The following is a 57,671-nucleotide window of genomic DNA, read 5'->3' as shown; positions in this document are numbered from 1 at the left end:
AATCCCGGCGGGGCTCTGGATTGCTTCGTCGCTTTGCTTCTCGCAATGACGGTACTACCCCGCCTTTCGGTGCCTCGCCGCGGAGCGGTGAGCCTTCCTCGGCGTGCGGCGTGTCGGCGTCCGCCGCTGCGCCGGGGCATGCGCGCGCCGTTTCGCCGCCGACTTGCCCTTCAGGCTCGCCTTGAGTGCGTCCATCAGGTTGATGACGTTATCAGGCTTTTCCTCGCGCTCCGTGACCTTGATCGGCTTGCCGGAGGCTTTCCGCCGCACCAGCGCCTTCAGCGCGTCCTCGTATTCATCCCTGAACTTCGAGGGATCGAAATGCGCCGCCTTGGTGTGCAGGATGTGGCCCGCGAGCTCGATCATGTCCTTGGTGATCTTCGGGGTCTTGATGCCGTCGAAATAGTCCTCCTCGTCGCGCAGCTCGTAAGGATAGCGCAGCGTGGTGCCGAGCAGGCCCTTGCCGAGCGGCTCGATCGTCATGACGTGCTCGCGGTTGGTCAGCACGATGCGCGCCAGCGCGACCCGTTCCTCATCCTTCATGGCGTCGCGGATCACGGCGAAGGCGTCGACCGCGGCCTTGCCGTCGGGGGCGATATAATAGGGGTTATCGAGATAGCGCTTGTCGATCTCATCCCTCGGCACAAAGCTGTCGATGTCGATGGTGTGGTTACTCTCGATCTGGACGGCTTCGAGTTCTTCCTTTTCGACCTCGACATATTTGCCCTTGCTCAGCTCATAGCCGCGGCCCTTCTGGTCGCCTTCGACGACATCGCCGGTCTCGGCATCGACCATCTGCTGCTTCAGCCGGTTGCCGGTCTCCCGGTTGATCATATGGAAGCGGGTCTTCTCGGCGGAAGTCGAGGCCGGATAGAGCACTACCGGGCACGACACCAGGGAGAGTTTCAGCGAGCCTTTCCAGTAGGCGCGGGGGGCCATTTCAATCTCCGGGCGCGGGTTGGGTTTGGGAACTTCAACGGTTAGTATGGGTTTTCGTTCCGGTATTGCAGCGGGGCGCTCTTGAAGGTCGAGGTTTGCCCGTGGCGTTGAAGAAACTCAGCACGTACCGGAAGAAGCGCGATTTCGGCAAGACCGCCGAGCCCTCCGGCGACGTCAAGGTCGCGCCGGCGAAGCAATGGCGATTCGTGATCCAGAAGCATGACGCAACCCGCCTGCATTACGATCTCCGGCTGGAGTTCGACGGCGTCTTCAAGTCCTGGGCAGTCACCAAGGGTCCGTCGCTTGATCCGCACGACAAGCGGCTGGCGGTCGAGGTCGAGGACCATCCGCTCGATTACGGCGACTTCGAAGGCACCATTCCCGAAAGCGAATATGGCGGCGGTACCGTTCAGCTTTGGGATCGCGGCTACTGGGAATCCGATGATCCCGAGCGCGGATTCAAGAAGGGGGATCTGAAGTTCACCCTGCACGGCGACAAGCTGCACGGCAGCTGGGTGCTGGTCCGGATGAAGGGCGACCGCTACGGCGGCAAGCGCACCAACTGGCTCCTGATCAAGCATCGCGACGAATTCGCACGAGAAGGCGAGGCCAACGATATTCTGGAAGAGGACCGCTCCGTCGCCTCCGGGCGATCGATGGCGCAGATCGCCGAAGGCAAGGGCAAGGCACCAAAGCCATTCATGCTGGCCAAGGGCAAGGCGAAGGCCGATGCGGTCTGGCATTCGAACCGGGGCGAAGTGGCTGACGCGCGTCCCAGCAGGAAAACAGCAGCCCTGCGGGCGACGCCGGAGACCAGGACCCGCGCACCGGTGCAAAGCGCCAAGCCGAAGAAGGTTTCCGCGATGCCGGATTTCGTCGCGCCGCAGCTCTGCGCCTCCGTCGAGCGGCCGCCGAACGCGGAGGGCTGGTGCCATGAAGTCAAGTTCGACGGCTATCGCGTGCAGTTGCGGATCGACGATGGCGATGTGGCGCTGTTGACGCGGAAAGGCCTGGACTGGACCGACAAGTTCGGCGCCATCGCGAAAGCAGCCAAGGCGCTACCCGATGCATTGATCGACGGCGAAATCGTCGCGCTGGACCACAACGGCGTGCCCAGCTTTTCGCCGCTGCAGGCAGCGATCGCCGACAACAAGACCGGTAACCTCATTTTCTTTGCGTTCGATCTCCTGTTTGCCAAAGGTGAGGATTTGCGCGCGCTGCCGCTGCGAGAACGCAAGGAACGCTTGAAGCGCCTACTGGAGCGACGGAGCGGAAAAGAAAAGCTGATCCGCTACGTCGATCACTTCGAGGACCGCGGTGCTGCCGTACTGGAATCAGCAAAGAAACTGGAACTGGAAGGCATCGTTTCCAAGAAGCTGGATGCGCCGTACCGCTCGGGACGCACCGAGAGTTGGACCAAGGCCAAGATCCGCGGCGGGCAGGAGGTGGTGCTGGGCGGCTGGAAGACGACCAACGGCAAATTCCGCTCGCTGATGGCGGGTGTCTATCGCGGCGGTCATCTGGTGTTCGTCGGCCTCGTCGGCACCGGCTTCGGGCAGGACGTCGTTCGGCGCATCACGCCGGCGTTGAAGGCAGCAGCCTCGGACAAGAGCCCGTTCGGCGGCAAGGATGCGCCGAAGAAGGCCCGCGACGTGCACTGGCTGAGGCCTGAATTGGTCGCCGAGGTCGAGTTCGCGGGCTGGACCGATGGCGGCAACATCAGGCAGGCCGCGTTCAAGGGGCTGCGTCAGGACAAGCCGGCGAAGGAGATACGCGCGGAGAGGCCTGCCATGACCCAAATTGCAAAGCCCGTAACGCGGTCCGCGAAATCATCGGCCAAATCGGCCGAGGTGATGGGTGTTACGATCTCAAAACCCGACAAGGCGTTGTGGCCCGATGGCGGCGACGGCGAGGGCGTCACCAAGCTCGACCTCGCGCAATATTTCGAGGCGGTCGGTGAGTGGATGATCGCCCACCTCAAGGGCCGTCCGTGTTCGATTCTCCGCGCGCCCGACGGCATCAACGGCGAAAAATTCTTCCAGCGTCACGCCATGCAGGGCGGCTCCGATCTCCTGAAGCTTGCCAAGGTCGCGGGCGACCGCAAACCCTATTTGCAGATCGATCAGGTCGAGGGATTGGCGGCGGTGGCGCAGATCGGTGGGCTGGAGCTGCATCCCTGGAATTGCGCGCCCGATGATTACGACACGCCGGGGCGGCTGGTGTTCGATCTCGATCCCGCACCCAACGTTGAATTTTCGGAGGTGATCGAGGCTGCCAAGGATATGCGGCAGCGGCTGACGGCGGTCGGCCTTGAAAGCTTCTGCAAGACCACCGGCGGCAAGGGCATGCATATCGTGACGCCGCTGCTCCACGGCTCAAGGGACAAGGTTACCTGGAAGGAGGCCAAGGCGTTTGCGCAAGGCATTTGCCAGTGGATGGCGACCGATGACCCCGAGCGCTATCTGCTCAACATGTCGAAGAAGCTGCGCAAGGGAAAGATCTTCCTCGACTACCTCCGCAACGACCGGCTGTCGACGGCGGTTGCCGTGTTGTCGCCGCGTGCGCGCGACGGCGCCACCGTCTCGATGCCCTTGACCTGGCCGCAGGTGCGCGGCGATCTCGATCCGAAGAAGTGTACAGTGCGCACCGTGCCGGCGCTGCTGGCGAAGACCAGGGCATGGGACGGCTACGACGATGCGGCAGCGTCGATCAAGGCGGCGATGAAGAAGCTGGCTGGGAAGCTGTAGAAGTAGGGTGGGCAAAGCGAAGCGTGCCCACCATTCGATAGCAAAAGAACAGGTGGGCACGGTGCAAGAGCGCCTTTGCCCACCCTACGGTTCGCCGCCGCGCTCCCTAAAGCTTCCCGAGCAGCAGCAGGATCAGCAGGATCACGATCACAAGACCAAGACCGCCGCCGCCGTAATAGCCCGTGCCGTAGAACGGTCCACCGCCGACGCCGCTGAAGCCGCCGAGCAGGGCGATAATAAGAATGATCAGAATGATTGTGCCGATAGACATAAATTTCTCCTCAGCCCGAGGGGCGTTCTGCATGTTCTGCCCATCACAGGGAACAACAACCGGGAGTCACCTAAGTTCCGTTTTGCGCCGCGATATTGCGCGCGGCCCTTCTTTTCGAAGCGCGTGTAATTACATGCAGTTGGATAACAGAGAGATTTTTGCCATGAACAAGCCGCTGGTGGTTTCGATCCCGCATAGCCTCGGACGCGAGGAAGCCATGCGCCGCCTGAAGACGGGGCTTTCGCGCGCCGCTTCCAGCGTGCCGGTGCTGAGCGTCGATGAGGAGCGATGGGAAGACAACCGCATGATCTTCCGCGTGCGCGCCCTCGGGCAGGCCGCGGCCGGCCATGTCGACGTCGCGGAAGATCATGTGCAAGTGGAAGTCGTGCTGCCGTGGCTGTTGCAGCGTTTTGCCGAGGTGGCCCAGGCTGCAATCCAGAACCGCGGCAAGCTGTTGCTGACCAAGAAAAGCTGACGTCGCCATAGCGTTTTCGAGCGAAGTGGATACCGGTTCGCGTCAAGAAAACGCGTCAAAACATGAGTCGCTAGGTGTGCGCGCGTTCGCGCGCCGGCTTTACCGCGCCGGTGAATCTTGCTTTCAGCACGGCGACCGGCAGATGCGTCAGCAGGTCGGACAGGCGCAATTGTTTGGCATCGGCATCGGCAAAGCCTTCGACCGCATAGCCTTCGACGTTTAGCGCGGCATCGTAGTTCTCCGGACCAGGCCAATGTCGGCCGCCGTCGGTCAACGGCGCAAACCACCGCGTGACCACGGTGATCGCGGCCTCGCGGCCGCGCCGTCGGGCGAACGCGATGAAATGGTCGCGATGCGGCCCGCTCACTTCCAAAGGCGCGTACTCTCCGCCGGTGAATATATCGGCGAGCCCGGTTCGAAGCTTGAGCAGGTGCCGTGTCCAAGCCAACTTCAGATGGCCGCTCGGCCACTTCTCGACCAGCCGGTCCCAATCCGGTTTCTCCAGCGCGTCGAGCCGCCCTGCGCGTTCGGCAAAGTCGACCGGCCGCCGGTTGTCGGGATCGACCAGTGAATAATCCCAGAGCTCCGTGCCCTGATAGAAATCCGGCACGCCCGGCATCATGGCCTTCAGCGTGATCTGACTGAGCGAGTTCAGTACGCCCAGCAGCGATAGCCGCTGCGCCAGCGTCTGCAGCGAGTTCAGGAATTCGCCTGAGAGTGAAGGATCGAGAATTTTTTCGACGAAGCTTTTTACGCCCTCCTCATAGGCTGCGTGAGGATTGAGCCAGCTCGTTTCCTGCTTGCCCTCGCGCGCAGCCTTCAGCGCATATTCCTGCATCCGCTGCGGAAACGAAGCGTCGTCCGGCTGCCATGCCCCGAGCAGCGCCTGATACAGCATGTATTCGAATGTTGCCGACGGCGCGCGAAAATCGCCATCGACGAGCAGTTGCGGCGCGTTGAGCAGCTTCCATCGGGCCACGGCGCTGGTCCATTCGCCCGGAATTTCCGAAAGCGCCATGATGCGCGCTCGCGCGTCCTCGCCACGCTTGGTGTCATGCGTCGCGGTCGCCGTCATGCCATGCGGCCATTCGCCGGCGCGGGCCCGCATCATCCGATGAAACTCGGCGGCGGAAAGCGCTCTTGCCGCCGGGTCGCCGCCGACCTCATTGAGGGCGAGCAGGCGGTGGTAGCGGTAGAACGTCGTGTCCTCCAGCGACTTCGCCATCATGGGGCCGGTGAACTGCTGCACCTTCAATGCGAAACGTCTGACGCGCGGCGCGCTGTGGTGCGCGCTCCCGGGCTTGATCAGGTCCATCGTCAGGGTGTCGCGCAGGAAATCAAAAATGCCGTCGTCGGCGGCAAACCAATCGGCGCGCGCCCGTTCGATCGTCCCTGATATCAACTCGCGATCATGCGCTGATAGCCCTGAGGATGTCAGGTAGGTGCGGTACACCGGGAAGTGCAGCACGTAGAGCTCGAGCGCCTGCCGCAGGCTGTCGGCGGAATAGTCGCGGGTGGAGTAATGTCCGCTGGCAATCCGCGCCAGGAGGCGTGTCAGCACCGTAAACTCGCTGGTCAACAGCGTTTCCAGCACGCGGCGTTTTGCATCCCGCAGGATCGGTTCGAGTTTTGGCGACTGGTTGCTGACCTGCCGCCAGATCTCATCGAGCGGCTCCAGGCCGCTTCCGTCGGTCAGCACAAGGGTGATGACGTTCATCCACTCATAGCCGGTGGTGCCGTGAACGTCGGCGAATGACGGCAGCTTTTCGTGTTCGCCGAGAATTTTCTCGATCACCACATAGAAGGGCCTGCTGCGGCCGCCATGCGCGTCGCGGACCAGCCGGCGCAGGCGCTGGAAATACTGCGCGGGATCGCGCAGGCCATCGATGTGGTCGAGCCGCAACCCGTGAAGCTTTCCCTCCGCAATCAGCCGTTTGACCAGCCGATGGATCGCCTCGAAGGTGCCGGCGTCCTCGACGCGCAAGCCCGCCAGCGTATTGATGTCGAAGAAGCGCCGGTAGTTGATGTCGCTGGACGCGAGCCGCCAGTGGCCGAGCTTGTAATGCTGGCGCTCGAGCAGATGGTGCAGTGAAAGCGTCGACGTGGTGCGATCCGGCCCGGCGCGATAGGCCGATAGCCCACGCGCGATGATGTCGGCGGCATCAGCGATGCCTTTCAGTTCAGTCTTGAAGGAAGGCGCTTCCTTGCGGTTGGGGCGTCGCGGCCCCTGATAACGGGAGGCCAGCGCAAGCATGGCTTTGCCGGGCGCGCTCTCTTCCGCACCAGCGTCCTCGACGATCATGCGCAGGATTTCGCCGTAACGTTCCGGCGCGATCGGCAGCCGGTGCTCGAAATACCAGGCTGAGAAACTGCCTTCGGCGGGATCGTAGCGCAGTTCGATCTCGCCGTTTTCCAGCGCCTGTCCGTAGGACGAGCCGATGATCGGCAGCAGTACGCCGCCGCGTGCACGATACGGCAACTGCTCCCAGTCGATGTCGAAGGAGGCTGCGTGCGGCGAGGCCGGACCCCACTCCAGCACGTCAAGCCACCAGGGATTATCGTCGTAGTGCACGCCGACATGGTTAGGCACGAAGTCGAGGATCAGCCCGAGATCGTGTTGCCGCAGCACCGCGCTCAGCCGCTCGAAGCCTTCCTCGCCGCCGAGCTCCGGATTGAACTGGGCGTGGTCGGTGACGTCATAGCCATGCGCGCTACCCTTGCGGGCCCGCATGAAGGGCGAGGCATAGAGATGGGTGATGCCGAGCGCCTTCAGGTAGGGCACCACGGACGCGGCGGCGTCGAAATCGAAATCCGCCGATAGTTGCAGGCGATAGGTCGCGATCGGGATCGCCGGGGGCATTGTCCTATCCGATGCGCCAGAGCACCGTCCATGGCGGGACGCTGTCGCCCAACTCGCTGCCCCAGATCAGGGTTCCCGTGGGCATTCCGGGCGCATGGCTGATGGCCCGGTCCGACAGGTTGGCGAGCAGGTGAAGCGTGACGCCATCGCCCATCTGCCAATTGGCCGTCAGCAGGTGGTTGTCGCCCGCGTGCGCCTCGCCGAATTCCGCGCCCGCGAGCCGCAGGACAATCTGCTGCTGGCGGACTTTTAGCAGCTCCCGCACCAGCGTCAGCCGTTTCCGTGCTGCCGGCGCGTCGCGCTCTTTCCAGTCGAGCACGGCGGAATCGCGCGTCGATGGATCGAGTGCGTCCGGCACCTCGTCGCCGAATTCCGAATAGGCCCAAGCATATTCGCTGCGGCGGCCCTTGCGGACGGCATCGGCGAGGTTGCCACCGAAATCGCAAAAGAACGGGAAGGGCGCCTTCGAGCCCCATTCTTCGCCCATGAACAGCATGGGAATGGATGGCGCCAACAGCAGCACGGCGAGCGCGGCTTCGATCGCTTGCGCATCCGTATAGCTTTCGAGCCGGTCGCCCAGTGCGCGATTGCCGATCTGGTCGTGGTTCTGCAGGAAGTTGATGAAAGCTGTCGGTGCCAGATGGCCGCTCGGCTCACCGCGCTTGCCGCCGCGAAACGCCGACGGCTCTCCCTGATAGACGAAGCCGGATGACAGCGAGCGGGCAATGTCCGAGATCGGCGAGCGCTGGTAGTCGCCATAATAGCCCTGCTTCTCGCCGGTCATCAGCACGCGCCAGGCGTGATGATAGTCGTCGTTCCACTGCGCGCGATATTTTCCCTGCGGCGGGTCTTGCGCGGCGTCCAGAATGCTGGCGCGGTTGTCGCCGTTTTCCAGCACGAGGTGAATGTGCCGGCCGGTTTCCGCGGCGAGTTTGCCGGCAGCGGCACTGAGATCGTGCAGCAGCGACAACCCGCCCGGCTCGACGATCGAGTTGACGGCATCGAGCCGCAGCCCGTCGAAGCGATAGTCGCGCAGCCAGGATAGCGCGTTCTCGATCGCAAACGCACGGACTTCCTTCACGCGATAATCGATCGCGCTGCCCCAGGGTGTGTGCGCTTCGGTGAAGAAGGTGGGCGCATAGCGGCCGAGATAATTTCCTTCGGGGCCGAAATGGTTATAGACCACGTCGAGCATCACCATCAGCCCGCGCAGATGCGCCGCGTCGATCAACGCCTTGAGATCCTCGGGCCGCCCATAGGCGCTGTCGGGCGCGTACCACAGCACGCCGTCATAGCCCCAGTTGCGCGCACCCGCGAAATCCGCCAGCGGCATCAATTCCAGCGCAGTGATGCCGGTCTCTGCGAGATGATCGAGCCTGTCGATCATCGCGCGATAGCTGCCTTCCCTAGTGAAAGTCCCGACATGGGCCTCGACGATTACCGCCTCCTGCCACGGCCGGCCGCGCCAGGCTGCGGCTTGCCATGGATAGGCTTGATGATCGATCACTTCGCTCGGGCCGAAGACATCATCGGGCTGAAACGCCGACGCCGGATCCGGCACGTCGATCTCTTTATCGATGCGGAATTTGTAGCGCGCGCCGGCCTTCACGCCGGCGATGTCGGCCGTGAACCAGCCGTCCTCGCCGCGCTTCATCGCGTGAGGCTGCTCCAGCATGACATCGACGCGTTTCGCCGCGGGCGCCCACAGCCGAAACCGCGTGCCGTAGTTTGCCAGACACGGGCCGAATTGCCGGTCGTTCATGCCGTGCCCGCAAAGGCAAGCACCGACCGCGGCGGCGCGCTGGTTGCGGCACCCGAAGCCAGTCTGGTCGGGCTCTGCACGGCCTCGGTCGTGTTCAGCACCTGCTGCCAGTTTTTGTACTCGGGCATCTCGGGCAATTTGAAAGCGATCTCTTCAGGCGCGGCATTCAGGACGATAAAGATCGGCGGCTGACCTTGTTCCATCGGCCCCAGTACAAAGGCGAGGAATCGTCCCTCCGGAAAATTCCAATCGGCTTCCTGCATCTCCTCGGCCGCCGGCGTCAGCCACAGCACGCCATAGGAGCCATCCTTGCGCCGCCCGGAGAGCCAGCGCTGGCAGCGCAGTTGGGCGAAGCGCCGGCGCAGCGCGGTCATGTGGCTGACGAAATCGGTGAGGTCGTCGCCCTGCTTGCCGAGATTGTCCCAGTTCACCCAGCCGGTCTCGTTGTCCTGGCAATAGGCGTTGTTGTTGCCGTTCTGCGAATTGCCGACCTCGTCGCCGGCCAGCAGCAGGGGCGTGCCTTGCGCGAGGAACAGGCAGGCGAGCTGGTTCTTGCGGAGCTGCCGGCGCAGCGCAACGATCGCGGCGTCGCTGGTCGGGCCCTCATGGCCGCAATTGTTGCTGTGGTTGTCGTTGGAGCCGTCGCGATTGTCCTCGCCGTTGGCCTCGTTGTGCTTGTCGTTATAGCTGAACAGGTCGGCCAGCGTGAAACCATCATGGACGGTGATGTGATTGACGCTGGCGCGGGTCGCGCGGTTGTCGTGACGAAACAGGTCGGATGAGGCGGTCATGCGGCGCGAGACTTCGCCGATCAGGCTGCCTTCGCCGCTCCAGTAGCGCCGCATCGCGCTGCGATAGCGGTCGTTCCATTCCGACCATTGCGAGGGAAACGCGCCGACCTGATAGCCGCCCATGCCGAGATCCCACGGCTCGGCGACCAGCTTGACGGTTGCCAGCACCGGGTCCTGCCGCACCGCGGTCAGGAAGGCGGCGTTGCGGTCGTATCCATTCGGCCCGCGCGCCAGCGTGGTAGCGAGGTCGAAGCGGAAGCCGTCGACGTGACAGACCTCGACCCAGTAGCGCAGCGAATCCATCACCATCTGCAGCACACGCGGATGGCTGAGGTTGACCGAGCTGCCGCAGCCGGTGAAGTCGTCGTAGTAGCGCGGGTTGTCCTTGTTGAGCCAGTAATAGGACGCGTTGTCGATGCCGCGGAAACTCAGCGTCGGGCCGAGGTGATTGCCTTCGGCGGTGTGATTATAGACCACGTCAAGCATCACCTCGATGCCGGCATCGTGCAGCCGCGCCACCGTGGTGCGGAATGCATCGAGCGCGTTGTCTTGCGCATAGCGCGGCTCCGGCGCGAAGAAGGCCAGCGTGTTGTAACCCCAGTAGTTGGCAAGCTTCCTTTCCACCAGCACCCGGTCGTCGATCAGCCCGTGGATCGGCAGCAATTCGATGGTGGTGACGCCGAGCTTCTTGAGGTGATCGATCATCGCCGGCGCGCACAGCCCGCCATAGGTGCCGCGCCAGCCCGGCGAGACGTCGTGGCGCCTCTGCGTCAGGCCCTTGACGTGGGCCTCGTAGATGATGGTGTCTTCCCAGGCGACGTTCGGCCGTATCTCGCGGCGGCCCCAGTTGAAGGTCTCGTCGACCACGACCGCCTTCGGCATCCCGCGGGCATTGTCGCGGCGGTCGAAGGAAAGATCCTCGCGCGCGCTGCCGGTGCGATAGCCGAAATGCGCATCGCTCCACACCAGCCGGCCGGCGAGCCGCTTGGCGTAGGGATCGAGCAGCAGCTTGTTGGCGTTGAAGCGGTGCCCGCGCTCGGGCGCATAGGGGCCGTGGACGCGATAGCCGTAGAGCTGCCCGGGCGAGACGTCGTTGAGATAGCCGTGCCAGACGTCCTCGCTGCGCTCGGGCAGTTCGATCCGTTCGAGCTCGCGGCGGCCCTGGCCGTCGAACAGGCAAAGCTCGACCTTTTCCGCATTGGCCGAGAACAGCGCAAAGTTGGTGCCCCGTCCGTCCCAGCTTGCTCCGAGGCGGGCGGCGCTTCCCGCGGACAATCGCATGCGTCAGCTTTCCGGTACGAGAAAGATCGCGGCCAGCGGCGGAATGGTCAGTGAGAGCTCGGGGATGCTGCCTTCCAGGGTACGGACTTCGCCGACATTGCCGACATTGCTGCCGCCATAATGCGCGGAGTCGGAATTGAGCGCTTCCTTCCACTTGCCGGCGAACGGCACCCGGACGCGATAGTTTTGATAGACGTTCGGCGAGAAGTTCACGACCACGAGACAGCGCGCGTGCGCGTCGAAACCCTTGCGCAGCCAGGCAAAGATGTTGTTGCCGGAATCATGCGTGATCACCCATTCAAATCCCGCCTGGTTGCAGTCCATCTCGTGCAGCGCCGGTACGTTGCGATAGAGCCGGTTGAGGTCGCGGATCAGGTTCTGGATGCCGGCGTGCCGCTGCTGCCCCAAGAGGTGCCAGTCGAGCGACTGATCGTGATTCCACTCGCGTTCCTGGCCGAATTCGCAGCCCATGAACAAAAGCTTCTTGCCGGGATGGCCGAACATGAAACTGTAATAGGCGCGCAGGTTTGCAAACCGCTGCCACTCATCGCCCGGCATGCGGCCGAGGATCGAGCGCTTGCCGTGCACGACTTCGTCATGCGACAGCGGCAGGATGAAATTTTCCGAAAACGCGTAATGCAGGCCGAACAGGATGTCGCCGTGATGGTGCTTCCGGTACACCGGATCCTTGCCGATATATTTCAGCGTGTCGTGCATCCAGCCCATGTTCCATTTGAAGCCGAAGCCGAGCCCGCCATATTCGACCGGCTGCGAGACCTGTGGCCATGCGGTGGATTCCTCCGCCGCCGTGGTGGCCTCCGGAAAATGCCCGAACAGTTCGATGTTGAAGCGGCGCAGGAATTCGATGGCTTCGAGGTTTTCCCGGCCGCCATGCCGGTTCGGAATCCACTCGCCGGCGGGCCGGCTGTAGTCGAGGTAGAGCATCGAGGCGACGGCATCGACGCGCAGGCCGTCGACGCCGTAGCGATCGAACCAGAACAGCGCGTTGGAGACCAGGAAGTTGACCACTTCGGTGCGGCCGTAATTGTAGATCAGCGTGCCCCAGTCGAGGTGGCGGCCCTGCAGCGGATTGGCGTGCTCGTAGAGCGCGGTGCCGTCGAAATAGCCGAGCCCATGCGGATCGTCGGGGAAATGTCCGGGCACCCAGTCGAGCCATACGCCGAGCCCCTCGCGATGGCAGGCATCGACGAGAGCGGAAAAGTCTTCCGGCGTGCCGAACCGGCTGGTCGGCGCGTACAGGCCGGTCGGCTGATAGCCCCATGAGCCGTCGAACGGATGCTCGCTGACGGGCAGAAACTCGAGATGGGTAAAGCCCATGTCCTTTGCATAGGCCGGGAGCTGTTCGGCGAGGTCGCGATAGTTCAGCCATTCATTGCCGTTCTTGCGCCGCCACGAGCCGAGATGCACCTCGTAGATCGAGATCGGCGCGCCCAGCGCGTTGATGCCCGCCGGCGCCGCGCGCGGATGCGGGATTCTGCTTTCGTCGACGACGATCGAGGCCGTTGAAGGCCGGATCTCCGCCGCAAAGGCCACCGGATCGGATTTCAGCGGCAGATGCCGCCCGTCGGGTCCGGTGACGTCGAACTTGTAGCGGTCGCCGGCGCGGGCATGCGGCACGAACAATTCCCAATAGCCGACGCCGCGCACCCGCATCGGGTGCCGCAGCGCGTTCCAGAAATTGAAGTCGCCGACCACGCTGACGGCCTTGGCATTCGGCGCCAGCACCACGAACGCCACGCCGTCGACGCCATCGAGCGTCATCGGATGCGCGCCGAGCTTGTCGTAGATCCGCCGGTGGGTGCCTTCGCCCAGGAGATAGAGATCGAAGTCGCCGAGCACGGGCGGGAAGCGGTAGGGATCGTCGAGATCGACGACGTTTTCGCCGAAGCGGGCGCGGAGCTGGTAGCGCTTGGAGCCGTTCGGCAGCGCGCCTGCGAACAGCCCGGCATCGTGAATTCGTTCAAGCGGCGCCGTCTCGCCATGCTCGCCGATCGCTTCCACATCGGAAGCTTCGGGGATGAAAGCACGCACCACGCTGTGGCCGCCTTCGCTGTGCAAGCCGAGATAACGAAACGGATCGGAATGCTTGCCTTCGATGATCGCGTAGGCCTCGGCGGGTAGCTTGGTCATGAGGCCTCTAAGGATGGTTGCGACAACATTCTGATGATTCCGATCAGGGGCACGCGTAGCCATTCCGGCCGGAACGACAGTTCGTGTTCGATTTCGTTCAAGGCCTTCTCGAGCAGGAAGAAGGTCAGCAAGCCGTCTGCCGCATTCGGATCGGACGGCCACAGCCGCTGATCGGTCATGGCTTCGTGGTAGGCGGTGAGAAATGCGGCTGTCGCCCGGTCGCGCCACTCGCCAAGCGCCGCGCCGAGCTTGCCGTGCTCATCGTGGGCCACTTTGAGCGCGCGCTCAAGGGCTGCGGTTGCCGAATAATCGATCGATCGGACCAGGCTGGCGATGTCGCGCGCCGCGGGCGCCTTGCGCCGGCGTTCGGCGATACTGCGCCGCGGCGCGCCTTCGAAGTCGACGATGAAGATGTCGTCCTTGACGATCAGCAACTGGCTGAGATCGAGGTCGCCATGGCAGCGGATGTTGGCGGCGTCGGCCTCGCGCAGCAGCAGCGTTTCCAGCAAATCCGGTAGCGCCGGCTGCAACGCCAGCACCCGGTCGGCCAGCGGGCGGTCGGCTTCCCTCAGCGTTTCCCGCCGCTGCCGGAGCGCATCGAAGACGCGGCCGGCGCACAGCACCAGATCGTCGATCCAGCGCTGCACGTCGTCGCGGCCGGTCGGCTCCGGCGCGAATTCGGCAATCTCGCTGTTGCCGGCGAGCGCCACATGCAGCTCGGCCACGCGCCGCCCGGCCTGCGACATGTAACGCAGATAGGGGGTCTCTTCGTCGCGCTCGCCGGCGTGCATGCTTGCCGCCAGCAGGCGTTGCTCCTCGACGAAGCGATCGAGATAGGCCGCACTCACGGTCCAGAGGTCGCCCTGATTGGCGACGAACGCGTGAACGACGCCGATCGCACTCTTCTCGTTGCCCTCGACCAGCTCGACGCTGCCGAGCAGCGCCGGCATGTTGGGAAAGTTGGCAATATCGGTGAGAAAGCGCCCGATCTCGATCTCGGGATTGGGGCCGGGCTGAAGCGTCCGGTAGATCTTGACCACATGGTCGTTATCCACCAGGGCGGTGCTGCGGGGCTGCTCGGACTCGATGGTGCGGATGTGTTCGGGCTGCCGGATCGGCTTGTCGCTGAAACGCTTGGTCGGCCGGAATTCGAGCCGCAAGCCCTGTTCGCTCTCGTCGACCGTCAGCGATTGCTGCAGGTTGCGCAACAGCAGCGAGATGAAGATCTGGTCGGTGGCGACGTCGAGCAGGGTGCCTTCGCGGGCGCCTTGCCGAACGGCGGCCAGCGCATGCGGGTTGTAGCGCTCGCGGTCGAAGCGCACCCATTCGATCTGCATCGGCAGCACGTAGCGCGTGCTGACGCCGCGCTGCGTCGTTTCGAAAAAGGCGAGCCACGGCCGGTTGTCGCCGATGTCGCAGAACGGAATGGCCGAAGTAAGCGTCGGACGGATCGCCTTGGGCGATCGTTCAGGATACCAGCGGCTGCGCGCCAGATGTCCCGGAAGCACGTCGCGCTCGAACACGCCGCGTTCGCGCGCCAGCGACACCCAGGTCGCGTTCAGCGGCACCACAAGTGTCTCGAACTCGGGCACGGCGCGCTGCACCACCGGCGCCGATTTGTCGCGCTCCTGCAGTTCGAACCAGTAGAAGCCGTAAGGCGCCAGCGTGATCATGTAGGGCAGTTCGCCGATCGCCGGGAAGCGGGTACGGCCGAGCATTTCCAGCGGGATACGGTCCTTGAAGGCGGAAAGATCGAGTTCGGTCGCCTGCGCCGATCGCGACAGGTTGGCCACGCACAGGATGACTTCGCCCTGGTACTGGCGCACATAGCACAGCACCGAGCGGTTCTCCGGACGGATGAACGTCATGGTGCCGCGGCCAAAGGCGAGCGTGGATTTGCGGACCGCGATCAGCCGCTTGGTGGCTGAGAGCAGCGAGGACAGGCTGCGCGACTGCGCCTCGACATTGACGGACTCATAGCCATAGACCGGGTCCATGATGGTCGGCGCGTAGAGCCTGGCGGGGTCGGCGCGGGAGAAGCCGCCATTGCGGTCCGGCGTCCATTGCATCGGCGTGCGAACGCCGTTGCGGTCGCCGAGATAGATGTTGTCGCCCATGCCGATCTCGTCGCCGTAATAGATGATCGGCGTGCCCGGGAACGATAGCAGCAGCGAGTTCATCAATTCGATCTTGCGCCGGTCATTGTCCATCAGCGGCGCCAGGCGGCGGCGGATGCCGACATTGATGCGCGCCCGGGGATCGTTGGCGTAGGTCGACCACAAATAATCGCGCTCGACATCGGTGACCATTTCCAGCGTCAGCTCGTCGTGATTGCGCAGGAACAGCGCCCACTGGCAGTTGCCCGGGATATCCGGCGTCTGGCGCAGGATGTCGGTGATCGGAAAGCGGTCTTCCTGCGCGATCGCCATGTAGATGCGCGGCATCAGCGGGAAATGATAGGCCATGTGGCATTCGTCGCCGCGGCCGAAATATTCCTGCACGTCCTCCGGCCATTGATTGGCTTCGGCCAGCAGCACCTTGCCTTTGGCGTAATTGTCGAGCTCGCGGCGCAGCCCTTTGATGACGGCATGCGTCTCGGGCAGGTTCTCGTTGTTGGTGCCGTCGCGCTCACAGAGATAGGGAATGGCGTCGAGGCGGAAACCGTCGACGCCGGTGTCGAGCCAGCGCTTCATCACCTGCACCAGCGCGCTCACCACGCGCGGATTGTCGAAATTGAGGTCCGGCTGGTGCGAGAAGAAGCGGTGCCAGTAGAACTGGCCGGCTTCCGGATCCCAGGTCCAGTTCGATTTCTCGGTGTCGGTGAAGATGATCCGCGTGCCCGGATATTTCTGGTCGGTATCGCTCCAGACATACCAGTTGCGGGCAGAGGAATTCGGGTCCGAGCGGCGGGCGCGCTTGAACCAGTCGTGCTGGTCGGAGGTGTGGTTGATGACGAGCTCGGTGATGACCCGCAGGCCGCGCTTCTTGGCTTCCTGGATGAAGCGGCGGAAATCCTTCATCGTCCCGAAATCGGGGTTGATGTCGCCGTAATCGGCGATGTCATAGCCGTCGTCGCGGCCGGGAGAGGGGTAGAACGGCAAAAGCCACAGCGTGGTGACGCCGAGATCCTGCAGATACCCCAGTTTCTCGGTCAGCCCGGCAAAGTCGCCGATGCCGTCATTGTTGCTGTCGGCGAAGGCCTTGACGTGGAGCTGGTAGATGATCGCGTCCTTGTACCAGAGCTCGTCGGTGACGGTCTCAGTGGCTGGCACCCCCTTTGCTTCGACCACAGGGCTGCTATCCGGATTCAGCGGATAGGCACTGTCGATAGAAAGGGAGACGCCGGCGTTGGAGCTCTCGGCGGTTTGCGCTTTTTTGTTCACGGTGATGCCACTGCCATGGAAATGACGTCCCCGTTTCGTTTGCAGAAGGGGAGACGTTCCGGACATAGATAAAAAGCCGCTCGACTCACTTTGGTTCCCTTGGAACCGTTGGTGGGCCCGAGCGTTAGACACCGTCTATCTCCTTCCCCTAATTGGACAATTTCGCGACATCGGTTTGATGTTTGCGTGCAAAGTACGTGCCGAATGGACCTTTTTGCTCAAGCCAAAGCCCAGGGAATCCAGACCGAGTTCCTGGACGGTCAGGGTCACCGCCGTGTGACGGACGCCGCCGCGCTCAAAATTATCCTGGATGCGCTGCCACCGCAGGCGCCGGGACCGCTGCTCGGCCACCCCGTGGTGGTCCGGTCCGGGCGGCCGTCGCGAACCGAGCTCCCGGCTACCGCAAGGCTTCCGGTGGAGTGGAAAATCGTTGCGGAATCGGGTGTTATCGCCAGGGGCGAGAGCTCCGATCATGCCATCGACTGGCCCAGGGACCTGCCGCCTGGCGCCTACCGGCTTCAGGTGAGCGACGCCTCGACCGCCGAGGACGTGCCGCTGATTTCGGCGCCGGAAAGGGCGTTTGGCGGCGAGTTCGACCGCTGCTGGCTGCTCGCGGTCCAGCTTTACGGCGTCCGCTCCGCGCGTAACTGGGGCATGGGCGACTTCACCGACCTCGCCAGCCTGATCGAGCTTGCCGATCATCTCGGCGCCGACGGTGTCGGCCTCAATCCGCTGCACACCCTGTTCGACGATCGCCCGGACGATTGCAGCCCGTATTCGCCGAACAGCCGGCTGTTTCTCAACGCGCTCTATATCGACGTCGAAAAGCTGCCCGAATTTCAGCCCGATTCAGAAACAAGCGAGGCGCTGGCGCCATTGCGGGCAGGCGATGCCGTCGATTACGTCAGCGTCGCCGGCCTCAAGTGGCGGGCGCTGCGCAGGGCCTTTGCTGCCTTCAAGGCCAACGCCAAGCCGGCCCGCCAACAGGATTTTGAGAAATTCCGCGCCGAACGCGGCACCTTGCTGTCGCACTTTGCCTGCTTCGAGGTGCTCCGGCACAAATTCGGCAAGCCGTGGTGGGAATGGCCGGTAGAGTGGCGGCAACCGGACGACGCCGGATGCGACGCGTTGCGCCAGGGTGAGGACGCCGGCGAAATCGAGTTCGTCGAATTCGTGCAATGGACCGCCGACCGGCAGTTGGGGGCCGCCGCCGATCTGGCGAAGCGGCTCGGTTTGAAGGTCGGGCTCTATCTCGACGTCGCGGTCGGCGTGCAGGCCGACGGGTTCGACGCCTGGAACGAGCAGGTCGCAATCTCACGTCATCTCGGCGTCGGCGCGCCGCCCGATCCGCTCAACACCGCCGGCCAGACCTGGGGCCTTGCCGGGTTCAACGCCGTTGGGCTTGAGCTTGAGTCCTTTGCGCCGTACCGCGACATGCTGCGCGCCTCGATGCGCCACGCCGGCGCCATCCGTCTCGATCACGTGCTCGGGCTGAAGCGGCTCTATCTGGTGCCGCAAGGCTTCAGCGCACGCGACGGCGTCTATGTGCAGATGCCGTTCGAAGCGCTGCTGGCGGCGACCGCGCTGGAAAGCGTTGCGAATCGCTGCGTCGTGATCGGCGAAGACCTCGGCACCGTGCCGGAAGGCTTTCGCGACCAGATGGCCGATTGGGGCATCTGGTCGTATCTCGTGATGATGTTCGAGCGCGACGATGCCGGCTCGTTCCGCAACATCGATCATTACCTGACCAACGCGCTCGTCACCTTCAACACCCACGACCTCTCGACCTATGCCGGCTGGCGCTCGTTCGGCGATCTGAAGCTGAAGCGCTCGCTCGGCATCGATCCGGGCGAGAGCGACGATGCGCGCTGGCATGCGCTTGCGATGCTGGACGACGTGCTGCGTCATCACGCCATCGACCGCAACGATCTCTATTCGGTGGCGAATTTCCTGGCGCGAACCAAGTCGCGGCTGCTCGCGGTCTCGCTGGAGGACCTGCTCGAGGTGGTCGACCAGCCCAACATTCCCGGCACCGTCAACGAGCATCCGAACTGGCGGCGGCGGCTTCCGGTGCCGCTCGAGGATATGACATCGACGGTCGACGTCACCGCGCTCAAGGCGGCAACACATGAGCGGTCGCGCGCGGCGCTCTGATCAGGCGGTGAAACACCTTGTCGTGCCGGATCGAAGATTATGGGCTGATCGGCGATTGCGAGACCGCGGCGCTGGTCGGCCGTGACGGGTCGATCGACTGGCTGTGCTGGCCGGCCTTCGATTCCGATGCCTGCTTTGCAGCCCTTCTCGGCACGCACAAGCACGGCCGCTGGCTGATCGCGCCGGTGGAGGAGGTCACCGGCACCTCGCGTAACTATTGGGGCGACACCCTGATCCTGCAGACGCGGTTCGAGACCGCGAATGGCGCTGTTGAGCTGGTCGACTTCATGCCGCCGCGCGGCAACGCTTCCGACGTAGTGCGGCTGGTGCGCGGCGTGCGCGGGCGGGTCAGGATGCACATGCAGCTTGTGATCCGCTTCGGCTTCGGCATCGACATTCCCTGGGTCAAGAAGAGCGAGGACGGCTCCGCGCTGCTCGCGATCTGCGGGCAGGACATGACGGTGTTGCGCACCCCGGTGGAAACGCGCGGTGAGGACCTGACGACGGTCGCCGATTTTGAGGTCGGCGAGGGCGACACTGTGCCCTTCGTTCTCACCTACGGCCCTTCGCATCTACCGGTGCCCAAGCCGATCGATCCTGCCTATGCCTTGCAGGATACCGAAGCGTTCTGGACCGAATGGGGCAGCCGTTGCACCTATGAGGGCGAGTACCGCGACCTGGTGATGCGCTCCTTGATCACGCTGAAAGCGCAGACCTATGCGCCGACCGGCGGCATTGTCGCCGCGCCGACAACGTCGCTGCCGGAGAAGCTTGGCGGACAGCGCAACTGGGACTACCGCTTCTGCTGGCTGCGCGACGCCACCTTCACGCTGCTGGCGCTGATGAACTCTGGCTACACGGAGGAAGCTTCCGCCTGGCACCGCTGGTTGTTGCGGGCGGCGGCGGGATCTCCTGCCAACATGCAGATCATGTACGGCATCATGGGCCAGCGCCGCCTGCTGGAATGGGAGGCCACATGGCTGCCCGGCTACGAAGGCGCAAAGCCGGTGCGGGTCGGCAACGCCGCGCATGCGCAACTGCAGCTCGACGTCTACGGCGAACTGATCGACGCCTTTCACCAGTGGCGTGTGGCAAAACTCGAACTGGATGAAACCAGCTGGGCGATGGAATGCGCCGTGCTGCAGCACCTTGCCGGACGGTGGGACCAGCCGGATCACGGCATCTGGGAGCGCCGCGGCGCGGGCAAGCACTATGTCTCTTCGAAAGTGATGACCTGGGTCGCGTTCGACCGCGGCATCAAGAGCGCGGAGACTTTCGGCTTCAAGGCGCCGCTTACGAAGTGGCGTGTGCTGCGCGACGCCATTCATCACGACGTCTGCGCCAGGGGTTTTGATCCCGAACTAAACTCCTTCGTCGAGTCCTATGGCTCAAAGATGCTCGACGCCTCTATCCTGTTGCTGCCGTCGGTCGGTTTCCTGCCGCCGGAAGATCCCCGCGTGCGCGGCACGCTCGGCGCGGTCGAACAGCACCTGATGCGCGACGGATTTGTGCTGCGGCATGATCCCCGTGAAGTGGAGCGGCAACCGGCCGAAGGCGCGTTCCTCGCCTGCACGCTATGGCTGGCGGACGCCTATGTGCTGGCGGGCGAGTTCGCCCGCGCGCAAGAGCTGTTTACCCGCGTGGTCGCGGTCGCCAACGATCTCGGCCTCCTGGCCGAGGAGTACGATACGGCCGCCGGCCGCCAGACCGGAAATTTCCCGCAGGCGCTGACGCACATCGCGCTGATCAATACCGCGCATAATTTGAGTGCAACGAAGCTCTCGACCGAGAAGCCGGCGAAGCAACGCTCGAAATAGCGGTAGACCCGCAACCTGTAGGGTGGGCAAAGGCGCGTAGCGCCGTGCCCGCCATCTATCACCGATCGTGCTTTTTGATGGTGGGCACGCTTCGCTTTGCCCAGCCTACGGCTGTTTGAAAATGTTCGACGAGTCGCGCGAGCCGGCACCCGACTTCGCCGCGGCAGGCCCGGGCTGGGGTGAACCTGCCTTCATGGGAGGAGGTGGCGGTCGGACACCGGCTCGCGCTTGCCGATCGTGCCGGCCAACAGAAGCGGATTCGCCGCGCGAAGGCTTTGAGAATTCCCCGATTTATCCTTCACGTCGGCTTGATACGGCGGAGCATGGCATTTTCGAGCGAAAGCCCCCCGGACGTGATCCGGGGTGGATGCCGGTTCGCATAGCAATCAAGTTTACGTAGATTGCGTAGACTTATCTGCACAGAAAACGCTCCAAAAAAGATCCTATCCGAGCTGCAGCACCATCTCGATCGCAGCCGCAAATCCATCGCGCTCGTTGCTCTCGGTCACATGCGTCGCGTGCTGCTTGATGCCGTCGGCCGCATTGCCCATTGCAAATGAAACGCCGCTTTTGGCAAACATCGGCAGATCATTCTCCATGTCGCCGATGGTCGCCACCGCCGCGGCCGGGATGCCGAGCCGCCTGCTTATCGCGTCCATGAAGGTGCCCTTGTCGTGACCGGGCGGCGTGATGTCGAGATAATAGGTCTGCGAGCGGACCGCGGTCGCCTCCGTCCCGACGGCTTCCCGCATCGCCACCTCGCAACGCTTAAGCAGCGCCGCGTCCGAACTGGCGCCGACGATCTTGCAGACGCTGGCGAGATGCGGCGTGAAATCCGGGATAATGGTAGGATCGGCCTTGATCGCCCGCTTTTCGTGCGGGACGTATTCGCCGTCGGGATTGCGCGTGTACCAACGTTCATTGGTGAAGAGCCAGATATCGACGCCGAACGCATCGAGCATGTCGAGGCTGCGCTGGGCCACGGCGGGGGCGATCAGATGCTGCTCGATCGGCCTGAGCTTGTCGTCGACGATCGAGCTGCCGTTGAAGGCGCCGACGGGAAGCGTGATCGAAAGCGGCTCGATCAGAAAACCCATGCCGATGGTCGGCCGGCTGGAGACGATGGTGAAGCCGACGCCAGCCGCATGCAGCTTGCGCACGGCCGCCTTTGCGGCATCGGTCAGGATCTTGTCCTTCGTCAACAGGGTGCCGTCGACGTCGGAAACAACGAGTGCAATGCGGGTCATTGGGGAACCAGGTTCAATTGAGTGACGATGTCATCCACGATTCGCTCGACCGGCGCATCGATCGATACCGTGATCGGCCGCTCGTCGGCGCCCGGCCGCTCCAGTGTCTTGAACTGGCTGGCAAGCAAGCCCGGCGGCATGAAGTGGCCCTGGCGGCTGGCAAGGCGGGCGGCGATCAGATCCTGCGTTCCGTCAAGAAAGACGATGCGGACATCGTCGCGACCGTGCACGAGGACGTCGCGATAGGCGCGCTTCAGCGCCGAGCAGGCGATGACGGCGCGCTCACCGGCGGCCGAGAGGCGGTCGATCTCGTCGGCAATTGCCTGCAGCCACGGCCAGCGGTCTTCGTCCGTCAGCGGATGGCCGGCGCTCATCTTCTCGACGTTGCTTGCCGGGTGAAACCTGTCGCCGTCCTCGTAGCGCCAGCCGAGGCGTCCAGCGAGATGATCGGCGATGGTGCTCTTGCCCGAGCCGGAGACGCCCATCACCACCAGCGCGCAAAGCGTGTTACTGCCCACCAAAATTCTCCGGAATCGCGGCCCGGTCCACCAACCAGACCGTCTCGCCGGTGGATCGCGCGCGGTTGGCGGGCAGGTTCTCGGCTGCGAAGAGCCGCGTCAAGATCGCACGCTTATCCGCGCCCGCAACCTCGAACAGCATTTCGCGGCAGGAGGCGAGGGTGGGCAGCGTGAGGGTAACCCGCGGCACGAACGGCTCGACATTCGCTTTGGCTATGCCGACGACCCAGCGCGCGGTCTCGTCGAGTGCGCCATCGCCGGGAAACAGCGACGCGGTATGGCCGTCGGGACCGACGCCCATCAGCACGAGATCGAACAGGGGCCTGGCGTGATCAAGCGTGTCTGCGCCATAAAACGATTGCAGCTCCTGTTCGTAAAGCGCGGCGCCCCGATCGGGGTCGGTTGGGTCGGCGGTCGCGGTCGGAATCGGATGGATGTTTGCCGCCGGCGCGCATCGGTCCAGGAAGGCCGTTCGCGCCATGCTCATGTTGTTGAGCGGGTCATCCGCCGGCACGAAGCGTTCGTCGCCGATGAACCAGTGCACGCGCTGCCACGGGATCCGGCTTCGATAGGCGTCGGTCGCAAGCAAATGATAGAGCTGCTTCGGGCTCGATCCGCCAGTCAGGCAGATCGCCACGCGACCGCTGTTGGCGGCTGTTCTGGCCAGCAGATGTTCGGCGGCGGTTGCCGCCAGCGCCGCTGGATCGGTGACCGTGATTACGTGGCGGTTGTCGTTCGCGGCCATCGTTCACCCGAGCTTTCGCCAGCTTCGGCCGTCGCGCCTCAACAGTTCGTTCGCGTCCTCCGGCCCTTCGCTGCCGGCCTTGTAGGTCTGCAAGCCCTCGGCGCCCGCCTTCTTCCAGGCGTCGATGAACGGCTGCACCGCCTTCCAGCCTGCCTCGACGCTGTCGGCGCGCTGGAACAGGATATTGTCGCCGATCATGCAGTCATAGATCAGCGTCTCGTAGCCGGTCGAGGGCTCCGCCTTGAAATAATCCTTGTAGCGAAACTTCATCTCGACACCGTCGATCAGGATCGAGGGTCCGGGCACCTTGGTGTTGAACTGCAGCGCAATTCCCTCGTTCGGCGCGACGCCGATAACGAGGTAGTTCTGCGCCAGTGCTTCCACCGGCGTGCAGTTGAACATCGCGAACGGAGCCTGCTTGAATTTGATCGCGACTTCGGTGCGCTTGACGCCGAGCGCCTTGCCGGTGCGCAGGTAGAAGGGAACGCCGGCCCAGCGCCAGTTGTCGATGATCAGCTTCAGCGCCGCATAGGTTTCGGTGGTGCTGCCGGCTGCGACGTCCTCGATCTTCCGGTAGTCCTCGATCTGGCTATCGCCGATCCGGCCGGCCAGATACTGGCCGCGCACCGAATTCCGCAGCGCCTCTGCCTCGCTCTGGGCCTGGATCGCAGAGAGCACATCGGCCTTTTCCGCGCGCACCGAATGCGCGTCGAACCGTATCGGCGGCTCCATCGCGACCAGCGACAGCAACTGAAACAGGTGGTTCGGCACCATGTCGCGCAGCGCGCCGGTCTGGTCGTAGAAACTACCGCGGTGACCGACGCCGAGCTGTTCATTGACCGTGATCTGAACATGGTCGATGTGGTTGCGGTTCCAGATCGGCTCGAACATGCCGTTGGCGAAACGCAGCACCAAAATGTTCTGCACCGTCTCCTTGCCGAGATAGTGATCGATCCGGTAGATCTCGTGCTCATCGACGAGTTTGAGCAGTTCGCTGTTCAGCGCCCGTGCCGAAACGAGATCGGTGCCGAACGGCTTTTCCACCACCAGCCGCCGCCACGCGCCGTTCTCGGCCAGCATGCCGGTGCGGCCAAGCTCGCGGCTGATCGGCAGGAACGCGTTGGGCGGGGTCGCCAGATAGAACAGCCGGTTGCCGCCGGTGTTTCGCGCGGCTTCCAGTTCGGCGAGCTGCTTGCTCATCGCATCGAACGACGGCGGATCTTTCGGATCGGCCTCGATGCAGGTGAGGCATTGCAGCAGCCGCAGCGAAACCGCGTCGTCCACCGGCTGGGTCGCGAACTCGCGCAGGCCTTTCATCAGGCTGTCGCGCAGTTTGTCGTCCGTCATGCCCTTGCGAGCGACGCCGACCAGGCAGAACCTCTCCGGTAACAGATCGCTGGCGGCGAGGTTATAAAGCGCGGGCACGACCAGCCGGTGCGCGAGATCGCCGGTCACGCCGAAAATGACGAACGAGCAAGGATCGGGTTTTTTCTGTGCTGTCTGACCGACCGCCATGTCCGTTCAGGCCTTCGTGTCAGGTTTTTTCGGCGGCTCCTTGTGGCCACCGAAACCGGCCCGCATTGCCGACAGGATCTTTTCCGCAAAGGTGTGATCCTTGCGGGAACGGAAGCGTGCATAGAGCGCCGCCGTCAGCACTTCCGCCGGCACGGCCTCGTCGATCGCGGCATTCACGGTCCAGCGGCCTTCGCCGGAATCCTCCACGAAGCCGGAGTAATTCTCCAGCGTCTGGTTTTCCGCGAGCGCGGAGGATGTGAGATCGAGCAGCCAGGACGGGATCACGCTGCCGCGCCGCCACACCTCGGCGATGTCGGCGATGTCGAACGCGAAGCGGTGCTCCGGCGGCAGCGCTTCGATATTGGCGTTCTTCAGAATATCAAAGCCCTCGGCATAGGCCTGCATCAGGCCGTATTCGATGCCGTTGTGGATCATCTTGACAAAGTGTCCGGCGCCCGACGGGCCGGCGTGAATGTAGCCCTGCTCAACGCGCGGGTCGCGGCCCTCGCGGCCGGATGTGGGCGGGATGTCGCCAACGCCCGGCGCCAACGTCTTGAAGATCGGGTCGAGCCGGTCAACCACCGCCTTGTCGCCGCCGATCATCATGCAATAGCCGCGCTCGATGCCCCAGACGCCGCCGCTGGTGCCGACATCGAGATAATGCAGGCCCTTGGCCTTCAGCGCCGCGCCGCGGCGAACATCGTCCTGCCAGAACGTGTTGCCGCCATCGATGATGACGTCGCCGGGCTGCATCAGCTTTGCCAATGCCTCGATGGTCGCCTCGGTGATCTTGCCTGCCGGCAGCATCACCCAGGCGGTCCGCGGCTTGTCGAGTTTGGCCACGAAATCTTCCAGCGTATCAGCGCCGGTTGCGCCTTCGCCGGCGAGGCCGGCGACCGCCCTTGCGTCCTTGTCGTAGACCACGGCGGTGTGGCCGTTGTTCATCAGCCGGCGGACGATATTGCCGCCCATCCGGCCGAGCCCGATCATGCCGAGTTGCATATCCTGACTTTCCTAGCTGAGCGCTTCCGCAATCGCGGCATCGAGTGCGGACAGTCCCGATCCGAGATCGCCCTTGAGATGGACGCGCAGCGCGCGCCGCCCTCGTTCGGTGAGCACGTCGAAATCGCCGCGCGCCTGCGCCGCCTTGATGATGCCGAAACTCGCCTTCTGGCCCGGCACCGGTAAATCCTCGGCGTCGTCGGCCGTGATCTGCAGGAACACGCCGCTGTCGGGGCCGCCCTTGTAGGCTTGGCCGGTGGAATGCAGGAAGCGCGGGCCGAACTCGGCGCAAGTCGCGACGTGACGCGTGTCGCGCACCGCAAGCCGCATCTTCTGCAGCGAACCGATCGTGCCGGGGTCTCGCGCGATATAGGCGAGCAGGGCGACATAGTCGCCGTCGTCCGAACGCGACAGATGCGCCTTGATCCACGAGCCGAGCGTGCCGTCGGCACCGGCCTTGCGCAGTTCGGCCGCGTTGTGCGCGTCGGTGTAGAGATCGGCTTCATCGGTCGAGATCACCGGCTTCTCCGCAGGCAGCGCGCCGGTCTTCTCGAACGCGCTAGTCAGATCGCGGGTCTTGATCTTGGCTGCTTCCACATCGGGCTGGTTGAACGGGTTGATGCCGAGGATCGCGCCCGCCACGGCGGTGGCCATCTCAAACCGGAAAAACTCCTGACCGATATGGTCGATCGACTTCATCACGATGCGGGCCACGGGATGTCCGGCCGCCTCCAGCGCCTTGAGCCGGTCGTCATGCGAGGCGTCGTCCTCGCCTTCGGTACGGATATCGATGAAGAAGCGGTCGTTGCCGTAAAGCGAGGGATCGCCGAGCGGCTCGCCGTCGATCGGGATCAGGCCCTTGCCGTCCTTGCCGGTGGATTCGGCAATCAGTTGCTCGGCCCAGGCGCCGAAATCGGCGACCTTCGCTGACGAGGTGATCGTCACCTTGTCGCGGCCTTCGAGGCCGGCGAGACCCATCGCCAGGCCGAGCTGCACGCCGGGGTTTTCATGCGGCGGCACGTCGGCGCCGCAGGAGCGCACCATCGCCAGCGCGTGCGTGATCAGGCTGCGAACGTCGATACCGGCAGCCGCCGCCGGTACCAGCCCGAACGGCGACAGCACGGAATAGCGTCCGCCGATCGCGGGATCGCCATGGAAGATGCGGGCAAAGCCTTGGCTGATCGCGCCCTTCTCCAGCGACGAGCCGGGATCGGTGACGGCGATGAAGCGATGGCCGGCTTTGTCCTTGCCGATGGTTTTGGAGACGCGATCGAAGAAGTAATCCTTCATCACGTTCGGCTCGGTAGTGCCGCCCGATTTGCTGGAGACGATGAACAGCGTGTGGGCCAGATCGACCGTATCCTCCATCGCGCGCACCTGCGCGGGATCGGTGGAATCGAGCACATGCAGCTTCGGGAAACCGGATTTCCTGGCGAACGTTTCCGCCAGCACTTCCGGCCCGAGGCTCGATCCGCCCATGCCGAGCACCACGGCATCGCTGAAATTCTGTCCCTTCACGCGTCGCGCAAAATCCTCGTAATCGGCGACGTCGGCGGCCGCCGGGCTGTCGAGCCAGCCCAGCCATTTGTTCTCGTCGTCATCGGTCCAGACCGATTTGTCCTTCTGCCACAGGCGGCGGATTGTCGCCGACGCGCGCCAATCCTCGGTGCTCTTTGCCACGGCTTTCTTGATGCCGTCGCCGAGCACGAGTTGCTGGCGGTCGATGCCGCCGCCGAGCGAAGCTGCGCGTTTCTGCGCAACCGCGCCATAGAGCTTGTCAGCGGAATCCGCAAACAGCTTGACGCCGTCTTTGACCAGTTCTTCCGTGATGGCGTCGAGCGAGATGCCGGATTTTTCGAGCTCGTCCAGCACGCGCCTTGCGTCCTCGATATTTTCCTCGAGGCTGTCCCTAACTAGGCCATGGTCGCGGAATGCATCGAGCGTTGCCGGCGGCACGGTGTTGACGGTGTTGGGGCCGATCAGCTCCTCGACATACAGCACGTCGCTATAGTCCTTGTTCTTGGTGCCGGTGGATGCCCACAGCAGACGCTGCGGCTTGGCACCCTTGGCCGCGAGCTTCTCCCAACGGGGGCCCGCGAACAGCCGCTTGTAGTCCTGGTAGGCAAGCTTGGCGTTGGCGATGGCGACCTTGCCCTTCAGCGCGCTCAGCCGCTCCTTTTCGCTGGGATCGTTAGCCTTCGCGATCTTGTCGTCGAGCTGCTTGTCGACCGCGGTATCGATGCGGCTGACGAAGAAGGAGGCGACGCTGGCGACAGGCGCGGGATCGCCGCCATTGGCGACGAGTTTTTCAAGGCCGGCGATATAGGCCTCCGCCACCTCGCGATAGACCTCTTGCGCGAACAGCAGCGTGATGTTGATGCTGATGCCTTCGCCGATCAGATGTTCGATCGCAGGCAGCCCTTCCGGCGTGGCCGGGACCTTGACCATCAAATTCTGCCGCTTGACGTCCTTCCAGAGCCGTCCGGCTTCCGCAATGGTCCCCTTGGTATCCATCGCCAGATAGGGCGAGACCTCGAGGCTGACGAAACCGTCGGTGCCGTTCAAGTGGTCGTAAACCGGACGCAGCACGTCGGCGGCGTTCTGGATGTCCTCGACGGCGAGCACCTCGAACAGGTCGGCGACGGGGCGGTCGCCCGCCTTCAGGGCGTGACCGATCGCGCCGTCATATTCGTCCGAACTCCCGATCGCCTTTTCGAAGATCGAGGGGTTCGACGTCACACCCTTGACGCCATCGGTATCGATCAGCGCCTTGAGGCCGCCCTTGGCGACGAAGCCGCGGGCGAGGAAGTCCAACCAGATTGCCTGGCCGTGGTTTTCGAGTGCTTTGACGGGATTCATGGTGCCTGTTCTGTTCAGTCGGTTTTCCGGGCTTCCGGCAGCTTTCGGGGGCAGGGCCGGAAAGTCAATATTTGGTTGGGCATGCAGCCTGATGGAATGGAGCGGTCCGGGACGATAACGCCATTGGCACCGGTTCGATCCCGAAAATGGCCGGTCTTGCCAGCCTGGATCCCAGCGGATCGATCGAACCGGCTTCCCGAAATTGTGACACCAACGGGCACAAGCACGAAGTCGTGAAGGAGGCCGTCATGGACAGTCGTTTCTCGGCCCCCGCCTGCGTCGTGCTTTGGTGCGGCGTGATCGCGCTTGGTGCGACCGCGGCGGAAGCGGCCGGCATCGGCGTGCATCTGAGGGTTCATGCGCAAAACATTCCGCGGGCGGTTGCAGGGGGACACAATCCGCATGTCGGCGCGGGAGCGGGCGCGCAGGCGGCGTCGCGACTGCATCCGAACATTAAGAAGTATTCAGCTCGATACAGCGGGCGAAAGTGCGGCGATCAAATCGCGCAAATGAGCGATCGACGTGAAAGGTTCACGTCAATCGCAAGATCCAAAGGACTAGGCCTTAAGGTCGGAGGTAAAGATAACCTTGCGATTGCAGCTCGGCGATCCGCACCACGCCGCCCTGCTCGGCGGCGATGAAGCCCGGCAGCAAATCCTTCAGCGCGACATTCTGGGACTTCATGGTGTTGCCGCAGGCGGCGAGTTCGAGACTGGCTTTCGCGAATTGACCGACGCGCTTCGAAAGATCGGGGTTGGCGGAAGCCGAGTGAAACGCGCGCAACGCCTGGCCGTGAACCACCAGCGCGATCGTGACATGGTCGGGACCGCCGACGCCGTCGAGATGGTTCTGGATGTTGCCCAGCACAAAGCTGACCTTGTCGAGGTCGTTGAGGTGGTAGGCCACTTTCAATTTTGCCGAAGGTGCTGGCTCCCCAGCCGCGCTGGCGCGAGAGGCGGCAAGGGCTGCGCCGAAAGCCGAAATCGCGCCCCACAGGATATTGCGTCGATGCATGAAAATCTTTCCGGCCAAAGTGGTGTGGGTCACAGACCAAAGTAGTGAGGCGTACCAACCTATGTAGTATGGCTCATTTGTGCCGGAGTGCCGCAAGCTCCTCGCGATCCGCCACCAACCCGGAGCATTCGTGCAGATCGGCGCGATCAACGCGGAAGATCTTGTCGTCGGCGCCGGCAACCAGATCATTGCTGGCGTCGTCGTCGGGCTTGTTGCGCTCCCAGATCCTGATCCGCTCCAGCCGGATCAGCGCGGATTTGTCGTCCTTCATCGCCACGTTAATGCCGCCGCCTTCGCAATCGACGCCGCAGCCAAGTCAAATTTCACCGCCGGTGTTTTCGGCGACAATGTGATTGCAGTAGCCGCTGGAATCGAAATTGCCGGCGCGGTGGCGATATTTGAAGCCGAGGCGGAACGAATAATTGACGGTCTTGTCTTCCGGCGCGTGTTCGGCCGTCACCAACAGCTTCATTGCGCTGACCTTCTGCTTCGGATGCTCCGCCAGATGGCTGGCGTCATAACGACGCACGAAGCAGGCATAGGTCTTGTGGCTGAGCGGGCCGCCGAACATCTGAGTATGGAAGGCGACGGCTTTGGCTTTGTCGACGCCTTCCTGGGCGTGACAGGCATGGGCTCCGATGACGGAGGCAGCGGCGGCGGCGATGCAGGCGTATTTCATGGCAGACTCGGGCTAAACGCGCGGCATGTTACTTTAGTTGCAGTTGGCGCCGGGTGCGTTCAACACCCCGTCCGCGATGAACGCGTGTTAATCTTGGCCTTATTTGCCGCTAACCGGCCGCCCGAAGGTCACAAAAGGCGCGGTTATCGCGCGTCCGGGCCGTTTCAGAGCCCCGAAGTGCTCTGTTTGGCTGTTCGGGGTTTGCCAGGCGGATGCAGATTCGAGCCGCGTGACCGCTCAGATTCCTTAAAAAATCCCTTACGGCGTGCTCAGTACTTCCCCGGTAAAAAATGTTGCAGCACGGCTACAACGCGAGCGAAATGGCACCGTATCTTTACGAGGAGGAGGCCGTTAGCACGACTATTGCATTGCATTGTGAAGTCGCTCGCGTGTCCAATCGACCCATGTGCTGATTGTGATTCGCGAACGGAAGCTGTGGCGCTCCGACACTGGAACCCGAGTGGTGCGTCCGGCATTTACAGGTGACCATGGAGAGACGGATCATGTACAACGATTCTCTGTTCAATGCTTTCGCCCGGTCCTTCGAAGCTCGAAGCCAGACCGACATGTCGATGGCCGAATATCTGGAGTCGTGTCGAAGCGATCCGATGCGATATGCCAATGCGACCGAACGACTACTAGCTGCGATCGGTGAGCCTCAGATGATTGACACGGCCAAGGACCCTCGCCTTGGCCGTATCTTTTTGAATCGCACGATGCGGCTCTATCCGGCTTTCGCCGGCTTCTACGGGATGGAAGACACGATCGAGCGCATCGTCGGGTTCTTCCGCCACGCGGCGCAGGGCCTCGAAGAGCGCAAGCAGATACTTTATCTGCTCGGGCCTGTCGGTGGTGGAAAGTCGTCACTTGCCGAACGCCTCAAGTCGTTGATGGAAGTCCACCCCATTTACGTGTTGAAGGCCGGCGACGAGCTCAGCCCGGTATTCGAAAGCCCGCTCAGCCTGTTCGATCCGGAATCGCTCGGGCCGATGCTCGAGGAAAAGTACGGCATTCCGCGCCGGCGCCTCAGCGGGCTGATGAGCCCGTGGTGCTACAAACGTCTCGAAGCCTTCGGTGGCGACATCTCGCAATTCCGCGTCGCCAAGATCCAGCCGTCGCGGCTGCGCCAGATCGCGATCGCCAAGACCGAACCCGGCGACGAAAACAACCAGGACATCTCGTCACTGGTTGGCAAGGTCGATATCCGCAAGCTGGAGACCTTCGCCCAGAACGACCCTGACGCCTACAGCTATTCGGGCGGTCTCAATCGCGCCAACCAGGGCATTCTCGAATTCGTCGAGATGTTCAAGGCGCCGATCAAGATGCTGCATCCGCTGCTCACGGCAACGCAGGAGAGTAACTATATCGGGACCGAGAACATCGGCGCGATCCCGTTCACCGGTATCGTTCTCGCCCACTCCAACGAGTCGGAATGGCAAAGCTTCAAGGCCAACAAGAACAACGAGGCCTTCATCGACCGCATTTGCGTCATCAAGGTGCCGTACAGCCTGCGCGTCACCGAAGAGCAGAAGATCTATGAGAAGCTGATCCAGAGCTCCGAACTGGCCACCGCGCCGTGCGCGCCGGCCACGCTGGAAACGCTGGCGCGGTTCTCGGTGATGTCGCGGTTGCACAGGCACGAGAACTCGACCGTGTTCGCCAAGATGCGGATCTACGACGGTGAAAGCCTGAAGGAATCCGATCCGAAGGCCCGCAGCGTTCAGGAGTACAGGGATGCCGCCGGCGTCGATGAAGGCATGGACGGCGTTTCGACCCGCTTCGCCTTCAAGGTTCTCGCTGCGACCTTCAACCACGACACCAATGAGGTCGGTGCCGACGCGGTCCATCTGATGTACACGCTGGAGCAGGCGATCCGGCGCGAGCAACTTCCCGACGAGGTCGAGAAGCGTTATATCGAGTTCATCAAGGCCGAACTGGCGCCGCGCTATGCCGAATTCATTGGGCATGAGATCCAGAAGGCCTATCTGGAGTCCTATGCGGACTACGGCCAGAACCTGTTCGACCGCTATGTCGACTATGCCGATGCCTGGATTGAGGATCAGGATTTCAAGGATCCCGACACCGGACAACTGCTCGATCGCGAACTGCTCAATCAGGAGCTGACCAAGATCGAAAAGCCGGCCGGCATCGCCAACCCCAAGGACTTCCGCAACGAGGTCGTGAAGTTCTCGCTGCGGTCGCGGGCCCAGAACGGCGGCAAGAACCCGGCATGGACCAGCTACGAGAAGATCCGGGAAGTGATCGAAAAACGGATATTCTCCCAGGTCGAGGATCTGCTTCCCGTGATATCCTTCGGTTCGAAGAAGGACGGCGAGACCGAGAAGAAGCATGATGACTTCGTCGCGCGCATGGTCGAGCGAGGCTACACCGAGCGGCAAGTCCGCCGGTTGGTCGAGTGGTACATGCGCGTAAAACAGGCAGGCTGAGGCGGATGAAACGTGGCTATTCATATTGTCGACCGGCGCCTGAATCCGGGTAGCAAGAGTCTTGAGAACCGCCAGCGCTTTCTGCGTCGGGCCAAGGCGCTGGTTCAGGGGGCCGTAAAGAAATCGTCGCAGGACCGGGACATCAAGGATGTCCTGGAAGGCGGCGAGGTCAGCGTCCCGATCGACGGCATGGACGAGCCGCGCTTTCGCCGTGAGGGCGGCACGCGCGACATGGTGCTGCCTGGCAACAAGAAGTTCGTCGAAGGCGATATTCTCCCGCGGCCAAGCCCGAGCGGCGGCAAGGGGAGGGGTGCGGGCGAGGGCGACAGCGAAGATACCTTCCGCTTCGTTCTCAGCCGCGACGAGTTTGTCGACCTGTTCCTGGACGACCTCGAATTGCCCGATCTCGCCAAGCGAAAGCTGGCCGAGGTCGAAAGCCAGGGCATTCGCCGGGCGGGCTACACAACTTCCGGCTCGCCCGCCAATATTTCGGTGAGCCGAACGGTCAGTCGCGCCCTGGCGCGGCGCGTGGCGCTGCGGCGGCCGAGGCCGGAGGTGCTGGCGGCGCTCGAGGCGGAGCTTAAGGACTGCAGCGACGAGGCGCGCCGCGCCGAACTCATGGCCGAGATCGAGGCGCTGAAGGCCAAGATACGCCGCATCCCGTTCATCGATCCGATCGACATCCGCTACCGGCGTTTCGAGACGGTGCCGAAGCCGGTGGCGCAGGCCGTCATGTTCTGCCTGATGGACGTCTCCGGTTCGATGACCGAGCATATGAAGGATCTCGCCAAGCGGTTCTATATGCTGCTCTACGTGTTCCTGAAGCGGCGCTATCGCCACGTCGAGATCGTTTTCATCCGGCATACCGATCGGGCCGAGGAGGTCGACGAGCAGACATTCTTTTACGGACCGGCTTCCGGTGGCACGCTGGTGTCGAGCGCGTTGCAGGCGATGCACGACATCGTTCGGTCGCGGTTCCGCCCGGACGACTGGAATATCTATGCCGCGCAGGCTTCCGACGGCGACAATTCCTACGCGGATGGCGAGGTCACGAGCCGGCTTCTGACCGACAAGATCCTGCCGGTCAGCCAGTTTTTTGCCTATCTGGAAGTCGGCCAGGAAAATGGCCTTAGCTACGAAATGCCCAATTCGTCGCTCTGGACCCTTTACGAAAGCCTGCGCGCGAGCGGCGCGCCGCTGTCGATGCGCAAGGTCAACGAGCGCAGTGAGATCTTCCCGGTGTTCCACGATCTCTTCAAGCGCCGCAGCCAGCAGGAAAGAAACGCGTCATGACCGCGACCGACCAACTGCTGTTTCAGGGCGCCGACTGGGACTTCCGGACGCTGCAGCGGATCTGCGACGCCTGCGAGCAGGTTGCGCGGGACGAGTTGGGGCTCGATGTCTATCCCAACCAGATCGAGGTCATTACCGCCGAGCAGATGCTGGACGCCTATTCGTCGGTCGGCATGCCGCTGTTCTACAAGCATTGGTCGTTCGGCAAGCACTTTGCCTTTCAGGAGGCATCCTATCGCAAGGGGCTGATGGGGCTGGCCTACGAGATCGTCATCAACTCGTCGCCGTGCATTTCCTACCTGATGGAAGAAAATACCGCGACGATGCAGACGCTCGTGATCGCGCATGCCGCCTTCGGCCACAATCATTTCTTCAAGAACAACTATCTGTTCAAGCAATGGACCGACGCCGACGGCATTCTGGATTATCTCGAATTCGCCAAGCGCTATGTGGCGCATTGCGAGGAACGCCACGGCCGGCTGGCGGTCGAGCATACGCTCGATGCCGCGCACGCTCTTATGTCGCACGGGATCGATCGCTATCCCGGCAAGAAGAGTCTCGACCTGCGCGCCGAGGAAAAGCGGGCGGGAAGGCGCCGTGCTCATGAGGAGAGCGCCTTCAACGATTTGTGGCGCACCGTTCCGGCCGGCAAAGTGAAGAGCGACGCAATACTGGACATCGAGCGCCGTCGCCAAATGCTCGGCCTGCCGCAGGAAAACCTGCTGTACTTTCTCGAGAAGACGGCGCCGCGCCTGCGTCCCTGGCAGCGCGAAATACTGCGGATCGTGCGGCACATCGCGCAGTATTTCTATCCGCAAAGCCAGACCAAAGTGATGAACGAGGGCACGGCGACCTACGTTCACTATCAGATCATGAGCCGGCTGCACCAGCAGGGACGACTGACGGACGGCAACTTCCTCGAATTCCTGCAGTCGCACACCAACGTCGTGTTCCAGCCCGAGTTCGACGATCCGCGCTATTCCGGATTCAATCCGTATGCGCTGGGATTTGCGATGATGCAGGACATCGAGCGCATCGTGACCAATCCGGAAGCCGAGGATCACGAGTGGTTTCCGGATATCGCCGGCAAGGGCGATGCCATGGGTGTGTTGCGCGACATCTGGGCCAATTATCGCGATGAAAGCTTCATCAGCCAGTTCATGAGCCCGAGGCTGATGCGGCACTTCCGGCTGTTCCATCTGCATGACGATCCGGAGGAGCGCGGCGGTATCCTGGTCGACGCCATCCACAACGAGCGCGGTTACCGCCGGCTGCGGCGCGAACTGGCGCGGCAATACGACGTCGGCTTCATCGACGCCAACATCGAAGTCGTCGACGTCGACCTCGCCGGCGATCGTCGGCTGATGTTGCGCCACACCGTGGTGAAGGGCGCCCAGCTCAGCGAAGCCGACGCCAAGCGCGTGCTGCAGCACCTTGCCGATCTCTGGAGCTATGACGTGTCGCTCGTCGAGACCGACGGGGCCGGCAAGGTCATGAAGGAGTATGTCGCAAACCCGCGGAACATCGCCGTGGCAGCGTAGCTGGGTTTACTGCGTGATGAATCCCCTCATGGTGAGGAGCCGCGATGGCCCGTAGCCCGGGTGAAGCGAAGCGAAACCCGGGACCGCCGCCGAATGTCGCAAGAATCCCGGATTACGCGGAGCCTGTCATCGGGCGCGCATTCGCGCGACCCGTTGGCTCCATCCGGGCTTGTATGGGGTTGTGGTTGTCAAGGGGAATGATTGATCAGGGCATGTGTTGCTCCCGGTCGTTGTCGTGGAGCGCGCTGCGCTCGCAGTGGCTGTTTCGTTCCGATGGTTGATCGCTGCGCCAGGCGCGGCCGCGGTCAAGGTTGGCCGCAGGCCACCGCCGGAGGCGGCGCGTAGCGACCTTGACGGCGGCAAGGCTGGCGCGAAGCTTTCGGATCGGAACGTTTTGGTGCGCGCGGTGAGCGGGTTGACGCGACATCCTGGACTGGGCCGTGACGTTGTTATGCGGCAGACACCGCATCAACTTGTATCCGGTCGGGTGTGGTGACCCGGACCCTGATCTTTCATGCACGGGTGAAGGTAAGGCCCAGAAGAGACGGGACCCATCTACGAAAGCGGAATCCGAAGACCCAAGCCCGGGTTCGGTCACACGTCTGTCCTGGGTCACGTCGGCCGTCATTGGCGCACCGGCGTTCGTTAGAGGCTTGGGCGCAGCGCCGCGCCGGTTGGCACGAGGCCGGTTTCCAGATAGCGCCACAGGTTGCCAACCCGCGCGCGGAACCAGCGGCTCAGCTCGCTGTCGGGCTGATGGCTCAGCCACAGCCAGGCGAGCTCGATTGCGGTCGTTCGCGCCCGGCGATTGCCCGCCTTGCTGATGCCCTGTTGTCGACGGCGGGCGCCGCTGTCGTAGGGCATGTCGGTCAGTCCGACGCAACTGCCGACCTGACGCCGGTTCTTAAAGTCACGGTAGAAGACCTCGTTGGCCAGGAGCTGGGCGATGTGCGGGCCGATCGCCTTGAGTTGGGCAAGCTGAACCGCCTTCGCCTCGACCGAGTCCTTTGCCGGTGCCCGATGCGCGGCCGCATTCGCCGCCTCGAGCGCCCTGATCTGCGTGTGCACCAATACCAGCCGCTCATGCTCGCGGCGGATCTCATCCTTCAGCCGTGGCGGCAGAACGCGCCCATCGCCGGTACGCATCTCGTCCAGACCCGACAAGAAGCCCGGCTTCAGGGGCATGACATCGCGGATGCCCTGGCCATGCAGCAGCCCCTTGATCCGGTTGCTGTGTCCGGTGCGCTCCTTCAGCAGCCGCTCGCGCTCGCGCGTACGCCGTTTGCGATCCTCATCCTCAGGCGTGGGAACCCGAACCATGCTGCAAACCCGCGGTTCGCCCCGCAGGTACGCCAGAAACGAGCGCATCAACTGCGCCAGGTCGATCCGATCGGTCTTGGCACGCCGGGCCCGCCCGGTTCACCTCGATGCTCGACGCATCGATCTCGTAATTGAGTACCTCGTTGTCGGCCAGCCAGCGGTGCAGCCAATGACCGTCGAGACCCGCTTCATAGCAGGACAGAATACGAACCGGCTTCCCCGCCTGCGCCGCCTTCGCCCGAGCCTTGACCAGCAAACCCGACAGCGCCGCCAGGTCGCCCCCATCAATCCGGTAACGGCTCATCTTCTCGCCGCCAGGCATCATTATGCCCAGCTGCCATTTCGCCTTGCTCAGTTCGAAAGCAATGTAAACCGTGCCATACTCGCAGCCGGCGGGTGTGTCAGTGTGATCAGTGCGCATCGTTGATCCTCCGGGTGGTTGGGTGCTCGCAAACTCAGCTTACCCCTGACCACCTGCCACCCCATAGGATCTACGAACGCCTCACGATGAGGGGCTTGAACAGTCTTGACGCCTACCGCAGGCTGGCATTGATCTTTTCCAGCGCTGATGTGCCGGGGCACAGGTCCTTGGCTTCCAGCGTATTGAGCGGCGTCTCGACGGTGTCGAGATGGGTGTGGAGGTCTTCCGAATCCGGATCGACGTAGAGCAGTCCGGTCACCACCTGGCCCTTGGCCGCGTGCTTCTGCAGGAAGGTCATGGCCGCCAGCCGGTCGTTGGCGTCATAGTCGGCGTCGATCTTGCGCAGCGCCAGCCTCGTACCGTCATGCTGTTCGACTACCTGCACCGTGCCCGGCGCGTAATCGACCGTGATCGGGTCGCGGCCGGTGAGCACATCGAGGCGATTCACCGCGTCGTTATGTTCGCGGACGTAATCAAAACTCTTGGTCGAGCCGGCGTGGTTGTTGAAGGCGATGCAGGGGCTGATGACGTCGATGAACGACGCGCCCTTGTGCCGGATCGCGGCCGCGATCAGCGGCACCAGCTGGTTCTTGTCGCCGGAGAAGCTGCGCGCCACGAAGCTCGCGCCGAGTTGCAGCGCGATCGCCACCAGGTCGATGGCGTTGTCGGTGTTCATCACGCCCTTCTTGGACTTCGAGCCGCGGTCGGCGGTCGCCGAAAATTGCCCCTTGGTCAGCCCGTACACGCCGTTGTTCTCGACGATGTAGGTCATGTTGACGGCGCGCCGGATCGAATGCGCGAACTGGCCGAAGCCGATCGAGGCACTGTCGCCGTCGCCGGAAACGCCGAGATAGATCAGGTCGCGGTTGGCGAGGTTGGCGCCGGTCAGGACCGACGGCATGCGGCCGTGCACGGAGTTGAAGCCGTGCGAATTGCCGAGGAAATAGTCCGGCGTCTTCGACGAGCAGCCGATGCCGGAAATTTTTGCCACCCGGTGCGGCTCGATCGAGAGTTCATAGCAGGCCTCGATGATCGAGGCGGTGATCGAGTCGTGGCCGCAGCCTGCGCACAGCGTCGAGATTTTTCCTTCGTAATCCCGGTGGGTGTAGCCGAGCTCGTTCTTGGGCAGGCCGGGATGATGGAACTTGGGCTTTGCGATGTAGGTCATGACACGGCCTTGCGGAGAGGGGTCACCTTGAGATGGTCCTGGTGGTCGCCGATGGCATTCGCAATGAAGCGCGCGGTGATCGGCGTGCCGTCATAGTGCAGGATCGGCACCAGCCGGACCGGATCGATACCGTTCTCGTTGACGATCAACTGGCGCAACTGGCCGTCGCGGTTCTGCTCGACCACGTACACGAAATCATGGTCGGCGATGAAGCTCGCCACGCTGGAATGGAACGGGAAGGCGCGGATGCGCAGGCGATCGAGCTGATGCCCGCGCGCTTCCAAAAGCCCGATCGCCTCGTCCATCGCCGGCGCCGTCGAGCCGAAATAGATCACGCCGTATTTGGTCGGCTTGGCGGCGTTGGCCTGCAATGGCCGCGGTACCATGTCCTGCGCCGTTTCGAACTTGCGCACCAGCCGCTGCATGTTGTCGGCATAGATCGCGCCTTCTTCCGAATAGCGCGCGTAGCGGTCGCGCGAAGTGCCGCGGGTGAAGAACGAGCCCTTGGTCGGATGCGTGCCGGGATAGGTGCGGTAGGGAATGCCGTCGCCGTCGACGTCGAGATAGCGGCCGAAATCGCGGCCGGGCTCGTCGAGCATTTCCGCCGTCATCACCTTGCCGCGGTCATATTGCCTGGCGTCGTCCCACTTCAGCGGGCGGCACAGCCGGTGATTCATGCCGATGTCGAGGTCGAGCATCAGGAAGATCATGGTCTGCAGCCGGTCGGCGAGGTCGAACGACTGCGCCGCGAACTCGAACGCTTCGGCCGGATCTTCCGGGAACAGCAGGACGTGCTTGGTGTCGCCGTGCGAAGCATAGGCACAGGCGATGATGTCGCATTGCTGGGTGCGCGTCGGCATGCCCGTCGAGGGGCCGGCGCGCTGGATGTTCATGATCACGGCCGGAATCTCGGCGAAATAGGACAGGCCGATGAATTCGGTCATCAGCGAGATGCCGGGACCGGAAGTCGCGGTGAAGGCCCGCGCGCCATTCCAGGAGGCGCCGATCACGATGCCGATGGATGCGAGCTCATCTTCGCCTTGCACGATCGCGTATTTGGCCTTGCCGGTCTCAGGGTCATGCCGCAGCTTCTTGCAGTGGCTCGTGAAGGCCTCCGCCACCGACGACGACGGCGTGATTGGATACCAGGCGCAGACGGTGGCGCCGCCATAGACCGCGCCGAGCGCAGCCGCGCTGTTGCCTTCCATGAAAATGCGGTCGCCGACCTTATCGGACTTCTTCACCCGCAGCCCGACCGGGCATTTCAAGTTCTGCAGCGCCCAGTCGCGGCCGAGATGCAGCGCGTGGACGTTGGAGGACAAGAGCTTCTCCTTGCCCTTGTACTGTTCGGCAATCAATTGCTCGACGATCTTCGGGTCCATGTCGAGCAGGGCGCACATCGCGCCGAGATAGATGATGTTCTTGAACAGTTGGCGCTGGCGCGGATCGGTGTAGGTCGAATTGGTGATTGCCGTCAGCGGCACGCCGATCACGTTGATATCCGCGCGGAATTTCGACGTCGGCATCGGCTTGGTCGAATCGTAGAACAGATAGCCGCCGGGCTCGATCGAGGCGACGTCCTTGTCCCAGGTCTGCGGGTTCATCGCCACCATCATGTCGACGCCGCCGCGGGCGCCGAGATGGCCGGCTTCGGTGACGCGCACCTCGTACCAGGTCGGAAGGCCCTGGATGTTGGAGGGGAAGATGTTGCGCGGAGACACCGGTACGCCGTGGCGCAGGATCGCGCGCGCAAACAGCTCGTTGGCGCTAGCCGAACCCGAGCCGTTGACGTTGGCGAAACGGACGACGAAGTCGTTTACGCTGCTGATCGGGCTTTGGACTGGCATGTTGTTCCCGCGTGAGTCATGTCGATGAGGTATTTCTGCATGTCCCAGGCACCCGTGGGACAACGCTCGGCGCACAGCCCGCAATGCAGGCAGACGTCCTCGTCCTTGACCATGACGCGGCCGGTCTTGAGGCCCTCGGCGACATAGAGCGCCTGGTCCTGGTGCGGCGAGGGCGCCTTCAATCGCTGCCTGAGATCCTCTTCCTCGCCATTCTCTGTGAAGGTGATGCAGTCCATCGGGCAGATGTCGACGCAGGCATCGCATTCGATGCAGGCGGGCGCCGAGAATACGGTCTGCACGTCGCAGTTCAGGCAACGCTGCGCCTCACCGAGCGCGAGCTTGACGTCATAGCCGAGCTCGACCTCGGCCTTGATGTCCTTCAGCGCGATCACCTTGTCGCGATGCGGCACCTTGTAGCGCTTGTCCCCCGAGATATCGTTGTCGTAGCTCCACTCGTGGATGCCCATCTTCTGCGACGAGACATGCACTTCCGGCAACGGGCGCTCGGTGATGTCTTCGCCCGAGATCATCTTGTGGATCGACAGCGCGGCGTCGTGGCCGTGCGCGACCGCCCAGATGATGTTCTTCGGGCCGAACGCGGCGTCGCCGCCGAAGAAAACTTTCGGATTGGTCGATACAAAGGTCTTCGCGTCGACCTGCGGCATGTTCCACTTGTCAAACTCGATGCCGCAATCGCGCTCGATCCAGGGGAACGCATTCTCCTGGCCGACCGCGACCAGCACGTCGTCGCAGGGGATGGTCTGGTTGGGTTCGCCCGAGGGCACCAGGTTGCGGCGGCCCTTGGCGTCGTATTCGGCCTTCACCTTCTGGAAGGTGACGCCGATGAGCTTGCCGCTGACATGCTTGAATGCCACCGGCACCATGTAATTGAGGATCGGAATGTCCTCGTGCAGGGCGTCTTCCTTTTCCCAGGGGCTCGCCTTCATTTCCTCGAAGCCGGAGCGGACGATGACTTTCACGTCTGCGCCGCCGAGCCGGCGCGCGGTGCGGCAGCAATCCATCGCGGTGTTGCCGCCGCCGAGCACGATGACGCGCCTGCCGATCTTCTCGACATGACCGAACGAGACCGACGCCAGCCATTCGATGCCGATGTGGATATTGGCGGCTGCTTCCTTGCGGCCGGGGATATCGAGCTCGCGGCCGCGCGGGGCGCCGGAGCCGATGAAAATCGCGTCGTAGTTTTCGCCGAGCAGCTTCTTCAGGCTGTCGATGCGATGCCCGCCCTTGAACTCGACGCCGAGGTTGAGGATGTAATCGGTCTCCTCGTCGATGACGTTGTCAGGCAGGCGGAACTTCGGAATCTGGCTCCGCATCATGCCGCCCGCCTTGGGATCGGCATCGAACACGGTGCAGTGATAGCCGAGCGGCGCGAGGTCGCGCGCCACTGTAAGCGAGGCGGGGCCGCCGCCGACCAGCGCGATGCGCTTGCCGTTTTTGGCCAGCGGCTTCGGCATGCGGTGCTTGACGTCGTCCTTGAAGTCGGCGGCAACGCGCTTCAGGCGGCAGATCGCAACCGGAGTTTCCTCGACGCGGCCGCGGCGGCACGCGGGTTCGCATGGACGATCGCAGGTGCGTCCCAGAATTCCGGGAAACACATTCGATTGCCAATTGATCATGTAGGCGTCGCTATAACGCCCTTCGGCAATCAAACGGATGTACTCGGGAACCGGTGTGTGTGCGGGGCAGGCCCATTGGCAATCGACCACTTTGTGAAAGTAGTCTGGCGCCGAGATATCAGTCGGTTTCATTCCTACCTTGTCCGCGCAAGCTACGGGAACGCGGCCTTATTTTGGCTCGAACGCTTAACGAGCGTTCTTGTGGTTTTTGAATTGGATCATAGGCTTATCTTATTAGAGCCATTCCAGACGCCGCGCACAAGGCAATTTTGTGCGATCTCCGGCCTTCAACTGCATGGGAGCTAGGGCTTAGCGTCGCACATCGATGCGGCAGTGCAGCATGTGCAGTGCAGCTTCAACTTCGAACACGGCAAGTACGCGCATGTCGGGCAAAATGGACGCAGATGCGATGAGGTGTGCTCAAATCAGTCGCAGGGTGGCTCCTGTCGCCGCCAGCAGGACGACGACAATCCAGGGCGGCCATTTCCACACGGTCAGCAGCAGGAAGCCCGCCAACGCGACGGCGAAATCCCGCGGCGTAAGCACGGCGCTGGTCCAGACCGGATTGTAGAGCGCCGCCCCAAGGATGCCGACCACGGCGGCATTGGTGCCGCGCATGGCGGCTTGGGCGGTGGGACGCAGGCGTAGCGCATCCCAGAACGGCAGCATGCCGTAGACCAGGAGTAGCCCCGGCAGAGACAGCGCGACCAGTGCGATCGCAGCGCCGGCGAGACCGTTGGGAGCGGGACCTATGGCGCCGAGATAGGCCGCGAACGTGAAGAGCGGTCCGGGCACCGCTTGCGCCATGCCGTAGCCAGCGAGGAAATCCTCGTTGCTGACCCAGCCCGGCGTCACCACTTCCGCCTGCAACAGCGGCAGCACGACATGGCCGCCGCCGAACACCAGCGAGCCGGAACGATAGAACGCGTCGAACAGCGCAAGGCCTTGCGAGCCGGTTCGCGCCGTCATCAGTGGCGTGACAAGGAACAGCACTGCGAAAAGCACGAGCGCGATTACGCCGTGTTGACGCGACACCGAAAAGCCGAGTTGACCGGTCAGCGCCGGCCCGTCGCCGCGGCACAGCCAGAGCCCGGCCAACGCCCCAAGCGCGATGGCGCCGATCTGCCCGAACGATCCGCCGACGAAAACCACGATCGCAACAGCCGCAAGCGCGATCGCCGCCCGCGCCCGGTCCGGCGTCAGGCTGTTGGCCATGCCCCAGATCGCTTGCGCGACGACGGCAACCGCGACCAGCTTCAGGCCGTGAAGAATCCCCTCGGCGAAGGGGCCGGTGAGGGCGGTTGCGCCGAGCGCAAAGGCGAACAGAATGATCGCCGACGGCATCGTGAAGGCGAACCAAGCCGCCAATCCGCCAAGCAGGCCGTTGCCGCGCAGGATGCCGAGGGTGAAGCCGACCTGGCTGGAAGCCGGCCCCGGCAAGAACTGGCAGAGCGCAACGATGTCGGCGTAGCTGCTCTCGCTCAGCCATTTCCGCCGCTCGACGAATTCGGTCCTGAAATAGCCGAGATGCGCAATCGGCCCGCCGAACGATGTAAGGCCCAGCTTGAGGAAGGCGGTAAAGACTTCCGCGGTACTGCCCATGGCATTTTGGTCATTCATGGCATCGGGCATCGATCCCAAGCCCTAGCCGAGGTCGCTTTTGGCGATATCCCACATCAGCCGGTAGACGCCGCTGGAAATCACCAGCGGCTTGAGTGCGGCATTGTCGAGAAACCGCGCCGCCGCAGAAGGGACGGCGCCTACGTCAGTTGCATCGATCAGCACGAACCAGTCGCCGGCGCCGGGATTGGGCGTCGAGGGATCGTCGGTGATCGGTTTTGACAGCGCCGGATCGCTCTCGATCAAATGCATGGAGATGATGCCGTCGAGTTGTGCGGGATCGAGTTGCTCGCGGAGCGCGGCGCGCAGTTTGTCTTCGCCGCCGGAAGGGCGCAGCCGGATGATGCCGAGCGCCGCGCCGCGGCCGGTGCCCTGGCTGATCGTGATGCGCGCGACCGCCCGGATCATGTTCTGGAAGCGGGCGATGTTGGCCTTCGACCACGCCGTCTGGTTCGAAAGCGCGGTGCGATAGGCCGGACTGTCCAGCACCTCAAACGTTTCGGTGGAGTAGAGGCTGAGATATTTCGGGTTGCCGTCGTGGGCGACATAGCGGCGCGCTTCGAGGAAGCCATCGATCGCGACGCGTTCTTCGAGATGTTCGCGGTCGTACCAGCGATTGAATTCGGCTTCGTCCTTCGCGTCGATGTTCATGGACGTCAGCAGCATGCCTTTTCCGGCGATCGGCATTTTCTTGATTCCTATTTGCCCGTTCTGGAAGCCATGTCCGCGATCGCCTTCATCACGGCATCGCGGACGCCGGGATCGTACAGCGTGTGGCCGGCGCCCTCGACAAAACGAATCTCGGCCTCGCGCCACACCGCCGCAAGCGCATGCGAGGTCGCGGGCGGGCACAGCAGGTCATATCGGCCCTGCACGATGATGCCGGGGATGCCTTTGAGCCTGCCCGCTTCGCGCAGCAACTGGTTGGGCTCCATGAAACAGTCATTGGCGAAGTAGTGCGCTTCCATGAACGGCGTGGCCGGCAGGCCTCGCGATGAACTAAGCGTCGCCAGATCGAGGCGTATGCGGTTCGGCGTGTGTTCGGAAAGAATGCGCTCGGTTTCGCCCCATGCCCGCGCCGCGGGAATATTCACGTCAGGATTGGGATCGAGGATACGGCGAAAATAGGCCTGCAGCGGTTGCGCGCGTTCGCCTTCCGGCAGCACGCTCATGAAGTCGTCGTAAAGGCCGGGATAGAACCGCGGCATTACCTTGAGAAAACCGTTTTCGATTTCCTCTGATGTGCCGAGAAAGGTGGCGCGCAGCACGATGCCGGTGACGCGGTCGGGATGGGCTTGCGAATAGGCCAGCGCCAGCGTCGCGCCCCAGGAGCCGCCGACGATCATCCAGCGCTCAAGTTCGAATTTCTCGCGGATCGCTTCCATGTCGGCGATCAGATGCGGCAACGTGTTGGCTTCGCGGCGGCCCTTGGGGCGGCTGCGGCCGGCGCCGCGCTGGTCGAACAGCACGGCGTGGAAACGCTCGGGATCGAACAGCCGGCGATGGTCCGGCTGGCAGCCGCTGCCGGGCCCGCCATGCAGGTAGACCGCGGGGATGCCACCGGCGCGACCGACGCTTTCAACGTAAATGTCGTGACCGTCGCTGACTGGGAGCTGCTCCGACGTCAGCGGGGCAAACGGATCGGCGCGTTTGACGGATTTGCCGGCGTCGGCGTCAGGCGCCATGCTTGCCTTCCGTCTCCAGCGTGCCGCCGGCGAAATTGCGATAGAGGAAGCGGTCCTGGTGCGCGGCCGCCTCGCGCTCGGCCTGCTTGAAGATCTGCTCGTGCATCGGCGACAGCGTGCACGCCGGGTCGGTATTGCCGGCATCGCCGGTCAGCGCAAAGGCCTGGCACCGGCAGCCGCCGAAATCGATTTCCCGGAATTCGCAGCTCTTGCATGGCTCGGGCATCCAGCCGGTGCCGCGATAGCGGTTGAAGGCTTCGGAATTCTGCCAGATCCAGGCGATCGAATGATTTGAGCGCACGGACAAGAATTCGAGCCCGGTGATGCTCTCGGCCGCGTGGCAAGGCAGGACCTTGCCCGCCGGAGAAATGTTGAAGAACTGCCGGCCCCAGCCGCCCATGCATTTCTTCGGCCGCAGCGCGTAGTAATCCGGCACCACATAGTCGATGGCGAGAATGCCCTTCAGCCGCACGGTGGCTTCCTCGACGATGCGGCTGGTCTCCTCGATCTGTTCGAGCGTCGGCATCAAGGCGGCGCGGTTCTTCAGCGCCCAGCCGTAATATTGAACGTTCGCCACTTCCAGCCTGTCGGCGTCGAGATCGACCGCCATCTGAATGATGTCTGCGAGCTGGTGCAGGTTCTGCCGGTGCATGACGGCATTGACCGTCAGCGGCATATCGAGCTCGCGCGTCCATTTCGCGGCTTCGACCTTTTTCTCGTGAGAATTCTTCAGCCCGGCGACGCGATCGGCCACCATGGGCTCATTGCCCTGGAAACTGATCTGCACATGGCAGAGGCCGGCATCGGCCAGCGCCGAAAGTCTTTCCTTGGTCAGCAGCACCGCCGATGTAATGAGGTTGCTGTATAGCCCGACGTCGGTCGCATGCTGCACCAGTTCCACCAGGTCCTTGCGTGCGGTCGGCTCTCCCCCGGAGAAATGGATCTGCAGCACGCCGATTTCGGCGAGCTCACTCAAAACCTTCTTCCATTCGTCGGTCGTCAGCTCACTGCCAGCACGGTCGAGCTCGACCGGATTGGAGCAATAGGGGCACTGCAGCGGGCAGCGGTGCGTCAGCTCCGCGAGCACGGCAAGCGGAATGCCGAACGTTTCCGCGGTCGAACGTTGCGATTCCAGAACCGCAAGCCCGTCGCTGGGCGCGGCGCCGGCTGTTTTACCATCGGCGAGAATGTCGCTCATGACGTCTTCTCACGCGCTTCGGTCAGAAAGCCCTTGTCGGCGAGGTCCTGCAGCATCCCGATGACGTCGACTAAGATCGCCTCGCGCGGCGCGGCATATTTGGCGGCGAGCTGGTCGGCCATCTCGCCGACGCTGCGCACGCCGTCGCAGAGCTGCAGCACTTCCACCGCGATCTCATCCGGCGCCAGCACGCGTTCCGGCGCCAGGATCACCCAGACCTGCCGCGTCTCATCGAATTTCAGCCGGGCATGTCGCGGCAATTTCGGCCGGCTCCCCTCGCTGACACTGATGTTGCGGCTCGCAGCCATCGATCGCTAGTCTCCTCTGGGCACGAACGCCCCGGGCGGTATGTGGCCCTCGACATAGGCATGATACAGCGCGTCGAGCTGAACCCATAGCACATTGGTCTTGAAGATCAGCGCATTGCAGACCGCCTCGCGCTCGGCGTGCGTCTTCGCATTGGCCTTGACGTATTCCAGCGCAAAACCCGCGTCGCGCGGGGCCTGCGTCAGGCGCCGGCTGAAATAGCTCATGATGTCAGGGTTGACGAAATCATAGTGCTGCAGCATCCCGGAGATGCGTTCCTCATGCAGGTTCGGCGCGAACAGTTCCGTGAGCGAGGAGGCGATCGCTTCCAGCGGCGTCTTGTCACGGCAGAAATGCACATAGGCCTCCACCGCAAATCGTGTCGCGGGCAGGATGCCTTCGGTCGATTCCACATAGGCGCTGTCGAGCCCGAGCCCCTCGGTCAGCTTCAGCCAGCGCTCGATACCGCCTTCGGAGCCGATATCGCCGTCGTGATCCTCGATCCTGTGCCGCCATTCGATCCGGGTCGCGCGGTCGCGGAACCGGGAGATCACCATCGCGTCCTTGAGCGGGATCGTGCTCTGGTAAAAATAGCGGTTCAGCGCCCAGGCCTGCACCTGCCCCTTGTTGAGCTTGCCGCCATGCAGCAACCGGTGGAACGGATGCAGATTGTGATAGCGCGTCGCGCCGATGTGGCGGAGCATCGCTTCGAGTTCATCGGCGCTGTTGAGCGTGATGCCCTTGCCGATCGACAGGGCGGTCATTTCCGCCTTGGCCATGACATTCACAGCGTGATCTCCGTTCCGTCAGCTGGAATCTGCCAGCCTGCCTGTTCCAATTCCTTTCGCTCGTCCGAGCCGGTGAGCAACGCGGGGTTGGAGTTGTTGATATGCAGGAACATTTTGCGGCCGACATCGAGGCCGGCAAGGCTCTCGATCGCGCCATGTGTGCCCGACATTGAAATATGGCCCATCCCTTGTCCCGTTTTAGTGCCCAGCCCCTGGACGATCAATTCATCGTCGCGCCACACGGTGCCATCGAAGAACACCAGCGCGGCGCCCGCCAGGCGCGATTTGAGATCGTCGGTCACGTCAGCGCAGGCGGCCAGGAAATAGAAGTACTTGCCGCTTGCCTTGTCCAGAATCCGCAAGCCCAGCGTATCGCCCGCGCCGTCGCCGCCGGCCGGATGCGCCTTGCCTTCGAGATACCACGCGCCCTTGCCGGGAACCGCGAAGGGAAGGATTTCCATGCCGGATGGGGAGCCATCGGGCAGGGCTGGCTCGAACGCCTTGTCGACCTCGATTGGCCGCCGCTTCACGTTGTTGTCGCCCAGTACGTTAAAGATGCTGTTGGATCGCAAAATCGCAAGGACCCGCTCATGCGCATAGAGCGTGAACGGCGAACCCTCCCGCATCGACAGCAGCCCTGCGACCGCATCGACCTCGCCATTGGTCAGGATCACGCCTGCGATCGGGCTGTGCCTGAGCTGACCTGCCTTGGGGTGAAGCTGCGGCGTCGCAATCACCTGCTGGCGCAGGTCGGGCGAAGCGTTGATGAGATACCAGTGCGCACCATCGGCGCTGACCGCGATCGAGGCTTGGGTACTACGCAGTTCGGGATTTTCGCTTCGTGCTATCAGGCACACCGGACATCCGCAGTTCCACTGCGGAATCCCGCCGCCTGCGGCGGCGCCCAGGACGACGACGCGAAGCATGATCCGTCTCCTGGAGATTCCAGACTTGAAGAAACAAGCTGAATTACAAACGCCGCAAAGTGGACACCGGCGTCGGACACAGTCCCGCTATCGGAACGTGTCGGGCCCGGAGGTCCACCTGCGTAAGATGTGAAATGCGCTGCCGCTTACTTGCGGGTGGCGCACATATACATGTTGATTTCCATGCCGACCGATACTTCGACGATTTTTGGTGCTTTCCAGGCCATTGGCGCCTCCCTTTTGTTACCGGACGAACTCCGCCCTTGCGGATTAAGGTACTGCGGATCAAAAAGTTCGCCAGTTAAATCTTTTGCCTGGAACCCCATTTGTTTATGCTGCGCCGCAAAGGGGATTTCACGGGGTTGTGTGGAGGTTCTCGGTCAAAACGGCGTGGGATCAAGCCTTTCGCGGTTGTTTGCACCGCCACGAATGGCAATTCTGGGTGTGACGGGGCGCAGCCGGCTCCGGATAAAGACCTTGTGAGATAGTAGCGGCCTCCGGTTGCGGGGCCTCAAACGGAGCCAGGTTTCAGCCGATGCCGCGATATTATTTCAACACCCGTATCGGCGACGAGCTGATCCCCGATCCCGACGGCGAAGTACTTGTCGATCCCGATCGCGCCTGGGAAATGGCGCGTGCGATGATCCGGGAGCTGCTCAAGACTGACGGCGCCGATGGCGCGCTGTTGAGCGCGATCATCGAGGTGACCGACGACGACGGCGAGCTCGTGCTGGAGTTTCCGTTCGCCGAAGCGATCCTCGACGCCCCCGGCGCCTCGGTTACGAAGCATTGACGCGCGATGAAGCCGGTCTGCGTCGGCCGACCACTCGGCCGCCGCCGTTTCCGTGAGGCATGTTTCCGGTTGCGCAACGACGGAAAAATATCGGAGATTGCCGTTCGGAAAGCCACCGGCGTCAGCACCCTTGTGTGCTGCGTGTAGAGAACAGGCTTCCACCAAGGGAGAACGCCCATGATACGCCATTCGTCGGCGCCGCGCAGCCTGTTGCTGGCCGGTGCCTTCCTTAGTGCATTCACGCTAGGCGCCGCTGCGCAGCAGCCCGCCGCTCCGCCGGCCGCCGGCGCACCGCCTGCGGCCGCACCCGAGCTTCCGCCGGGATCTCCCCTGATCGGACGTCCCGCGGGCAACGAAGCCGCCGCCAAGCTCGCGCCGAATGCGCCGCCGCCGATACCCGCGGCGCCGGACAAGCTGCCGACGGCGAAGCTGAAAGTGCCGGCCGGCTTCAACATCGAGGTCTATGCCGCGGGCATGGCGAATGCGCGCTCGCTCGCCGTGGGCGACAAGGGCACGGTGTTTGTCGGCAGCCGCCTGGTCGACAAGGTCTATGCCATCGTCAACAAGGACGGCAAGCGCGAGGTCAAGGTGCTGGCCTCCGGCCTCTACCGTCCGAACGGTCTCGCCTTCAAGGATGGCACGCTCTACATCGCGGAGCTGTCGAAGGTCTCAAAGATCGACAAGGTTGAAGACGTCATCGACAACCCGCCGAAGCCGACTCTGATCTATGACAAGCTGCCAAAGGACGAGGCCCATGGCTGGAAGTTCATCGGCATCGGTCCCGACAACAAACTCTACGTTCCGGTCGGCCAGCCCGGCAACAATTTGCTGCATAGCGACGACCACGGTCAGATCCGCCGGATGAACCTGGACGGCTCAGATGCGGAAGTGATCGCCAGGGGCGTTCGCCAGACCGTCGGCTTCGACTGGCATCCAGCGACCAAGCAGCTCTACTTCACCGACAACGGCCGCGACTGGATGTCGGAAGACGTGCCCGAGGACGAGCTCAACCGTATCACCAAGGTCGGCGAACATTTCGGCGCGCCCTACTGCCTGCAGGGCAACATCGTCGATCCGGAATTCGGCTGGGGTAAATCCTGCAGCGAGTTCACCGCGCCGGTCGGCCTGCTGGGCCCGCATTCGGCCGCGCTCGGCATGCGCTTCTACACCGGCAATATGTTCCCGAAAGCCTACAAGAACGTGGCCATCATCGCGCGCCACGGTTCATGGAACCGCACCAAGAAAGTCGGCGGTGACGTCGTGATCGTCAAACTGAACAAGGACGGCTCGATGAAGTCGATGGAGCCGTTCCTCACCGGCTTCCTGGAAGACAACAAGTATATCGGCCGCCCGGTCGACGTTCTGCCGATGAAGGACGGCTCGCTGCTGGTCTCCGACGACTGGAACGGCGCGGTCTATCGCATCACCTATGGCAAGCAGAAGGTGGCGGAGAAGTAGATCGCCCTTTGCGAATAGCAGTCATTCCGGGTTCGATGCTTCGCATCGCCCCGGAATGACGACGTACCGGGAATGGCTGATGCGTAAAACAATAACGGCACTGGCGTTTGCGTTGATTTCAACATGCGCATCAGCCGAAACCATCGAACAACGCATCGCGCCGTGTCTCGCCTGCCACGGCGAGAAAGGCCAATCGGAAACCGAGAACACCCCTTCGCTCGGCGGTCAGCAAGCGCCTTACACACTGATCCAGCTCTTCATGTTCCGCGAAAAGCTGCGCGTCTTCGAGCTGATGAACGAGATGGCGAAGCCGCTGACCGACGACGACCTTCGCCTGTTCTCCGACTTCATCGCCAAGATACCGAAGCCCGCGCCGCCAGCGGAAAATGGCGATCCAGCGCGGATGCAGCGCGGGCAGGCGCTGGTGCAGCAGCACCGCTGCGACACCTGCCACAACCCCGATTTGTCGGGCAAGGAAAACGTCCCGCGCATCGCCAACCAGCGCGAGGATTATCTCGCCAAGACCCTTGCCGAGTACAAGGACAACAGCCGCCACGGCTATGATGCCAGCATGGCGGACGTGATGGCCCCGATCGCAGCAGAGCAGATCGCCGATCTCGCCCATTACATCGCCCGTATGCGCTAAATCTGGGCGGCGGGCCCGCTGGCATTGCCCTGCGCCCGGCGCTGGATTTTTGGTTTGACGCGTTTTCTTGGCGCGAACCGGTTTCCACTTCGCTGGAAAACGCTCTAAAAGGGCTCCAATCGATATGGAGTTTTGCATGCAGGAGCTATGGCGCTTGTCGGCCGCGGAAATCGCTTCGCTGATCAGGTCGAAGAAAGTCTCGGCCAAGGAGGCGGCGACCGCGGCGCTGGCGCGGCTGGACGCAGTCAACCCCAAAATCAACGCCGTGGTCGACCACAGGCCTAAGGACGTGCAGGCGCAGGCTTCCGCCATCGATGCCGCCATCGGGCGCGGTGAAGACGCCGGACCGCTCGGCGGCGTGCCCGTCACGGTGAAGGTCAATATCGACCAGGAGGGCTTTGCTACCACCAACGGGCTCAAGCTGCAGCGCGACGCCATCGCCAAGAGCAACAACCCGGTGATCGACAACCTGCGCAAATCCGGCGCCGTCATTCTCGGGCGCACCAATTGCCCGGCGTTCTCCTATCGCTGGTTCACCACCAACCTCATTCATGGCGACACCAGGAACCCGCGCGATCCGTCCATCACGCCGGGCGGCTCGTCCGGCGGCGCGGGGGCGGCGGTCGCGGCCGGCATCGGGCATATCGCACACGGCACTGACATCGCGGGATCGATCCGCTATCCGGCTTACGCCTGCGGCGTGCATGGCCTGCGGCCGACCATGGGCCGCATCGCGGCGTTCAATGCGGCGCTGCCCGAACGGCCTATCGGGCCGCAGATCAGCGCCGTCTCGGGCCCGCTGGCGCGCACTATCGGCGATATCAGGATCGCGCTGGCCGCGATGTCGGCGCGGGATTATCGCGATCCCTGGTGGGTGCCGGCGCCGCTCGAAGGGCCGGCGATGCCCAAGCGTGTCGCGATGTGTCTCAACCCCGACGGCCTCGATCCCGTGCCTGAAGTGAAGGCCGCCGTTGCGGACGCGGGCAAGCGGCTCGAGCGTGCCGGTTGGATTGTCGAGGAAATCGCCAACACGCCGCCGCTGCGCGAGGCTGCCGATCTGCAGACAAAACTCTGGCTCGGCGATGGCTACGAGGCGCAGCTGGAGATGGCCGAGCGCGAAGGCGACCCCGGCGCGCTGGCCTGCCTGCGCGGGAACCGCGCAAAAGTCCATCCGTTCGACCTGTCCAAGGCGCTGACGCGGCGCCTGACGCTGACCCGCGAATGGCTGGCGTTCTTCGAAAACTACGCCGTACTGCTGATGCCGGTATCCGGCGAATTGCCGTTCCCCGATCAGCTCGACCGCAAGGACGAGGCGTCGTTTGCGCGCGTCTGGCATGCGCAATTGCCGCAGATCGCCGTTCCCTTCATGGGGCTTCCCGGGCTAACGGTTTCGACAGGGCTGGTCGGACGCGTACCCGTTGGCGTGCAACTGGTTTCCGGCCGTTACCGCGAGGATTTATGCCTTGCTGCCGGCGAGGCGATCGAAGCCGGCGGAACGCCGTCGGCGGCGATTGATCCGGCGGGCTAATTTCGAAAGAACACGATGCCAGGCGTTTATGATTTTACGGCGCAGTCGCTCGCCGGCGAACAGGTGCCGCTGAAGCAGTTTGAGGGTCAGGTGCTCCTGATCGTCAACACCGCGAGCGCCTGCGGGTTCACGCCGCAGTACAGGGGCCTGGAGCAATTGCAACGCGAACTCGCGCCGCGTGGCTTTGCGGTGCTCGGCTTTCCCTGCAACCAGTTCGGCGGGCAGGAGCCGGGCGACGCAAGGCAGATCGAGCAATTCTGTGAGAGCAAATATGACGTGACGTTTCCGATGTTCGCCAAGATCGACGTCAATGGCAGCCATGCGCATCCGTTGTTCAACCACCTGAAGAATGAGAAATCGGGGCTGCTCGGTTCGTCGATCAAATGGAATTTCACCAAATTCCTGATCGACCGGTCGGGCAGGGTGGTCGGGCGCTATGCCCCGACCGTGACCCCCGAGGGGCTACGAAGAGAAATCGAGGCACTGCTGTGAGCGAGACCAACAAAGCGATGAACGACGAATTCCCCGACCGTCTCTCGGTCGATCCGAACAGCCCGTATTACAACGCCGATATCCTCGCGCGCGACGTCGGCATTCGTTTCAAGGGCGTCGAGAAAACCAATGTCGAGGAATACTGCATCAGCGAGGGCTGGGTGCGCGTCACCGCCGGTAATGCCAAGGACCGCTATGGCAACCCGCTGACGATCAAGGTGCACGGCCCGGTCGAGCCGTATTTCCGCGATAAGGCGGGATCCTGACCCGGTCTCTCGTCGTCATTGCGAGGAGCGAAGCGACGAAGCAATCCATTCTTCCTCTTGCGGCGCTATGGATTGCTTCGCTTCGCTCGCAATGACGGTGTAGAAGCAGCGTCACCACGAAAGCCATCCACCATGTCCGTCCGTATCGTCGACGTCTGCGAAATCACAAAACCGATCTCCTCGCCGATCCGCAACGCCTATATCGACTTCACTAAAATGACGACGAGCCTCGTCGCCGTCGTCACTGACGTCGTGCGCGACGGCAAGCGCGTGGTCGGCTACGGCTTCAACTCGAACGGCCGCTACGGGCAGGGCGGCCTGATCCGCGAACGCTTTGCGCCGCGGCTGAAAGAGGCCGATCCCAAGAGTCTGCTGGATGCCGATGGCGGCAATCTCGATCCGGACAAGGTCTGGGCCGCCATGATGTCGAACGAGAAGCCGGGCGGCCACGGCGAGCGCTCGGTCGCCGTCGGCACCATCGATATGGCGGTGTGGGATGCGGTGGCGAAGATCGCCGGCAAGCCGCTGTTTCGTTTGCTCGCCGAGCGTCACGGCCTCAAGGCCGATCCGCGTGTGTTCGTGTATGCCGCCGGTGGTTACTATTATCCCGGCAAGGACCTGTCGGCGCTGCGCGGCGAAATGCGCGGCTATCTCGACCGCGGCTACAACGTCGTGAAGATGAAGATCGGCGGCGCGCCGATCGCGGAAGATCGCGAGCGCATCGAAGCTGTCTTGAAGGAGATCGGCAGTCAGACACAACTCGCCGTCGACGCCAACGGCCGCTTCGATCTCGAGACGGCGATTGCTTATGCAAAAATGCTGCGGGAGTATCCGCTGTTCTGGTACGAGGAGGCCGGCGATCCCCTCGACTTCGCGCTGCAGGCGGCGCTCGCTGAGTTCTATCCCGGACCGATGGCGACCGGCGAGAATCTCTTCAGCCATCAGGACGCAAAAAACCTGATCCGCTATGGAGGCATGCGGCCGGACCGCGACTGGCTTCAATTCGATTGTGCGTTGTCCTATGGCCTGTGCGAATACCAGCGCACGCTGGCGGTCTTGAAGACCCACGGCTGGTCGCCGAGCCGCTGCATCCCCCACGGTGGCCACCAGATGTCGCTCAATATCGCGGCCGGTCTCGGGCTTGGCGGCAATGAGAGCTATCCCGACCTGTTCCAGCCCTATGGCGGCTTCCCGGACGGCGTTCGCGTCGAGAACGGCTACATCACCATGCCGGACCTGCCGGGCATCGGATTTGAGGGAAAATCCGATCTATACAAGGAAATGAAGGCGCTGGCGGCGTGAGGATGGTGGTTTTCCAGGCCGCCAGTCTACCGATCATCGAGCTCTGAAGGATACCGCGATCTTGCCCAGTCAACTTCCCCAACTCTCGCTCTCGAAGGACAAGATCCGGGTCTTGCTTCTCGAAGGGGTCAACGACAGCGCCGTGCAGATGATCGAGGCTGCGGGCTATTCCAGCATGGTTCGCTTGTCTAGGGCACTTGAGGGCGATGCGCTCAAGGAAGCCATCAAAGGCGTGCACCTGCTGGGCATCCGCTCACGCACGCAGATCACAACGGACGTTCTTGAGGCCGCGGACCGGCTCATCGCGATCGGATGCTTCAGCGTCGGCACCAATCAGGTGGATGTTGACGCCGCGCGCCGGAGCGGGATTCCCGTGTTCAACGCGCCGTTTTCCAATACGCGAAGCGTCGCAGAACTGGTGATCGGCGAGATCGTCATCCTGCTGCGCCGGATCGTCGCGCGTTCCAACGCCGCGCATCAGGGGCGCTGGGACAAGTCCGCCAATCACAGCTACGAGGTGAGGGGCAAGACGCTCGGCATCATTGGTTACGGCAATATCGGCTCGCAGCTCTCGAATCTCGCCGAAGCGATGGGGATGAGGGTCATTTTCTACGATCATACGGACAGGCTGCGTCACGGCAACACGGAGCCGACCGCGAGCTTGCATGAACTGCTGGCACAAAGCGACGTGGTGACGTTGCATGTGCCGGAAACGCCTGCCACGCATGGGATGATCGGGCGCGAGGAGATTGCGGCGATCAAATCCGGCGCGTATTTCATCAATAACAGTCGCGGTACGGTCGTTGACCTAGAGGCGCTCGCGGACGCGCTGCGCGAGGGCAGGCTTCGTGGCGCCGCGGTTGACGTCTTTCCGGTCGAGCCGCGTTCGAACGCAGATCGCTTCGTATCGCCGCTTCAGGGTCTGGAAAATGTTATTCTGACGCCACACATCGGCGGTTCGACCGAAGAGGCGCAAGAACGCATCGGTGCCGAAGTGGCGCGCAAGCTCGTCGATTACAGCGATTCCGGCTCGACGATGGGCGCGGTCAATTTCCCCCAGGTCCAGCTACCGCCGCGGCCATCGGGGACGCGGTTCATTCAGGTACAGCGCAATCTGCCGGGCATGCTGGGACGTCTGAATGAAGTGCTCGCGCGCCACGCCGTCAACATTGCCGCTCAATACTATGAGACCGACCACGAGGTAGGCTATGTGGTTCTCGACGCTGATGCCTCCGCCGCCGACGGCCAGCGTGTGCTTGCGGACATCCGATCTCTGGAGGGTACCATTCGCGCCCGATTGCTCTATGAATACAGGATCTGAGCCCGGCGCTACGCCGTCTGCCGCATCGGCTGCGCCGCGCCATACATCAGCGTGCGCCACAGCCATTCGACCGGGCCGTACCGGTAGCGGCGCAGCCACCAGGCACTGAACAGCACCTGCCCGGCATAGACGGCGAGGCCGATGGCCAGCGCGCTGGCGACACCGAGGCGGCCAAACAGGCCAAGACCATAGCCATAAAAGATCCAGCCGAAGATCAGGGATTGCGCGAGGTAGTTGGTGAACGCCATGCGCCCCAGCGGCGCGGCCCAGCCAAGCAGCGCTTTTCCGCTTCTGAGACTGGCGATACCGATGATACCGGCGCCATAACCCAACGCCAGGAGAATGGTGCCGAGGGCCTCAGTGCCGGCAAGGATCAATGCCGCGCCGAGGCCAATACAGGGGGCGGCGATCCAGAGCAGGCGGCCGGGTGCGTTTTGCAGAAGGCCGGCGCGCCAGGCGAACGCTCCGAGAAGAAACAGCCCGATCGTGCGCGGAAAGATAAACGCGTGCAGGGGAGCGATAAGGGGAATCTCGCGGAGCCGGAATGCCAGCACATCGAGGAAGCCGCCCGTCGCATAGATGCGGGTAGCATCCGCGACATGCTGGGTGATCGTTTCCGTGCTCGGAAACAATCCAGCCGGCGGAAACGCCTGCATCGCAAGGTACAGCAAAAGAGACGCCAGCGCGGCGACAGCCAGCAGCCAGCGCGGGCCGAACAGGAACGGCAGGACGATCAGGCCCGCGAGGGCATATTCAGTGAGAATATCGCCATTCCAGATCAGGCACAGGTGAATGAGCCCGAACGCCAGCAACACGGCGAGCCGGCGCACCAGCAACGGCGTGCGGCGTTCGCTGTCCGCAAGCCGATCGAACTGGATGGCAAGGCCAGCGCCGAACAGCAGCGAAAACAGCGCAAGCGCCTTCAGTTCGACGGCCAGCGTCAGGATCGTTTCGATGGCATCATCGAGCGGCGATGCCGGGGGCTTGCTGGCCAGAAATTGCTCAAAGATCGAAACGCGAAATTCCATGACGACATTGATGGCCAGAACGCCGAGCAGGGCGATACCCCGCAGCACGTCGATGGCGTCGATCCGCTCTTGGGCGCCTGTCGGCCGGGGAAATGCGCCGCCATCGCAAGCCATTGCGAACTGATTTCCAATTGAGCCCCGGCCAGTTCCAGCCCGCTCTACGACAGCCGCATATCCAGCAGCCGCCGGCCCTCGGTCTTGATCAGTTTCTTCACCGTGCTGGAAGCGGCGATGTCGCCCTGGTTGGCGTAGGCCTCGTGGTTCTTCTCAATGTCTTCCAGCCGATAGAGATAGTTGACCATGATCCCGGCCGACTCACGCAGGCCCTTCGGCGAGAGGTCGCCGAGCCAGTTGATCTTCTCCAGCCGCGCGCCGTTGCCGATGTGGAAGCGCGCCACCGAATCGATCAGCCGGCCTTTTGGCGTGCGGG

Annotated in this window: 44 protein-coding genes and 1 pseudogene (1 of these 45 running past the window's edge); 15 read left to right on the top strand and 30 right to left on the bottom strand. The window is 63.1% G+C overall.

All coding sequences use genetic code 11. The annotated features are described in order from the left end of the window. Positions 1-54: 54 nt before the first annotated feature. Complete coding sequence (ku, locus tag V1286_RS26870) at positions 55-939, bottom strand: non-homologous end joining protein Ku (RefSeq protein WP_334484704.1); 885 nt, start codon at positions 937-939, stop codon at positions 55-57. 101 nt (positions 940-1,040) lie between these two features. Between ku and ligD the strand changes: the two genes are divergently transcribed. Then, positions 1,041-3,686 (top strand): DNA ligase D, encoded by a 2,646-nt coding sequence (gene ligD / locus V1286_RS26865; protein WP_334484702.1) that lies wholly within the window; start codon positions 1,041-1,043, stop codon positions 3,684-3,686. Between the two features lie 106 nt (positions 3,687-3,792). Here ligD and V1286_RS26860 read toward each other — a convergent pair whose 3' ends face one another. Next, on the bottom strand, positions 3,793-3,957 hold the full coding sequence (locus V1286_RS26860) for a DUF3309 family protein (protein ID WP_082649702.1): 165 nt from the start codon (positions 3,955-3,957) through the stop codon (positions 3,793-3,795). A 163-nt stretch (positions 3,958-4,120) separates the two neighbouring features. Between V1286_RS26860 and V1286_RS26855 the strand changes: the two genes are divergently transcribed. After that, on the top strand, positions 4,121-4,432 hold the full coding sequence (locus V1286_RS26855; protein ID WP_334489925.1) for a polyhydroxyalkanoic acid system family protein: 312 nt from the start codon (positions 4,121-4,123) through the stop codon (positions 4,430-4,432). A 70-nt stretch (positions 4,433-4,502) separates the two neighbouring features. Here V1286_RS26855 and treY read toward each other — a convergent pair whose 3' ends face one another. The 5 genes from treY to treS are packed head-to-tail and all read right to left on the bottom strand — an operon-like array spanning position 4,503 to position 16,567. After that, a complete protein-coding gene (gene treY, locus V1286_RS26850) occupies positions 4,503-7,292 on the bottom strand; it encodes a malto-oligosyltrehalose synthase (protein ID WP_334484696.1) in 2,790 nt (929 codons plus the stop codon). A 4-nt stretch (positions 7,293-7,296) separates the two neighbouring features. Further along, positions 7,297-9,054, bottom strand: coding sequence for a malto-oligosyltrehalose trehalohydrolase (treZ, locus tag V1286_RS26845; protein WP_334484694.1), 1,758 nt, complete (start codon positions 9,052-9,054; stop codon positions 7,297-7,299). After that, entirely contained in the window at positions 9,051-11,126 is a 2,076-nt protein-coding gene (gene glgX, locus V1286_RS26840) for a glycogen debranching protein GlgX (RefSeq protein WP_334484692.1), read from the bottom strand. The genes treZ and glgX overlap by 4 nt, the downstream gene beginning before the upstream one ends. A 3-nt stretch (positions 11,127-11,129) precedes the next feature. Continuing rightward, positions 11,130-13,277 (bottom strand): 1,4-alpha-glucan branching protein GlgB, encoded by a 2,148-nt coding sequence (glgB, locus tag V1286_RS26835; protein ID WP_334484689.1) that lies wholly within the window; start codon positions 13,275-13,277, stop codon positions 11,130-11,132. Then, positions 13,274-16,567 (bottom strand): maltose alpha-D-glucosyltransferase, encoded by a 3,294-nt coding sequence (treS, locus tag V1286_RS26830; protein WP_334489922.1) that lies wholly within the window; start codon positions 16,565-16,567, stop codon positions 13,274-13,276. The genes glgB and treS overlap by 4 nt, the downstream gene beginning before the upstream one ends. 297 nt (positions 16,568-16,864) lie before the next feature. On the opposite strand from treS, the gene malQ reads away from it, so the two are divergent. Together malQ and V1286_RS26820 are read left to right on the top strand one after the other, a co-directional pair. Beyond that, positions 16,865-18,814, top strand: a complete 1,950-nt coding sequence (malQ, locus tag V1286_RS26825; protein WP_334484687.1) for a 4-alpha-glucanotransferase — start codon at positions 16,865-16,867, stop codon at positions 18,812-18,814. Between the two features lie 17 nt (positions 18,815-18,831). Next, positions 18,832-20,631 carry a glycoside hydrolase family 15 protein gene (locus V1286_RS26820; RefSeq protein ID WP_334484685.1) on the top strand — a complete coding sequence of 600 codons (1,800 nt, stop codon included), beginning with the start codon at positions 18,832-18,834 and terminating at the stop codon, positions 20,629-20,631. 443 nt (positions 20,632-21,074) lie between these two features. Here V1286_RS26820 and V1286_RS26815 read toward each other — a convergent pair whose 3' ends face one another. From V1286_RS26815 to V1286_RS26780, 8 genes and pseudogenes are all read right to left on the bottom strand, one after another. After that, the gene (locus V1286_RS26815) at positions 21,075-21,878 is read right to left on the bottom strand and encodes a Cof-type HAD-IIB family hydrolase (protein WP_334484683.1); all 804 of its coding nucleotides are present in this window, start codon (positions 21,876-21,878) and stop codon (positions 21,075-21,077) included. After that, on the bottom strand, positions 21,875-22,363 hold the full coding sequence (locus V1286_RS26810) for a gluconokinase (RefSeq protein WP_334489919.1): 489 nt from the start codon (positions 22,361-22,363) through the stop codon (positions 21,875-21,877). The genes V1286_RS26815 and V1286_RS26810 overlap by 4 nt, the downstream gene beginning before the upstream one ends. Positions 22,364-22,385: 22 nt before the next feature. After that, positions 22,386-23,141 carry a 6-phosphogluconolactonase gene (gene pgl / locus V1286_RS26805; RefSeq protein ID WP_334484681.1) on the bottom strand — a complete coding sequence of 252 codons (756 nt, stop codon included), beginning with the start codon at positions 23,139-23,141 and terminating at the stop codon, positions 22,386-22,388. 3 nt (positions 23,142-23,144) lie between these two features. Then, positions 23,145-24,656, bottom strand: a complete 1,512-nt coding sequence (zwf, locus tag V1286_RS26800) for a glucose-6-phosphate dehydrogenase (protein ID WP_334484679.1) — start codon at positions 24,654-24,656, stop codon at positions 23,145-23,147. A gap of 6 nt (positions 24,657-24,662) precedes the next feature. Further along, positions 24,663-25,658: a phosphogluconate dehydrogenase (NAD(+)-dependent, decarboxylating) gene (gene gnd, locus V1286_RS26795; RefSeq protein WP_334484677.1), complete on the bottom strand. Its 996-nt coding sequence runs from the start codon at positions 25,656-25,658 to the stop codon at positions 24,663-24,665. Between the two features lie 12 nt (positions 25,659-25,670). Further along, positions 25,671-28,517, bottom strand: a complete 2,847-nt coding sequence (locus V1286_RS26790) for a bifunctional transaldolase/phosoglucose isomerase (RefSeq protein ID WP_334484675.1) — start codon at positions 28,515-28,517, stop codon at positions 25,671-25,673. Positions 28,518-29,081: 564 nt separating this feature from the next. Next, positions 29,082-29,531 (bottom strand): DsrE family protein, encoded by a 450-nt coding sequence (locus V1286_RS26785; protein ID WP_334484673.1) that lies wholly within the window; start codon positions 29,529-29,531, stop codon positions 29,082-29,084. A 73-nt stretch (positions 29,532-29,604) separates the two neighbouring features. Continuing rightward, a pseudogene (locus tag V1286_RS26780) lies at positions 29,605-30,210 on the bottom strand (hypothetical protein). A 503-nt stretch (positions 30,211-30,713) separates the two neighbouring features. Here V1286_RS26780 and V1286_RS26775 point away from each other — a divergent pair. The 3 genes from V1286_RS26775 to V1286_RS26765 are packed head-to-tail and all read left to right on the top strand — an operon-like array spanning position 30,714 to position 35,491. Then, a complete protein-coding gene (locus tag V1286_RS26775) occupies positions 30,714-32,657 on the top strand; it encodes a PrkA family serine protein kinase (protein WP_334484671.1) in 1,944 nt (647 codons plus the stop codon). Positions 32,658-32,669: 12 nt separating this feature from the next. Then, positions 32,670-33,950: a YeaH/YhbH family protein gene (locus V1286_RS26770; RefSeq protein WP_334484669.1), complete on the top strand. Its 1,281-nt coding sequence runs from the start codon at positions 32,670-32,672 to the stop codon at positions 33,948-33,950. Then, complete coding sequence (locus V1286_RS26765; protein WP_334484667.1) at positions 33,947-35,491, top strand: SpoVR family protein; 1,545 nt, start codon at positions 33,947-33,949, stop codon at positions 35,489-35,491. Before V1286_RS26770 ends, V1286_RS26765 begins: the two co-directional genes overlap by 4 nt. 645 nt (positions 35,492-36,136) lie before the next feature. Here V1286_RS26765 and V1286_RS39150 read toward each other — a convergent pair. From V1286_RS39150 to pqqA, 13 genes are all read right to left on the bottom strand, one after another. Next, positions 36,137-36,811, bottom strand: a complete 675-nt coding sequence (locus tag V1286_RS39150; protein ID WP_334484665.1) for a transposase — start codon at positions 36,809-36,811, stop codon at positions 36,137-36,139. After that, positions 36,789-37,232: a hypothetical protein gene (locus V1286_RS39145; RefSeq protein WP_334484663.1), complete on the bottom strand. Its 444-nt coding sequence runs from the start codon at positions 37,230-37,232 to the stop codon at positions 36,789-36,791. The genes V1286_RS39150 and V1286_RS39145 overlap by 23 nt, the downstream gene beginning before the upstream one ends. 112 nt (positions 37,233-37,344) lie before the next feature. Further along, a complete protein-coding gene (locus V1286_RS26750) occupies positions 37,345-38,400 on the bottom strand; it encodes a 2-oxoacid:ferredoxin oxidoreductase subunit beta (RefSeq protein ID WP_334484661.1) in 1,056 nt (351 codons plus the stop codon). After that, the gene (locus V1286_RS26745; RefSeq protein WP_334484659.1) at positions 38,397-40,247 is read right to left on the bottom strand and encodes a 2-oxoacid:acceptor oxidoreductase subunit alpha; all 1,851 of its coding nucleotides are present in this window, start codon (positions 40,245-40,247) and stop codon (positions 38,397-38,399) included. Before V1286_RS26745 ends, V1286_RS26750 begins: the two co-directional genes overlap by 4 nt. Continuing rightward, on the bottom strand, positions 40,217-42,016 hold the full coding sequence (locus V1286_RS26740) for an FAD-dependent oxidoreductase (protein WP_334484657.1): 1,800 nt from the start codon (positions 42,014-42,016) through the stop codon (positions 40,217-40,219). The genes V1286_RS26745 and V1286_RS26740 overlap by 31 nt, the downstream gene beginning before the upstream one ends. Before the next feature lie 288 nt (positions 42,017-42,304). Continuing rightward, positions 42,305-43,504 (bottom strand): chromate efflux transporter, encoded by a 1,200-nt coding sequence (gene chrA, locus V1286_RS26735; RefSeq protein ID WP_334484655.1) that lies wholly within the window; start codon positions 43,502-43,504, stop codon positions 42,305-42,307. Between the two features lie 24 nt (positions 43,505-43,528). Then, positions 43,529-44,191 (bottom strand): hypothetical protein, encoded by a 663-nt coding sequence (locus tag V1286_RS26730; RefSeq protein ID WP_334484653.1) that lies wholly within the window; start codon positions 44,189-44,191, stop codon positions 43,529-43,531. An 11-nt stretch (positions 44,192-44,202) separates the two neighbouring features. Further along, complete coding sequence (gene pip / locus V1286_RS26725) at positions 44,203-45,189, bottom strand: prolyl aminopeptidase (RefSeq protein WP_334484651.1); 987 nt, start codon at positions 45,187-45,189, stop codon at positions 44,203-44,205. After that, the gene (pqqE, locus tag V1286_RS26720; protein ID WP_334484649.1) at positions 45,179-46,387 is read right to left on the bottom strand and encodes a pyrroloquinoline quinone biosynthesis protein PqqE; all 1,209 of its coding nucleotides are present in this window, start codon (positions 46,385-46,387) and stop codon (positions 45,179-45,181) included. Before pqqE ends, pip begins: the two co-directional genes overlap by 11 nt. After that, the gene (pqqD, locus tag V1286_RS26715; protein ID WP_334484647.1) at positions 46,384-46,695 is read right to left on the bottom strand and encodes a pyrroloquinoline quinone biosynthesis peptide chaperone PqqD; all 312 of its coding nucleotides are present in this window, start codon (positions 46,693-46,695) and stop codon (positions 46,384-46,386) included. The genes pqqE and pqqD overlap by 4 nt, the downstream gene beginning before the upstream one ends. A 6-nt stretch (positions 46,696-46,701) precedes the next feature. After that, positions 46,702-47,457 carry a pyrroloquinoline-quinone synthase PqqC gene (gene pqqC, locus V1286_RS26710; RefSeq protein WP_108519174.1) on the bottom strand — a complete coding sequence of 252 codons (756 nt, stop codon included), beginning with the start codon at positions 47,455-47,457 and terminating at the stop codon, positions 46,702-46,704. Between the two features lie 20 nt (positions 47,458-47,477). After that, positions 47,478-48,407, bottom strand: coding sequence for a pyrroloquinoline quinone biosynthesis protein PqqB (pqqB, locus tag V1286_RS26705; protein ID WP_334484645.1), 930 nt, complete (start codon positions 48,405-48,407; stop codon positions 47,478-47,480). A 146-nt stretch (positions 48,408-48,553) separates the two neighbouring features. Then, entirely contained in the window at positions 48,554-48,634 is an 81-nt protein-coding gene (gene pqqA / locus V1286_RS26700; protein ID WP_035635412.1) for a pyrroloquinoline quinone precursor peptide PqqA, read from the bottom strand. A 308-nt stretch (positions 48,635-48,942) separates the two neighbouring features. On the opposite strand from pqqA, the gene V1286_RS26695 reads away from it, so the two are divergent. The 8 genes from V1286_RS26695 to serA all read left to right on the top strand — a co-directional run bounded on the left by V1286_RS26695 (position 48,943) and on the right by serA (position 56,213). Further along, complete coding sequence (locus V1286_RS26695) at positions 48,943-49,200, top strand: DUF6894 family protein (protein WP_334484643.1); 258 nt, start codon at positions 48,943-48,945, stop codon at positions 49,198-49,200. 177 nt (positions 49,201-49,377) lie between these two features. Further along, positions 49,378-50,658 (top strand): PQQ-dependent sugar dehydrogenase, encoded by a 1,281-nt coding sequence (locus tag V1286_RS26690; RefSeq protein WP_334484641.1) that lies wholly within the window; start codon positions 49,378-49,380, stop codon positions 50,656-50,658. A 79-nt stretch (positions 50,659-50,737) separates the two neighbouring features. After that, complete coding sequence (locus V1286_RS26685; RefSeq protein WP_334484639.1) at positions 50,738-51,304, top strand: c-type cytochrome; 567 nt, start codon at positions 50,738-50,740, stop codon at positions 51,302-51,304. Positions 51,305-51,440: 136 nt separating this feature from the next. Continuing rightward, positions 51,441-52,832: an amidase family protein gene (locus V1286_RS26680; RefSeq protein WP_334484637.1), complete on the top strand. Its 1,392-nt coding sequence runs from the start codon at positions 51,441-51,443 to the stop codon at positions 52,830-52,832. Positions 52,833-52,847: 15 nt separating this feature from the next. After that, entirely contained in the window at positions 52,848-53,324 is a 477-nt protein-coding gene (locus tag V1286_RS26675; RefSeq protein WP_334484635.1) for a glutathione peroxidase, read from the top strand. Continuing rightward, positions 53,321-53,590, top strand: coding sequence for a DUF3297 family protein (locus V1286_RS26670; protein WP_247784168.1), 270 nt, complete (start codon positions 53,321-53,323; stop codon positions 53,588-53,590). Before V1286_RS26675 ends, V1286_RS26670 begins: the two co-directional genes overlap by 4 nt. A gap of 132 nt (positions 53,591-53,722) precedes the next feature. Further along, positions 53,723-54,892: a mandelate racemase/muconate lactonizing enzyme family protein gene (locus V1286_RS26665; protein WP_334484630.1), complete on the top strand. Its 1,170-nt coding sequence runs from the start codon at positions 53,723-53,725 to the stop codon at positions 54,890-54,892. Between the two features lie 61 nt (positions 54,893-54,953). Continuing rightward, positions 54,954-56,213 carry a phosphoglycerate dehydrogenase gene (gene serA / locus V1286_RS26660; protein ID WP_334484628.1) on the top strand — a complete coding sequence of 420 codons (1,260 nt, stop codon included), beginning with the start codon at positions 54,954-54,956 and terminating at the stop codon, positions 56,211-56,213. Positions 56,214-56,221: 8 nt separating this feature from the next. Here the strand turns inward: serA and V1286_RS26655 are convergent, their stop codons facing one another. Both V1286_RS26655 and V1286_RS26650 read right to left on the bottom strand, forming a co-directional pair. Continuing rightward, positions 56,222-57,355 (bottom strand): DUF418 domain-containing protein, encoded by a 1,134-nt coding sequence (locus V1286_RS26655; protein ID WP_334484625.1) that lies wholly within the window; start codon positions 57,353-57,355, stop codon positions 56,222-56,224. 44 nt (positions 57,356-57,399) lie between these two features. Further along, positions 57,400-57,671: the 3' portion of a malonyl-CoA decarboxylase gene (locus V1286_RS26650; protein ID WP_334484622.1), read on the bottom strand. It continues 1,081 nt past the right edge of the window; the window shows 272 of its 1,353 coding nt (coding positions 1,082-1,353); its start codon lies off the right edge, out of view — the gene reads right to left on this strand; its stop codon occupies positions 57,400-57,402.

This window comes from Bradyrhizobium algeriense, assembly GCF_036924595.1.
In the GTDB taxonomy this organism is placed as follows: Bacteria; Pseudomonadota; Alphaproteobacteria; order Rhizobiales; family Xanthobacteraceae; genus Bradyrhizobium; species Bradyrhizobium algeriense.
Note: the sequence above shows the minus strand (reverse complement) of the source record. Positions and strands in the feature narration are given on the sequence as shown.

Excerpts from the sequence above, each read along its gene's own strand:
- ku (WP_334484704.1), bottom strand. The coding sequence starts at position 939 with ATGGCCCCCCGCGCCTACTGGAAAGGCTCGCTGAAACTCTCCCTGGTG.
- V1286_RS26860 (WP_082649702.1), bottom strand. The coding sequence starts at position 3,957 with ATGTCTATCGGCACAATCATTCTGATCATTCTTATTATCGCCCTGCTC.
- V1286_RS26855 (WP_334489925.1), top strand. The coding sequence starts at position 4,121 with ATGAACAAGCCGCTGGTGGTTTCGATCCCGCATAGCCTCGGACGCGAG.
- treY (WP_334484696.1), bottom strand. The coding sequence starts at position 7,292 with ATGCCCCCGGCGATCCCGATCGCGACCTATCGCCTGCAACTATCGGCG.
- treZ (WP_334484694.1), bottom strand. The coding sequence starts at position 9,054 with ATGAACGACCGGCAATTCGGCCCGTGTCTGGCAAACTACGGCACGCGG.
- glgX (WP_334484692.1), bottom strand. The coding sequence starts at position 11,126 with ATGCGATTGTCCGCGGGAAGCGCCGCCCGCCTCGGAGCAAGCTGGGAC.
- glgB (WP_334484689.1), bottom strand. The coding sequence starts at position 13,277 with ATGACCAAGCTACCCGCCGAGGCCTACGCGATCATCGAAGGCAAGCAT.
- malQ (WP_334484687.1), top strand. The coding sequence starts at position 16,865 with ATGGACCTTTTTGCTCAAGCCAAAGCCCAGGGAATCCAGACCGAGTTC.
- V1286_RS26815 (WP_334484683.1), bottom strand. The coding sequence starts at position 21,878 with ATGACCCGCATTGCACTCGTTGTTTCCGACGTCGACGGCACCCTGTTG.
- V1286_RS26810 (WP_334489919.1), bottom strand. The coding sequence starts at position 22,363 with ATGGGCGTCTCCGGCTCGGGCAAGAGCACCATCGCCGATCATCTCGCT.
- pgl (WP_334484681.1), bottom strand. The coding sequence starts at position 23,141 with ATGGCCGCGAACGACAACCGCCACGTAATCACGGTCACCGATCCAGCG.
- zwf (WP_334484679.1), bottom strand. The coding sequence starts at position 24,656 with ATGGCGGTCGGTCAGACAGCACAGAAAAAACCCGATCCTTGCTCGTTC.
- gnd (WP_334484677.1), bottom strand. The coding sequence starts at position 25,658 with ATGCAACTCGGCATGATCGGGCTCGGCCGGATGGGCGGCAATATCGTC.
- V1286_RS26790 (WP_334484675.1), bottom strand. The coding sequence starts at position 28,517 with ATGAATCCCGTCAAAGCACTCGAAAACCACGGCCAGGCAATCTGGTTG.
- V1286_RS26785 (WP_334484673.1), bottom strand. The coding sequence starts at position 29,531 with ATGCATCGACGCAATATCCTGTGGGGCGCGATTTCGGCTTTCGGCGCA.
- V1286_RS26775 (WP_334484671.1), top strand. The coding sequence starts at position 30,714 with ATGTACAACGATTCTCTGTTCAATGCTTTCGCCCGGTCCTTCGAAGCT.
- V1286_RS26765 (WP_334484667.1), top strand. The coding sequence starts at position 33,947 with ATGACCGCGACCGACCAACTGCTGTTTCAGGGCGCCGACTGGGACTTC.
- V1286_RS39150 (WP_334484665.1), bottom strand. The coding sequence starts at position 36,811 with ATGGTTCGGGTTCCCACGCCTGAGGATGAGGATCGCAAACGGCGTACG.
- V1286_RS39145 (WP_334484663.1), bottom strand. The coding sequence starts at position 37,232 with ATGCGCACTGATCACACTGACACACCCGCCGGCTGCGAGTATGGCACG.
- V1286_RS26750 (WP_334484661.1), bottom strand. The coding sequence starts at position 38,400 with ATGACCTACATCGCAAAGCCCAAGTTCCATCATCCCGGCCTGCCCAAG.
- V1286_RS26745 (WP_334484659.1), bottom strand. The coding sequence starts at position 40,247 with ATGCCAGTCCAAAGCCCGATCAGCAGCGTAAACGACTTCGTCGTCCGT.
- V1286_RS26740 (WP_334484657.1), bottom strand. The coding sequence starts at position 42,016 with ATGAAACCGACTGATATCTCGGCGCCAGACTACTTTCACAAAGTGGTC.
- chrA (WP_334484655.1), bottom strand. The coding sequence starts at position 43,504 with ATGAATGACCAAAATGCCATGGGCAGTACCGCGGAAGTCTTTACCGCC.
- V1286_RS26730 (WP_334484653.1), bottom strand. The coding sequence starts at position 44,191 with ATGCCGATCGCCGGAAAAGGCATGCTGCTGACGTCCATGAACATCGAC.
- pip (WP_334484651.1), bottom strand. The coding sequence starts at position 45,189 with ATGGCGCCTGACGCCGACGCCGGCAAATCCGTCAAACGCGCCGATCCG.
- pqqE (WP_334484649.1), bottom strand. The coding sequence starts at position 46,387 with ATGAGCGACATTCTCGCCGATGGTAAAACAGCCGGCGCCGCGCCCAGC.
- pqqD (WP_334484647.1), bottom strand. The coding sequence starts at position 46,695 with ATGGCTGCGAGCCGCAACATCAGTGTCAGCGAGGGGAGCCGGCCGAAA.
- pqqC (WP_108519174.1), bottom strand. The coding sequence starts at position 47,457 with ATGACCGCCCTGTCGATCGGCAAGGGCATCACGCTCAACAGCGCCGAT.
- pqqB (WP_334484645.1), bottom strand. The coding sequence starts at position 48,407 with ATGCTTCGCGTCGTCGTCCTGGGCGCCGCCGCAGGCGGCGGGATTCCG.
- pqqA (WP_035635412.1), bottom strand. The coding sequence starts at position 48,634 with ATGGCCTGGAAAGCACCAAAAATCGTCGAAGTATCGGTCGGCATGGAA.
- V1286_RS26695 (WP_334484643.1), top strand. The coding sequence starts at position 48,943 with ATGCCGCGATATTATTTCAACACCCGTATCGGCGACGAGCTGATCCCC.
- V1286_RS26690 (WP_334484641.1), top strand. The coding sequence starts at position 49,378 with ATGATACGCCATTCGTCGGCGCCGCGCAGCCTGTTGCTGGCCGGTGCC.
- V1286_RS26685 (WP_334484639.1), top strand. The coding sequence starts at position 50,738 with ATGCGTAAAACAATAACGGCACTGGCGTTTGCGTTGATTTCAACATGC.
- V1286_RS26680 (WP_334484637.1), top strand. The coding sequence starts at position 51,441 with ATGCAGGAGCTATGGCGCTTGTCGGCCGCGGAAATCGCTTCGCTGATC.
- V1286_RS26675 (WP_334484635.1), top strand. The coding sequence starts at position 52,848 with ATGCCAGGCGTTTATGATTTTACGGCGCAGTCGCTCGCCGGCGAACAG.
- V1286_RS26665 (WP_334484630.1), top strand. The coding sequence starts at position 53,723 with ATGTCCGTCCGTATCGTCGACGTCTGCGAAATCACAAAACCGATCTCC.
- V1286_RS26655 (WP_334484625.1), bottom strand. The coding sequence starts at position 57,355 with ATGGCTTGCGATGGCGGCGCATTTCCCCGGCCGACAGGCGCCCAAGAG.